The 56,512-nt window shown below is 44.8% G+C and carries 63 protein-coding genes and 1 pseudogene (1 of these 64 only partly in view); 15 read left to right on the forward strand and 49 right to left on the reverse strand.

Going from position 1 to position 56,512, the window contains the following annotated elements; genetic code table 11:
- Positions 1-40: 40 nt before the first annotated feature.
- Positions 41-265 (forward strand): annotated as a pseudogene (locus HMPREF9469_RS32955) (IS110 family RNA-guided transposase); the annotation flags it as partial.
- A gap of 156 nt (positions 266-421) precedes the next feature.
- Here the strand turns inward: HMPREF9469_RS32955 and HMPREF9469_RS13130 are convergent.
- Entirely contained in the window at positions 422-1,087 is a 666-nt protein-coding gene (locus HMPREF9469_RS13130; RefSeq protein WP_007862648.1) for a hypothetical protein, read from the reverse strand.
- Between the two features lie 307 nt (positions 1,088-1,394).
- Here HMPREF9469_RS13130 and HMPREF9469_RS13135 point away from each other — a divergent pair, with 307 nt between their 5' ends.
- Together HMPREF9469_RS13135 and ilvD are read left to right on the forward strand one after the other, a co-directional pair.
- The gene (locus HMPREF9469_RS13135) at positions 1,395-2,261 is read left to right on the forward strand and encodes an AraC family transcriptional regulator (protein ID WP_007862650.1); all 867 of its coding nucleotides are present in this window, start codon (positions 1,395-1,397) and stop codon (positions 2,259-2,261) included.
- 1 nt (position 2,262) lies between these two features.
- Entirely contained in the window at positions 2,263-3,933 is a 1,671-nt protein-coding gene (ilvD, locus tag HMPREF9469_RS13140) for a dihydroxy-acid dehydratase (RefSeq protein WP_007862652.1), read from the forward strand.
- Between the two features lie 268 nt (positions 3,934-4,201).
- Here the strand turns inward: ilvD and HMPREF9469_RS13145 are convergent, their stop codons facing one another.
- The 3 genes from HMPREF9469_RS13145 to HMPREF9469_RS13155 all read right to left on the reverse strand — a co-directional run bounded on the left by HMPREF9469_RS13145 (position 4,202) and on the right by HMPREF9469_RS13155 (position 7,407).
- Positions 4,202-5,029, reverse strand: coding sequence for an HAD family hydrolase (locus HMPREF9469_RS13145; protein ID WP_007862654.1), 828 nt, complete (start codon positions 5,027-5,029; stop codon positions 4,202-4,204).
- Between the two features lie 10 nt (positions 5,030-5,039).
- Complete coding sequence (locus HMPREF9469_RS13150) at positions 5,040-5,645, reverse strand: sugar O-acetyltransferase (protein ID WP_007862655.1); 606 nt, start codon at positions 5,643-5,645, stop codon at positions 5,040-5,042.
- 295 nt (positions 5,646-5,940) lie between these two features.
- Positions 5,941-7,407: a Na+/H+ antiporter NhaC family protein gene (locus tag HMPREF9469_RS13155; protein ID WP_007862658.1), complete on the reverse strand. Its 1,467-nt coding sequence runs from the start codon at positions 7,405-7,407 to the stop codon at positions 5,941-5,943.
- A 397-nt stretch (positions 7,408-7,804) separates the two neighbouring features.
- Between HMPREF9469_RS13155 and HMPREF9469_RS13160 the strand changes: the two genes are divergently transcribed.
- Positions 7,805-8,380 (forward strand): AraC family ligand binding domain-containing protein, encoded by a 576-nt coding sequence (locus HMPREF9469_RS13160; RefSeq protein WP_007862659.1) that lies wholly within the window; start codon positions 7,805-7,807, stop codon positions 8,378-8,380.
- Entirely contained in the window at positions 8,265-8,672 is a 408-nt protein-coding gene (locus HMPREF9469_RS34070; RefSeq protein WP_082197750.1) for a helix-turn-helix transcriptional regulator, read from the forward strand. Before HMPREF9469_RS13160 ends, HMPREF9469_RS34070 begins: the two co-directional genes overlap by 116 nt.
- A 108-nt stretch (positions 8,673-8,780) precedes the next feature.
- Here HMPREF9469_RS34070 and HMPREF9469_RS13170 read toward each other — a convergent pair whose 3' ends face one another.
- The gene (locus HMPREF9469_RS13170; protein ID WP_007862661.1) at positions 8,781-9,959 is read right to left on the reverse strand and encodes a mandelate racemase/muconate lactonizing enzyme family protein; all 1,179 of its coding nucleotides are present in this window, start codon (positions 9,957-9,959) and stop codon (positions 8,781-8,783) included.
- 11 nt (positions 9,960-9,970) lie between these two features.
- A complete protein-coding gene (locus tag HMPREF9469_RS13175; protein WP_007862663.1) occupies positions 9,971-11,209 on the reverse strand; it encodes an ABC transporter substrate-binding protein in 1,239 nt (412 codons plus the stop codon).
- 261 nt (positions 11,210-11,470) lie between these two features.
- Here HMPREF9469_RS13175 and HMPREF9469_RS13180 point away from each other — a divergent pair, with 261 nt between their 5' ends.
- A complete protein-coding gene (locus HMPREF9469_RS13180) occupies positions 11,471-12,391 on the forward strand; it encodes an AraC family transcriptional regulator (RefSeq protein ID WP_007862665.1) in 921 nt (306 codons plus the stop codon).
- Between the two features lie 24 nt (positions 12,392-12,415).
- Here HMPREF9469_RS13180 and HMPREF9469_RS13185 read toward each other — a convergent pair whose 3' ends face one another.
- The 9 genes from HMPREF9469_RS13185 to HMPREF9469_RS13230 all read right to left on the reverse strand — a co-directional run bounded on the left by HMPREF9469_RS13185 (position 12,416) and on the right by HMPREF9469_RS13230 (position 20,712).
- On the reverse strand, positions 12,416-12,649 hold the full coding sequence (locus HMPREF9469_RS13185) for a hypothetical protein (RefSeq protein WP_007862667.1): 234 nt from the start codon (positions 12,647-12,649) through the stop codon (positions 12,416-12,418).
- Between the two features lie 40 nt (positions 12,650-12,689).
- Positions 12,690-13,397 carry an ABC transporter ATP-binding protein gene (locus tag HMPREF9469_RS13190; RefSeq protein WP_007862668.1) on the reverse strand — a complete coding sequence of 236 codons (708 nt, stop codon included), beginning with the start codon at positions 13,395-13,397 and terminating at the stop codon, positions 12,690-12,692.
- 3 nt (positions 13,398-13,400) lie between these two features.
- Positions 13,401-14,171, reverse strand: coding sequence for an ABC transporter ATP-binding protein (locus HMPREF9469_RS13195; protein ID WP_007862669.1), 771 nt, complete (start codon positions 14,169-14,171; stop codon positions 13,401-13,403).
- A complete protein-coding gene (locus HMPREF9469_RS13200) occupies positions 14,168-15,148 on the reverse strand; it encodes a branched-chain amino acid ABC transporter permease (RefSeq protein WP_007862670.1) in 981 nt (326 codons plus the stop codon). The genes HMPREF9469_RS13195 and HMPREF9469_RS13200 overlap by 4 nt, the downstream gene beginning before the upstream one ends.
- A gap of 12 nt (positions 15,149-15,160) precedes the next feature.
- Positions 15,161-16,036, reverse strand: coding sequence for a branched-chain amino acid ABC transporter permease (locus HMPREF9469_RS13205; protein ID WP_007862673.1), 876 nt, complete (start codon positions 16,034-16,036; stop codon positions 15,161-15,163).
- Between the two features lie 471 nt (positions 16,037-16,507).
- Positions 16,508-17,221: a CAP domain-containing protein gene (locus HMPREF9469_RS13210; protein ID WP_007862677.1), complete on the reverse strand. Its 714-nt coding sequence runs from the start codon at positions 17,219-17,221 to the stop codon at positions 16,508-16,510.
- A 166-nt stretch (positions 17,222-17,387) separates the two neighbouring features.
- On the reverse strand, positions 17,388-18,881 hold the full coding sequence (locus HMPREF9469_RS13215; protein ID WP_007862678.1) for a Na+/H+ antiporter NhaC family protein: 1,494 nt from the start codon (positions 18,879-18,881) through the stop codon (positions 17,388-17,390).
- Between the two features lie 429 nt (positions 18,882-19,310).
- Positions 19,311-19,673, reverse strand: coding sequence for a TfoX/Sxy family protein (locus HMPREF9469_RS13225; protein ID WP_007862681.1), 363 nt, complete (start codon positions 19,671-19,673; stop codon positions 19,311-19,313).
- A gap of 127 nt (positions 19,674-19,800) precedes the next feature.
- Positions 19,801-20,712 carry a helix-turn-helix transcriptional regulator gene (locus HMPREF9469_RS13230; protein WP_007862687.1) on the reverse strand — a complete coding sequence of 304 codons (912 nt, stop codon included), beginning with the start codon at positions 20,710-20,712 and terminating at the stop codon, positions 19,801-19,803.
- A 208-nt stretch (positions 20,713-20,920) separates the two neighbouring features.
- On the opposite strand from HMPREF9469_RS13230, the gene HMPREF9469_RS13235 reads away from it, so the two are divergent.
- On the forward strand, positions 20,921-21,835 hold the full coding sequence (locus tag HMPREF9469_RS13235) for a LysR family transcriptional regulator (protein WP_007862689.1): 915 nt from the start codon (positions 20,921-20,923) through the stop codon (positions 21,833-21,835).
- On the opposite strand, the gene HMPREF9469_RS13240 is transcribed toward HMPREF9469_RS13235, so the two are convergent.
- The 10 genes from HMPREF9469_RS13240 to HMPREF9469_RS13280 all read right to left on the reverse strand — a co-directional run bounded on the left by HMPREF9469_RS13240 (position 21,832) and on the right by HMPREF9469_RS13280 (position 30,002).
- The gene (locus tag HMPREF9469_RS13240) at positions 21,832-23,001 is read right to left on the reverse strand and encodes a mandelate racemase/muconate lactonizing enzyme family protein (protein ID WP_007862690.1); all 1,170 of its coding nucleotides are present in this window, start codon (positions 22,999-23,001) and stop codon (positions 21,832-21,834) included. The genes HMPREF9469_RS13235 and HMPREF9469_RS13240 overlap by 4 nt on opposite strands.
- Positions 22,998-23,141, reverse strand: coding sequence for a fumarylacetoacetate hydrolase family protein (locus HMPREF9469_RS34075; RefSeq protein WP_207636596.1), 144 nt, complete (start codon positions 23,139-23,141; stop codon positions 22,998-23,000). The genes HMPREF9469_RS13240 and HMPREF9469_RS34075 overlap by 4 nt, the downstream gene beginning before the upstream one ends.
- Positions 23,080-23,772 carry a fumarylacetoacetate hydrolase family protein gene (locus HMPREF9469_RS13245; RefSeq protein WP_007862692.1) on the reverse strand — a complete coding sequence of 231 codons (693 nt, stop codon included), beginning with the start codon at positions 23,770-23,772 and terminating at the stop codon, positions 23,080-23,082. Before HMPREF9469_RS13245 ends, HMPREF9469_RS34075 begins: the two co-directional genes overlap by 62 nt.
- A gap of 22 nt (positions 23,773-23,794) precedes the next feature.
- Entirely contained in the window at positions 23,795-25,084 is a 1,290-nt protein-coding gene (locus HMPREF9469_RS13250; protein ID WP_007862693.1) for a TRAP transporter large permease, read from the reverse strand.
- Between the two features lie 15 nt (positions 25,085-25,099).
- On the reverse strand, positions 25,100-25,612 hold the full coding sequence (locus HMPREF9469_RS30670) for a TRAP transporter small permease (RefSeq protein ID WP_007862694.1): 513 nt from the start codon (positions 25,610-25,612) through the stop codon (positions 25,100-25,102).
- A gap of 91 nt (positions 25,613-25,703) precedes the next feature.
- Positions 25,704-26,807 (reverse strand): TRAP transporter substrate-binding protein, encoded by a 1,104-nt coding sequence (locus HMPREF9469_RS13260; protein WP_007862696.1) that lies wholly within the window; start codon positions 26,805-26,807, stop codon positions 25,704-25,706.
- Between the two features lie 27 nt (positions 26,808-26,834).
- Positions 26,835-27,785, reverse strand: a complete 951-nt coding sequence (locus HMPREF9469_RS13265) for a hydroxyacid dehydrogenase (RefSeq protein WP_007862698.1) — start codon at positions 27,783-27,785, stop codon at positions 26,835-26,837.
- Positions 27,778-28,800, reverse strand: coding sequence for a PIG-L deacetylase family protein (locus HMPREF9469_RS13270; RefSeq protein WP_007862699.1), 1,023 nt, complete (start codon positions 28,798-28,800; stop codon positions 27,778-27,780). The genes HMPREF9469_RS13265 and HMPREF9469_RS13270 overlap by 8 nt, the downstream gene beginning before the upstream one ends.
- 206 nt (positions 28,801-29,006) lie before the next feature.
- Positions 29,007-29,423, reverse strand: coding sequence for a YjdF family protein (locus tag HMPREF9469_RS13275; protein ID WP_007862701.1), 417 nt, complete (start codon positions 29,421-29,423; stop codon positions 29,007-29,009).
- A gap of 219 nt (positions 29,424-29,642) precedes the next feature.
- On the reverse strand, positions 29,643-30,002 hold the full coding sequence (locus tag HMPREF9469_RS13280; protein WP_007862703.1) for a nucleotide pyrophosphohydrolase: 360 nt from the start codon (positions 30,000-30,002) through the stop codon (positions 29,643-29,645).
- 237 nt (positions 30,003-30,239) lie between these two features.
- Between HMPREF9469_RS13280 and HMPREF9469_RS32960 the strand changes: the two genes are divergently transcribed.
- From HMPREF9469_RS32960 to HMPREF9469_RS13290, 3 genes are all read left to right on the forward strand, one after another.
- Entirely contained in the window at positions 30,240-30,377 is a 138-nt protein-coding gene (locus HMPREF9469_RS32960; protein ID WP_007862704.1) for a hypothetical protein, read from the forward strand.
- A gap of 20 nt (positions 30,378-30,397) precedes the next feature.
- Positions 30,398-31,033, forward strand: coding sequence for a DUF305 domain-containing protein (locus HMPREF9469_RS13285; RefSeq protein ID WP_242827919.1), 636 nt, complete (start codon positions 30,398-30,400; stop codon positions 31,031-31,033).
- Between the two features lie 181 nt (positions 31,034-31,214).
- Positions 31,215-31,412, forward strand: a complete 198-nt coding sequence (locus HMPREF9469_RS13290; protein ID WP_007862706.1) for a hypothetical protein — start codon at positions 31,215-31,217, stop codon at positions 31,410-31,412.
- Positions 31,413-31,582: 170 nt separating this feature from the next.
- On the opposite strand, the gene HMPREF9469_RS13295 is transcribed toward HMPREF9469_RS13290, so the two are convergent.
- The 8 genes from HMPREF9469_RS13295 to hdhA all read right to left on the reverse strand — a co-directional run bounded on the left by HMPREF9469_RS13295 (position 31,583) and on the right by hdhA (position 39,411).
- Positions 31,583-32,602 (reverse strand): zinc-binding alcohol dehydrogenase family protein, encoded by a 1,020-nt coding sequence (locus HMPREF9469_RS13295; RefSeq protein ID WP_007862707.1) that lies wholly within the window; start codon positions 32,600-32,602, stop codon positions 31,583-31,585.
- Between the two features lie 40 nt (positions 32,603-32,642).
- Entirely contained in the window at positions 32,643-33,656 is a 1,014-nt protein-coding gene (locus tag HMPREF9469_RS13300) for a tripartite tricarboxylate transporter substrate binding protein (RefSeq protein ID WP_007862710.1), read from the reverse strand.
- A gap of 76 nt (positions 33,657-33,732) precedes the next feature.
- Positions 33,733-35,250, reverse strand: a complete 1,518-nt coding sequence (locus HMPREF9469_RS13305; RefSeq protein WP_007862712.1) for a tripartite tricarboxylate transporter permease — start codon at positions 35,248-35,250, stop codon at positions 33,733-33,735.
- An 11-nt stretch (positions 35,251-35,261) separates the two neighbouring features.
- A complete protein-coding gene (locus HMPREF9469_RS30675; RefSeq protein WP_007862713.1) occupies positions 35,262-35,714 on the reverse strand; it encodes a tripartite tricarboxylate transporter TctB family protein in 453 nt (150 codons plus the stop codon).
- 51 nt (positions 35,715-35,765) lie between these two features.
- Positions 35,766-36,443 carry a 4-carboxy-4-hydroxy-2-oxoadipate aldolase/oxaloacetate decarboxylase gene (locus HMPREF9469_RS13315; RefSeq protein WP_007862714.1) on the reverse strand — a complete coding sequence of 226 codons (678 nt, stop codon included), beginning with the start codon at positions 36,441-36,443 and terminating at the stop codon, positions 35,766-35,768.
- Positions 36,444-36,550: 107 nt separating this feature from the next.
- Positions 36,551-37,444 carry a MurR/RpiR family transcriptional regulator gene (locus HMPREF9469_RS13320; RefSeq protein WP_007862722.1) on the reverse strand — a complete coding sequence of 298 codons (894 nt, stop codon included), beginning with the start codon at positions 37,442-37,444 and terminating at the stop codon, positions 36,551-36,553.
- Between the two features lie 288 nt (positions 37,445-37,732).
- Positions 37,733-38,554: a GNAT family N-acetyltransferase gene (locus tag HMPREF9469_RS13325; protein WP_007862724.1), complete on the reverse strand. Its 822-nt coding sequence runs from the start codon at positions 38,552-38,554 to the stop codon at positions 37,733-37,735.
- 68 nt (positions 38,555-38,622) lie between these two features.
- Positions 38,623-39,411: a 7alpha-hydroxysteroid dehydrogenase gene (gene hdhA, locus HMPREF9469_RS13330; RefSeq protein WP_007862726.1), complete on the reverse strand. Its 789-nt coding sequence runs from the start codon at positions 39,409-39,411 to the stop codon at positions 38,623-38,625.
- A 207-nt stretch (positions 39,412-39,618) separates the two neighbouring features.
- Between hdhA and HMPREF9469_RS13335 the strand changes: the two genes are divergently transcribed.
- On the forward strand, positions 39,619-40,887 hold the full coding sequence (locus HMPREF9469_RS13335; RefSeq protein WP_007862733.1) for an MFS transporter: 1,269 nt from the start codon (positions 39,619-39,621) through the stop codon (positions 40,885-40,887).
- A 193-nt stretch (positions 40,888-41,080) separates the two neighbouring features.
- On the opposite strand, the gene HMPREF9469_RS13340 is transcribed toward HMPREF9469_RS13335, so the two are convergent.
- Together HMPREF9469_RS13340 and HMPREF9469_RS13345 are read right to left on the reverse strand one after the other, a co-directional pair.
- Entirely contained in the window at positions 41,081-41,338 is a 258-nt protein-coding gene (locus HMPREF9469_RS13340) for a DUF3795 domain-containing protein (protein ID WP_007862736.1), read from the reverse strand.
- 111 nt (positions 41,339-41,449) lie between these two features.
- A complete protein-coding gene (locus HMPREF9469_RS13345) occupies positions 41,450-42,247 on the reverse strand; it encodes an RNA polymerase sigma factor (RefSeq protein ID WP_007862738.1) in 798 nt (265 codons plus the stop codon).
- A gap of 195 nt (positions 42,248-42,442) precedes the next feature.
- On the opposite strand from HMPREF9469_RS13345, the gene HMPREF9469_RS13350 reads away from it, so the two are divergent.
- Positions 42,443-42,742, forward strand: a complete 300-nt coding sequence (locus tag HMPREF9469_RS13350) for a GNAT family N-acetyltransferase (RefSeq protein ID WP_227161161.1) — start codon at positions 42,443-42,445, stop codon at positions 42,740-42,742.
- Between the two features lie 311 nt (positions 42,743-43,053).
- On the opposite strand, the gene HMPREF9469_RS31305 is transcribed toward HMPREF9469_RS13350, so the two are convergent.
- The 5 genes from HMPREF9469_RS31305 to HMPREF9469_RS13365 all read right to left on the reverse strand — a co-directional run bounded on the left by HMPREF9469_RS31305 (position 43,054) and on the right by HMPREF9469_RS13365 (position 47,618).
- Positions 43,054-43,209 (reverse strand): DUF4357 domain-containing protein, encoded by a 156-nt coding sequence (locus tag HMPREF9469_RS31305; protein WP_082197753.1) that lies wholly within the window; start codon positions 43,207-43,209, stop codon positions 43,054-43,056.
- A gap of 28 nt (positions 43,210-43,237) precedes the next feature.
- Complete coding sequence (locus HMPREF9469_RS32035) at positions 43,238-43,393, reverse strand: hypothetical protein (RefSeq protein WP_007862740.1); 156 nt, start codon at positions 43,391-43,393, stop codon at positions 43,238-43,240.
- Positions 43,393-44,859, reverse strand: a complete 1,467-nt coding sequence (locus HMPREF9469_RS13355) for a restriction endonuclease subunit S (RefSeq protein ID WP_007862742.1) — start codon at positions 44,857-44,859, stop codon at positions 43,393-43,395. The genes HMPREF9469_RS32035 and HMPREF9469_RS13355 overlap by 1 nt, the downstream gene beginning before the upstream one ends.
- Before the next feature lie 13 nt (positions 44,860-44,872).
- Positions 44,873-47,260, reverse strand: coding sequence for a restriction endonuclease subunit M (locus HMPREF9469_RS13360; protein ID WP_007862748.1), 2,388 nt, complete (start codon positions 47,258-47,260; stop codon positions 44,873-44,875).
- 145 nt (positions 47,261-47,405) lie between these two features.
- Positions 47,406-47,618 (reverse strand): helix-turn-helix transcriptional regulator, encoded by a 213-nt coding sequence (locus tag HMPREF9469_RS13365; protein WP_007862750.1) that lies wholly within the window; start codon positions 47,616-47,618, stop codon positions 47,406-47,408.
- Positions 47,619-47,797: 179 nt separating this feature from the next.
- Between HMPREF9469_RS13365 and HMPREF9469_RS13370 the strand changes: the two genes are divergently transcribed.
- On the forward strand, positions 47,798-48,367 hold the full coding sequence (locus tag HMPREF9469_RS13370) for a SymE family type I addiction module toxin (protein WP_007862759.1): 570 nt from the start codon (positions 47,798-47,800) through the stop codon (positions 48,365-48,367).
- 76 nt (positions 48,368-48,443) lie between these two features.
- On the opposite strand, the gene HMPREF9469_RS13375 is transcribed toward HMPREF9469_RS13370, so the two are convergent.
- From HMPREF9469_RS13375 to HMPREF9469_RS13410, 8 genes are all read right to left on the reverse strand, one after another.
- Complete coding sequence (locus tag HMPREF9469_RS13375; RefSeq protein WP_007862760.1) at positions 48,444-48,782, reverse strand: DUF6061 family protein; 339 nt, start codon at positions 48,780-48,782, stop codon at positions 48,444-48,446.
- Positions 48,772-50,190, reverse strand: a complete 1,419-nt coding sequence (locus tag HMPREF9469_RS13380) for a MobA/MobL family protein (RefSeq protein WP_007862761.1) — start codon at positions 50,188-50,190, stop codon at positions 48,772-48,774. Before HMPREF9469_RS13380 ends, HMPREF9469_RS13375 begins: the two co-directional genes overlap by 11 nt.
- 220 nt (positions 50,191-50,410) lie before the next feature.
- Positions 50,411-50,590 carry a DNA ligase gene (locus HMPREF9469_RS13385; protein WP_207636595.1) on the reverse strand — a complete coding sequence of 60 codons (180 nt, stop codon included), beginning with the start codon at positions 50,588-50,590 and terminating at the stop codon, positions 50,411-50,413.
- A gap of 161 nt (positions 50,591-50,751) precedes the next feature.
- Positions 50,752-50,985 (reverse strand): hypothetical protein, encoded by a 234-nt coding sequence (locus tag HMPREF9469_RS13390; protein WP_040416321.1) that lies wholly within the window; start codon positions 50,983-50,985, stop codon positions 50,752-50,754.
- A gap of 95 nt (positions 50,986-51,080) precedes the next feature.
- On the reverse strand, positions 51,081-52,226 hold the full coding sequence (locus tag HMPREF9469_RS13395; RefSeq protein WP_007862762.1) for an AAA family ATPase: 1,146 nt from the start codon (positions 52,224-52,226) through the stop codon (positions 51,081-51,083).
- Complete coding sequence (locus HMPREF9469_RS13400) at positions 52,226-52,546, reverse strand: plasmid mobilization protein (RefSeq protein WP_007862763.1); 321 nt, start codon at positions 52,544-52,546, stop codon at positions 52,226-52,228. The genes HMPREF9469_RS13395 and HMPREF9469_RS13400 overlap by 1 nt, the downstream gene beginning before the upstream one ends.
- Entirely contained in the window at positions 52,539-53,633 is a 1,095-nt protein-coding gene (locus HMPREF9469_RS13405) for a site-specific integrase (RefSeq protein ID WP_007862764.1), read from the reverse strand. Before HMPREF9469_RS13405 ends, HMPREF9469_RS13400 begins: the two co-directional genes overlap by 8 nt.
- 24 nt (positions 53,634-53,657) lie before the next feature.
- Positions 53,658-53,846, reverse strand: a complete 189-nt coding sequence (locus HMPREF9469_RS13410) for an HTH domain-containing protein (RefSeq protein WP_007862765.1) — start codon at positions 53,844-53,846, stop codon at positions 53,658-53,660.
- Positions 53,847-54,053: 207 nt separating this feature from the next.
- On the opposite strand from HMPREF9469_RS13410, the gene HMPREF9469_RS13415 reads away from it, so the two are divergent.
- A complete protein-coding gene (locus HMPREF9469_RS13415) occupies positions 54,054-55,154 on the forward strand; it encodes a PDDEXK nuclease domain-containing protein (protein WP_007862766.1) in 1,101 nt (366 codons plus the stop codon).
- 16 nt (positions 55,155-55,170) lie between these two features.
- Positions 55,171-55,692 (forward strand): helix-turn-helix domain-containing protein, encoded by a 522-nt coding sequence (locus tag HMPREF9469_RS13420; protein ID WP_007862768.1) that lies wholly within the window; start codon positions 55,171-55,173, stop codon positions 55,690-55,692.
- A gap of 252 nt (positions 55,693-55,944) precedes the next feature.
- Here HMPREF9469_RS13420 and guaA read toward each other — a convergent pair whose 3' ends face one another.
- On the reverse strand, positions 55,945-56,512 hold the end of the coding sequence (gene guaA, locus HMPREF9469_RS13425) for a glutamine-hydrolyzing GMP synthase (protein ID WP_007862771.1). It continues 974 nt past the right edge of the window; only the last 568 of its 1,542 coding nucleotides appear in the window; the start codon falls outside the window, past its right edge; it ends in the stop codon at positions 55,945-55,947.

Raw genomic sequence — 56,512 nt, forward strand, 5'->3', positions numbered from 1 at the left:
GGTGTGAACGATTCCGGGGGATTATTCTCAGAAGAGTGTGCATGTTTCCAAGCATGGCTCACCCGCTTTACGCAAAACACTGTACCAGGTCATGGATGTTCTAATTAAAACCAAACCGGATGATCCCGTTTATCTATTCATGGACAAGAAGCGCGCACAAGGTAAACCTTACTATGTTTACATGACCGCAGGTGCCAATAAATTTTTACGTATTTACTATGGGCGAGTGAAAGAATATCTTGCTTCTCTTCCGGCATCGGAATAACCAACACGTAAAACCTGTTTTTAGACCGGCATATCCTGGCGGTCTTATTTTGATACCCACTTTTCAACCTGTATAAATTTTTCAATGTTCTTTAAAATTTAGCTTGACTTTTTATTTGCAGGCTTATTTTTTATGTTTTGTTTCATAGGTTCCTACTCATTTCAACAGGCCCAGGACATATTCCAGATTCTGGCGGAAATTGCCGTCCCCAACAAATTTCTTGGCAAACAGAGCGCTTCCCATTGTGAACGTCCATGGGTTCATTTTCAGAACCTCTGCAACCCTCTCATCGCTTCCAATGCTGCCTGCCAGGATAACGGGCTTCTTTGCCTTTGCTATGTATTCTGCCGACAGGGCAGCCGGATCGCCGTCCACATACCTGTAACCCAGCAGATCAGTTCCCATGCAGCCTTTTTCAGCAAACATTGCTTCCTGGTCCAGCATCTCCTGTACAGTTCCCTGCAGAATGCTTGGGTTCTGTGTTACTGTACCTGCAAATGGGCAATACTTTAAATCTGTTGTCTTAATATACTCAAACACGCTGTCATAAAAGATGGTTCCTACCAGATAATCAAATCCGCACTCCACTGCCAGCTTGGCGCCGCGCATACACTCGGCCTCGGTGTAGCTTACCACTTCCAGGAATGTGGTCTTTCCGTTGTCCTTCATGCACTGTGTCAGTTCCTTCATCTTATCCGGTTCCATGCCGTGATCCTTAAATCCCCAATACTTAACCGGAAGGTCCTTGCACGCCAGGAATGTTTCCATTGCATCCGGCACCGTTACATCATTGTGTGTTAACATAACTATTAATTCTGACATCTTCATCTTCTCCTTTTCGCTTTTCTGTTTGTTGTAGTTATCTTGTTGCAATTATTGCTTTTGCTTAGCACGCACTAATCATAATCCAACCTTTCATTATTTGTCGATTAAGTATATTGCCGCTGGTATTACATTTTTTGCCTTCCTGGTATTTGCTGATTTATCAAGGCTCCTCCACATATACTTCCTTGCTTTTTACATTACATATCTTGCTTTTTACATATATATCAATTGAGTGGGGATTTTTTTTGTGATATGATTCTATATAACAATTATTGCTTTTACCAAAAGAAGGGGGCATGAATCAATGGAGGCTGTTTTTCTATCCAAAACAGATGTTTATAATGGGAACTATTCCATCACCAAACGTGACGCTACCCATGAATTTTCAAAAGAAATGCATTACCACGACTTTTACGAGATGCAGTTTTACCTCTGCGAGTCCGAGGACGGAAAGATAGGGGAAATTACCATGAACGGCAAAACCAGGGAGCTGACTCAGGGATGTATGGTCCTGATCAATATGTTTGATGTGCATCAGATCAACATTACCTGCAAGGTTCCATATACACGCTACTGTATTTCCTTTGATTCCAGTCTGCTGCTTTTTGCATGTTCCAATGCATCCAATCTGTTCAACATCTTTTCACACTGCGCTGACGTAAAATACTCCCAGCCTCTGACCCCGGCACAGATTGCTACCTTTGTGAGCATTTACAATAAGCACGAACATTTAACCGTCAGACACGGGCGGGATATCATGGAGAAATCCCTGATCCTGGAAATTTTTGCCCATATCTACGACATTTTCTATGACGGGCAGGAAATCAGTGCCACGGACTCCAGAAGCCTTGCCGTCATCACGGAGCTGATCAATTACATAGACGCCAACATTGCCGGGGACCTTTCCCTGGAACGGCTTGCAGAGCATGTGAATTTCAGCGCCTTTCACCTGAGCCGTATGTTCAAACGGTATACAGGCACCACCCTGAACAAGTACATCATTACCAAACGGATCGACAAAGCCAAGCTGTCACTGAAAAGCCAGGTTCCCATCACTACGGTCAGTAAGGAAGTTGGCTTTAACAACTACAATCATTTTTACAGGACCTTTAAAAATGTAACAGGCATCAATCCTGCCAAATACAAGGAGATCATGGAAAAGGAGAAATAATATGAAAGACTTTAACCAGAAATACTTTACAGGCGACTCCGCTGCGCATTCCCGCTCAGTGTACAAGGGAAGCGGGTATGACCCCCAGGACCTGAACCGCCCCCACATCGGGATTGCCAACACCTTCAGCGAAAATTCCGCAGGCCACGCCCATCTGAGGGAGTTGGCTGCTGCTGTGAAAAGCGCTATATGGCAGGCAGGCGGCGTTCCCTTTGAGTTCGGACTCCCCTCCACCTGCGCCGAGGTTGCCATTGGCACGGATACCATGTGTATGGACCTGGCCATGCGTGACATTGTGGCATCCGGCATTGAGATTGTGAGCAGTGTCCAGCATTTTGACGGACTGGTTCTTTTATCCGGCTGTGATAACATTGTCCCCGGCACCCTTCTGGCAGCTGCCAGACTGGACATCCCGGCCATCTGCTGTACCGGCGGACCCATGCTCTCCGGCCGTCTGGACGGCAAACAGTTCCTGCAGTGCGATGTCACCGAGTTCTCATATGGACAGATCTCAAAAGGAACCGCAAGCAGGGAAGCCATCCTAAAAGCGGAGTGCAGTGCCTGCCCGTCCATGGGTGCCTGTTCCTCCATGGGAACAGCCAACACCATGCAGATCCTGGCCGAGGCCCTGGGAATGACCCTTCCCGGTGCATCCACCATCCCTGCCGTATTCACAGACAAGATCATCAGCTGTAAGCAGATCGGACGCAGGATCGTGGATATGGTCCACGAGAATCTGGTCCCCTCCCGGATCATCACCAGGGAAGCCATTGAAAATGCAATCTACATGGATCTGGCCATCGGCGGTTCCACCAACGCGGTCCTCCACCTTCTGGCCCTGGCCAATGAGCTGAATATTGAATTGTCCTTACAGGATTTTGAGAGACTGAGCCGCACCACGCCATGTATTGCAAATGTGCGCCCCAGCGGAGTCTACGCAGTGGACGACCTGTTCTATTCCGGCGGTGTGCCTGCCATCTTTAAGCAGCTGGAATCCATTGTCCACAAGGAATGCCTGAATGTCAGCGGCCAGACCCTGGGCGAGATCCTGAGTACTGTCCCATCCGAACCTGATGACGTGATCCGCTCCCTGGACAATCCGATCGTAAAGGACGGCGGGCTTGCGATCCTGTCAGGAAACCTGGCCCTCAACGGCTGTGTTGTGCGCTCCTCCACAGTCAAGGAGAGCATGCATCATTTCCGTGGTACGGCCAAGGTATTTTCCAGCGACAGCGAGGCACATGACGCCATTATCCAGGAAAAGGTACGGCCCGGTGATATTATCGTGGTCCGATACTGCGGCCCCGTGGGCGCGCCCGGAATGGTGGAGATCATGGAAGCCACCGAGGCCATCATCAACCTTGGCCTGGACGAAAGCGTTGCGCTGATCACAGACGGAAGGTTCTCCGGCTTCTGCCACGGTCCCATCATCGGACATGTATCGCCTGAGGCGGCCATTGGCGGAACCATCGCCCTGGTAGAGGATGGGGATCTGATCGATATTGATATCCCGGGGCGCTCCCTGACCCTGCTGGTGTCTGATGAGGAGCTGGAAAAGAGACAAAAAGATCTGGTCTTTCCGGAACCGAACATTAAAAAAGGATTTATGCGCACCTATGCCAAGAACTGTCTGCCTCCGGAAAAGGGAGCAGCCATGCAGATGTGGGATTAAATAAGGGATTGGCAAAAACAGCCCAGGCAATATTCCTAAATGGAATCATTGCCTGGGCTGTTTTTGATACTTCTTATATGGATACCCTCATCGGACAAGGGTATAAATACTAAAAGTCAGGTGCCGGCTCAGATGGCGGCACAGGCAGGGTTGAGCAAGGGCTGATAAGACCCTGGGGTAGCTCGGGCATAGGAATGGATTGAGTGGACCATTCTTTGATGGAGGGTTCCCTGCCTGTGCCGTCCATCTGAACCAGCACCTTTTTATTTTATATTCCCAGTTCTCTTCTGAGGAACTTTGCAACGCCGTCATGGTCGCAGTCTTCCAGTACATCCGTCACTGCCTGCTTCACCACCTCCAGCGCATTGGCCGGCGCATAGCTTCTGTCAGCGATCTCGATCATTGGCATGTCGTTATGGTTATCCCCAAACACCACCAGCTGGCCGCATCCCAGCATGTCCTTCAGTCTTAAAAGGGCATGGCGCTTGCTGGCCTTGTGGCTGAACACCTCAAGACAGTAAAGTCCATTATAGATATTCAGGTAACAGGTATAGTGGATTCCCCGGACCTGGTCAAGGCTTTTGCAGATGGGTTCTAATTCCTGCTCCGTGCCTGTGAGGGCAAAGTAGACCACATCCCCCTGTTCCATCTCTTTTCTGAAATCATCGGTCCGGTACACACGCTCACAGCTCTCCAAGGCCCTTTTGCTGTAATACTGCTCCTGGGCTTTTAAGGAATCATCACCGTAGCAGATGCTGATCTGTTCATCATGGAACAGATACATGAAACAGGATTTTTTATTTTCCTCAAATGCTCCTATTACTTCCCGTGCCGCATCCCTTTCTATCTTCTCTGCGTGAAGGTATTTCTTTGTGTTAAAGTCATAGATAAACACGCCGTTTGTCAGGATAGCCGGGGTCTGAAGGTTCAATTGTTTCAGTCTGTAATCACAACCATAAGGCATTCTTGCGGTGGCAACAGAGAACAGCATTCCGGCCTCAATACACCGGTTGATGATCCCGGCCGTGTAATCCGTCACTTCCTTTTTGCTGTTCAGCAGAGTTCCGTCCAGATCTGATATATATAATGTCTTCATGACCATCCTCCTAATACTTCTTTAATATGTCAAAATAGTCTGTTTTCTCATCTTCCGTAATAGGGCGTATCACCTTACAGGGTACGCCTGCCGCAACCACATTGGCCGGAATGTCCCTGGTTATAACACTGCCGGCGCCTATAATGGTGTTATCGCCTATGGTAATCCCATGATCCATGTGCACGCCGCCTCCCACCCATACATGATTGCCTATTTTTACTGGTTTTGCAAAGCAGGCTCCTGCTGCCCTCTCAGCAGCGTTGTAAGCATGTCTGGCCGTATAGATGGATACACGGGGTCCAAACAGCACATGATCCCCTATTTCAATGGGACCCGGGTCCAACAGAATGCAGTCAAAGTTGGCATAGAAATTCTTTCCCACCGATATATTAAATCCAAATTCACAGCGGAAGCCAGGCTCAAAAAAAGCATGCTCTCCCACGTTCTTTAACAGTTTTTTTAGTATAGGTTCCCGGATTTCCGGCGCCTGCCCATAGCTGGCATTGTATTCATTGGTCAGCTCGACCGCAGTTCTCCTTGCTTCCACCAGTTCCGGGGTTAAGTCATTATACATCTTTCCCTGTAAGATCCGCTGCTTCTGCTCCTCAAACGTCATCTTCCTACTCCTCCTCATGTCAAGTTACCCTCAGTAGACAAGGGAACACACGGTTTTGTACCACAGATTTGCGATTCTGCGGCTTTACTGTCGCTGGGCGTACGCCGACTGATGTTAACGCAGCCAGCCGCCAAAAGACGGCAGTTGGGGCGTGTGTGCCCTTATCCACTGAGGGTATGTTATCTAAAGTATAAATTGGTTCTGTTATTTTTCCTATTACATTTCTTGCTCGAATGATGACATTTACAATAACCTGCCTTTTCTCTTAGGATCGACAACTTTAAGGACGCATTGGCTATTCCTGAGTCATAAAATACTCTTCCGTATATCCAAGACGTTGAATTTCCATCTTCTGGTCATATTTTCTGCCAATACCGGTGATGGCGCAGATCAGGTATACAAGGCCGATTATAATTCCGTAAACCCCTCCCAAAGCCAGGGATGCCGGTGATGTGACAACAGGGCACCACCCATATACAGAGTTGGCAATGATGGAGGTGGCACAGAATGTAAGGGCCGGGCCGCCCCAGGGCATGGTGTAGCTGAATGCTGCCTGGACCGCGTCTGAGAAATTGGCGATCCTGTAGTGGGAAAGGTGGTACTTGTTTGCAATCTTCAGCATAATAGGTCCGGCAACGATCTGCGATGTAATATTATTACATAATCCAAGTGCCGAAACCGCAATACAGCACCAGCAGACAATCTCTGCCCCAACCTTTGTTTTGACAAACCTTCTCTCTATCTTTTCCAGCAAGGCTGCCAGAGCACCGGACACCTGCATGATGTGAGCCAGGGCAAACACCAGGAAAATGAGAACGATCATGCCGTACCAGCCTGAAATGGCATCAGTAATGGCCCCTCCCACGGTTCCGTTCACTGTATCAACGGCAACCAGTAAATTCCAGTCAAACAATCCGGTGGCAAGACCAAGAATGATCGCTACAATCCCGCCATAGGTCAGGGCCTCGATCAGCGTCTTACCCTTCATGGCCAAAAATACAATCAATGCTGCCGGAATCAGCATGATCAGACCTTCCGGGGAAGCCTGTGCTACGATTCCCTGATATGCCTCTTCCGAGATCTCAACAGCTCCGGAGGACAAAAGCCCTCCTCCTGTTACAATAGCCAGAGTGATCAAACCTGCTACAATGGTATAAGGCATACGGTTTTTAACCAGTCCGGGAACATCCACTCCCATGGTTGTAGCCGCAGTAATGGTGGTATCTGAAATAGGCGCCAGGTTATCCCCGAAACCGCCGCCGCTGATAATGGCAGCCGCCATCCAAAACGGGCTTGCCCCCAGGGCAACTCCGGCCGGATAAAGGAGTACGGTCATTGCCGCCACGGTTCCGCTGCCAGTGCCTGTTGCGGTCGAATACATGCTGGCGAGGATAAAGGTAAATCCCACAAAAAGCCCGCCTGTCAAATGGACATTTAATCCCAGCCAGATCAATCCGTCAACCAGCCCGGATGCCTTGAGAATACCTGCGACAGCAGCAGACCACAGCCAGCAGAAAATGGCTGTTGTCAGCAGGTTTGACGCTGTTCCGCGACAGATCTCATCAAAATATGCCACCGGATCTTTACAAAGCCACATGCCGATGATAATACCCACAATTGCCACGATCCAAAATCCCTCAACGGTTGCAATATTAAAAATCGCCAGGCCAAAGGATCCTAAAATAAATAACAGGAACGGTATTAAACTCATATAAATACCGCCATAAAATGTAAGCTTTTTAGCTTTTAAATCATTGCTCATATTTTTCCTCCATTTTAAATAAAATGATAAGACATTTTTTTGAACATCGGCCGTATGTTCCTTTGCAGAAGTCATCACCTGATTCCAATTAACATCTTGCTTGGTTATGTCTTCAACGTGCTCTTATACTATCACAGGAAAAATGCAATAACAATAGTTAGGGATTCCGACCGCAAAATAAGTAATCAACTAGGCAATATTGGTCAACTATTACTATTTTTTTCTAATTTACGGTAATAAATGTAGCATATTGCCCAATATTCTGCATTCTACTTCTTTTTTCAAATTTATGTTTTCATATATTGCCCTCTTTTTGCTTCAGCCTTTACACAGGTCCGCCGCAAGGCTATAATAATTAGAAGCTAAAAATTGCGCCTGTACAAAAGGAGGAGTGAAAATGGTGGATGTATATCTAAAGAGCGCAAATATCTACCGCGGTGATTACAGCTGTATCTTGTATAGCCGAGATTATGAGTTTACTCCCGGGGGGCATTATCACGATTTTTATGAAGTACAATTTTATCTTCAGGATGCCGGCTCCATTCTGATCGGGGACCAGGAATACCCCCTAAGGGGGGGAGATATTGTGTTTCTCAACATCTTCCAGCCACACTATGTTAAACTTAGGAATGACGGGACCTATTATAAAAGATTCTGTATATCCCTGGACAGTAATTTCCTGTTGCAGGCCTGCACTGAGGAGACAAACCTACTGCAGTTATTCCATTCTGAAAACAACAGATATCCTATTTTAGCTGTGGGAACCGTCCGCTTTAATGAGTACGTATCCCTGCTACTGAAATACGAACAGCTCCCACAGTATTCCGGAAGCGACATTATGCTGCGCTCCATTATCTATGAGATTTTGTCTGACCTGTACCGCGATTTCAATACCCCCCCCCCCATCAATTTTGGACACAACGGACACCCAGACCGCTGCCGTCATCGCAAAATTGATTACTTATATCAGTGAACATATCAATGAGGATTTAAGCCTTGATTTTCTGTCCGAACATTTTTTTTACAGCAAATATCATCTTTGCCGTGTATTCAGAAAATACACCGGTAAAACACTGAATGTATATATCAATGAAAAACGGATCGATACAGCAAAGCAGTATCTGACAACCGACCTTTCAATAAGGGATGTCTGCCGCTGCTCCGGATACCATAACTACAGTTATTTTTATAAGACATTTTTAAAAATCGTTGGCATTGGTCCGTCCGAATACAGACAGGCCTCGCTGGAAGGGCAAAAAAAATAAAAACAGTAAAAGGCGTTTAAATCCCATTTCTGGTTTTTAACGCCTTTTAAATACCTTCTCCCGGTATAAAGTTCTCAAACGGCTGCCGCCATATTACGTCTATATCCGTCAATCCACGGAAAACCGCTTCAGAACTTCCTCATTCACCTCAACTCCAATACCCGGTCCATCCGGAACCTTTACCATTCCGTTTTCCATTCTGACCCTTCCATATACAAGATCGTTTCGGAAAGGATGCTCTGATTTATCAAATTCGATCATCGGCTCCATGGGATTCAGACAAAGAGGGGTTGGCGGAAGGGACGCAATGTACTGCAGGGAAGCTGCCTGACCGATCCCCGACCCCCACACATGGGGGATCACCATGGTATTATATGCCTGAGCCATGGCTGCCACCTTTTTCATCTCGGTGATGCCGCCGCAGGAACACAGTTCCGGCTGCAGGATATCCAGGACATGGCCTGATATCCAGTGTCTGAATCCAATCTTTCCAAAGACATTCTCACCAGCTGCAATATAGGTGGACGTCAAGGTCTTTAACTCCTTGTATCCTTCCAAATCTTCAGGTGGAAGCGGCTCCTCAAAGAAATTCAGCTTTGCGTCCTCAGTCTCCAGGAGAACCCGCCTTGCAGTTCCTGCATTATATGCGCAGTTGGCATCCACCATCATAAGGACATCATCACCCACAGCCTCCCTAACCGTATGGACAAACTTGATATCATCCTTCACATCAAACCCAATGACCAGTTTAAATGCCTTAAACCCGTCTTCCAAATACATCTTCGCCTCATCAATGGAATCCTGATAGGTAAAATTTTCCTTTCTGTAAAATCCGGTGGCATAAGGCTGGATCTCTGTTCTAAAGGCGCCGCCAATAAGCTTATGCACTGGTTTTTGTACTGCTTTTCCAATAATATCCCACAGTGCAATGTCCACTCCGCTCATTGCATTCACGGCAATGCCTCCCTGGCCCACCTGACGGGTCAGATTATACATTTCCTCCCATAAAACTTCCACATCAAAGGGGTCTCTCCCAATTAACAACGGCTTTAACCAGCTGTCGATCGTGATCCTGGCGGGTTCCGGGGGCTGTGTGCCATGGCACATGGATTCTCCCCAGCCCACAATTCCCTCATCTGTCTCAATTTTCACAATCACAGAGCAGCGCTCCTTGATAATCCCATTTCCATATGCGGTGGGATCTGCCAGTGTTTCACGAAGTGCATATGTAATTACATCCCTTATTTTCATTTCTGTTTTAATGCCTCCAACTCTTAATTTTGTCATTTGACCATTTCCTATGGCTCAAAATGCTGGAATGCCCCGTCTTTTACCTGGATAAAATGTGCTTTGCACTTTACATTATCTCCATTTCCGTCAAAAGCAACCTCACCTGTCACGCCGCTGTAATCCGTATTCGCCCGGAGCCACTCCACCAGATCCCGCCCTGTCAGGTCTTTTGCTTCCTTTGACTTTAAGGCTTCCGCCACCACATAGATGGAGTCATAGCATCCTGCCCCCCACTCACCGGGAGCAAAGCCTGACAATTCCTTGTATGCCTCCACAAACCTCTGGACCTGTTCATTCTCCACCGTGGGGTCAAATCCACATACGGAAACAAATCCTTCTGCTGCCTCACCTGCGATTTCAATAAACTGAGGGTTGGACGCCCCTCCCAATGAGAAGATCTGGCCATCATATCCAAGAGAGCGGGCCTGCTTGGTAAAAAGTGCTGCCGGGGAATATTCCGACATAATGATAACACAGTCCGCTCCCTGATTCTTAAAGTTAGTTACATGGGCCGTGTAATCCTTCTCCGTGGTAGGGTTCACACAGGCTGTGGAAATAAACTCCATCCCATATGTATCTTCCAGATAACCTGTACAGTACTCATAAGAAGATACATCCGTGTCGCTAACCGTATAGATGATGGCCGGTTTCTGGAACTTCATTTCATTTACGATCAGGTCACACAGCTGCGCCACATTTGCATTATCCCTGTAACTGACTCGCAGCAAATTCTCAAACCCGTGCTGTGTCAGATGATCCGCTGTATTGATACCTGCGATAACAGGCAAATCCACTGTTTTATATACAGGGTAAGATGCCTGAGTCCCTCCGGAAGACACCGTGGTCATAACAAAACGGTAACCGGGATCTGCAACAATCTTCTCTGCGCAGATGATCGTCTGATTGGGATTCAGCTGGTCATCATACACATCAAACTCCAGATTTTTCCCAAGGATTCCACCGGCTTCATTGATTTCATTTACAGCCAGCTGGATTCCATTCAGCTGCTGCGCTCCCTGGGAAGCCGCATCTCCTGTCATGGGCCCTACCACAGCAAACCGAATGGTCCCTGCTTCCGTTTCCTGTGAAGCGGCTTCCTGCGAGGCTGATCCCTGTACGGCTGATTCTGCTTTTTTTGTAGTTTCTGACTTTTTATCAGACTGCACTGAAGCAGCCTTCTGACATCCTGTGCTGAGTACCATGGCCATAATGAGACATACCGAAACGCTAACAATCGCTTTTTTCATGATTACCTCCCCTTATTTTGTATCATAATTTTGCATCATAAGATTATTGTATTATTACAGCATAACAACAGCGTTAAACCATACGGCTATTCATTGATCCCATACAGGGCACATGCCGGCTTATCCCTGTAATTATTCTGGATTATTTGTTGAATATTACCGTTTCGTCTGATACAATCATTATATCACGAGAAAGGAGAGGCATCACTCGGTGATATCCGCAATTAATTGTACTATATCAGCGAAACATGCCAGTCACTTATGGACTATTATGATACCATCACCCGTGCCCCGCAGATAGGGGTAAACGAACAGCTGGAGGAGATCAGCCTTTCCAGTTCCGACCTCTCTCCTTACAGCATCTTCCTGGATGAATTTAAACAGCATTCACTAACTACCTTTCAAAACCATTGGCACCGCTCACTGCAATTCAGTCTTGTGATTCTGGGGCAGGTCAAATATTCCATGGGCTGCGATGAGTATATACTGAATCCCGGAGAGGGGATCTTTATCAACTCCAATGCACTCCACTGTGTCAACTCACTGGCCAAAGAAGACAGCTGCGCCATCACCCTGCATATGGACCCGTCTCTGATCAGCAGCCAGAGCGATATCCTTCTCTACACCAAATATGTTGCCCCGATCATCAATAATACCCTTTTTAAATGCATCGTGTTGCAGGAGGACTTTGCGTGGAAGTCCCAGGTTCTGGAGTCCCTGCGCCGTATTTTTGATGCGGAAATGCATCGGTGCACAGGGTATGAACTGTTTATCAAATCCCAGTCCTGCTCCATATGGCATCAGATCGTTGCCAATTCTCCCTCTATTCTGGATCAGGTTCAGACAGAAGACTCAATTGACAGCCAGAGAATACGGCTCATGTTGGATTTTATCCATCATTCATACCAACAGAAGATAACCCTGTCTCAACTGTCCCATGTATGCAATATAAGCAAAAGCGAATGCGGGCGGTGTTTTCAGCGCATGCTTAACATACCTCCCTTTGATTATATACTCCACTACCGCATAGAGGTTGCCGCCAGGCTGCTCAGAGATTCACAGACCACCATTTCCGAGATTTCTTATGGGGTGGGGTTCTCTGAGATCAGCTATTTTTATAAGCAGTTCAAACGCATAACCGGCTATACGCCAAAAGAATACCGACTGTTATGCCGGACATAACCAAAACTCAATTCAGCTTTTCATCTAACGGTAAATACAAAATCTCACCAGCTGGTCCATATCCCCGGGATCCGAGGTCAGGATTTCCATCTCCTTAATCTCCCCTCCTGAGAAAAATGTGGCCAGAGACACACATTTGGTCAGCTGTGACTTCAGATTCAGCCTGTCCCCCTCCTCGGTGAGCAGTTCAACCCTGCCCTTACACTTGTCAACCGTCCTAAAAAATCCTTCAATGTCGTCAATCTTATAGAATTTCATGTTTCCCTTCCTCCTCAGACAAAATCTGTTTTTCGTACGCTTAAGCTCCGCCCAGATATGCTTCCTGGATGGCCTTGCTTGCCAGAAGGTTCTCCGCCGTATCGGAAGCAACCACATTACCGATCTCCAGCACATAACCGTAATCCGCAATTCTCAATGCCTGTTTTGCATTCTGCTCAACCAGCAATATGGATGTGCCCTGGGCATTTACACCTTTAATGATATTAAACACTTCCTGGACAACGATCGGCGCTAATCCCATGGACGGCTCATCCAGCAAAAGCAGCTTGGGCCTTGCCATCAGTGCCCGGCAGATAACAAGCATCTGCTGTTCTCCGCCGGAAAGGGAACCGGCCGGCTGGTTGCGTCTCTCCCTCAGCCTGGGGAAGGTGTTAAAATGATTTTCAATATCAGCCTCCACCCCGTTGTCCTTTCTTGTAAATGCTCCCATTTTCAAATTTTCATAAACCGTTTGATTCTGGAATACTTTTCTTCCCTCCGGGCACTGGGAGATACCCAGGGTCACGATCTTGTCAGCTTCCATTCCTCCAATCTCCCTGCCGTCCAGCGTAATACTTCCTGCCGCAGGTTTTAGGAGTCCTGAAATTGTCTTTAGCAGAGTACTTTTTCCCGCTCCGTTTGAACCGATCAGGGTTGTCAGCTTTCCGTCTTCCGCTGTAAAGGATATTCCTCTCAGCGCTGAAATCTCACCGTATTTTACAACTAAATCTTTTACCTCCAGAGCCATATGCTATTCCTCCTCACTATTTCCCAGATAGGCTTCGATTACCTGAGGATCATTCTGCACGGCCACAGGCTCGCCCAATGTCAGCAGCTGGCCAAAATTCAGGACGGCAATCCTGTGACAGAGACTCATCATGAATTTCATATTATGTTCAATTACCAGCACGGCCGGACCCTGTTTTCGTATCTCCTGGATCAGCATCATCAGTTCCATGGTTTCCTGCTGGTTCATACCTGCTGTAGGCTCATCCAGCAAAAGGAGTTTAGGTTCACTGGCCAGCGCCCTTGCGATCTCTACAAGACGCTGTGTACCGTATGGAAGGTTTCCGGCTGTCTCATCTGCGAATCTTTCAATCTTTAAAAACCGCAGTATTTCCATGGCCTTTTCAGACGCCTGTTTTTCAGCCTCTTTCTGTTTTTTGTTGTTCATGCAAATGGAAAAGAGATCTGTATGGACGTTTTTGTGCATCCCCACGGCTACATTTTCAAGGACCGTCATTTTTGAAAATACCCGGATATTCTGAAATGTCCTTGCAAGTCCCTCCAAAGCATAGTCGGTTGTCTTTTTTCCGGTCATGTCTTTTCCGTTAAAATACACCTTGCCTGAACTTGGCATGGAAAAGCCTGAAACCGCATTAAAAAGTGTTGTTTTTCCAGCGCCATTAGGCCCGATCAATCCAAAGATCTCATCCTCATAGATTTCCAGGGAAACATCGGAAAGCGCTTTTAGTCCGGAGAAATTTTTGGAAACATTTTCAATCTTTAATATTTCTTTCATTCTTTCTTTTCCCCTTTCCTGAGTTTTACATATGCCATGATCTGATCCCTGATTCCGTTCACACCAAACAATCCATTGGGTGCAAACAGCATGAGGATAACCATCAAAGCGCCCATGAACAGGAGACGGAAATTGTAGAAGGATCTGGAGATTTCGGGCAGTACAGTGAGGATCACGGTTCCCACAATGGATCCGGGAAGGCTGCCCAGGCCGCCTAAGATGGGCATCTGGAGCATGATCAGGGACTCATCTATGGTATAATTGGTGGGCGATGCAAACATTGTATAATGGACAAGTGCGGCGCCTGCGATCCCTGTAAAAAAGGATGCCACTGCAAAGTTGATCATTTTATATTTCGCAACGTCAATCCCTGCATAAGCGGCAGCAATGGGGTCATCCCGCAATGCCATAAACGCTCTTCCCATTTTGGACCGCGTGATCCTGCGGATCACAATGTAACAAAGAATCAGCAGAACAAAATTAAAATAAAACATGGACTGATGGGTTGCAAATGTATATCCAAATAATTTAGGCCGTTCCGCCACAAAACCAAAGGCTCCGCCTGTCACCTTGATCCAGTTTTGAAGAATCAGCCGAACGATCTCACTGAATCCAATGGTGATTAATGTCAGATAGTCAAAGGAGGAGTACCTGCACAACATTCCCAACAGCAGCCCTAATAAACAGGCAAACAGTCCGCCGCCAATAAAGCTGATAATAAAGGGAACTCCCAGCCTGCTCATCATAATAGCTGAAAAATATCCGCCGATCCCGGCAAACGCCGATCTTCCAAAATCCAGCTGCCCTGAAAAGCCAACGATCAGGTTGATGGAAAGGGCAATGATGGAATAGATCATAACATTGTTGATCACTTTTAACGCATATGTATTTTTAACAAATAACGGGATTGTACAAACTACAATCAGGAATACCAATAAAACAGAATTTTTCCGTTTCAGTATGCTGTCCATTTTCATATCTTCTCCTCCTTATATTTTTTCTGCAATCTGTGCAGGGAACATACCCTGTGGACGGATTAAGATAAAAATGATAAATATCAGCCATACAAAGGCATCCTTGTACGCAGATGACACGTAGGCTCCGATAAAGGTTTCCGCCAGCCCCAGCGCAAACGCTCCAACGATCGCACCCTTCAGGCTTCCGATACCGCCCCAGATGCTTGCCATCCAGGCCTTCATGGTACCATAGGCAAAACCAATCCCCATATAGATCATCTGGTAGTAGGAACAGAACAGAAGTCCTCCGATCACACCAAGGACCGCACCCAGGCCGTATACGATGGAAATCACCCGGTTGGCCGGTATTCCCATCAGTGAAGCTGCCGGAATACTCTGTGAAATACCGATGATCGCCTGACCCCATTTGGTCTTTTTTAGCAAAAGTGAAATAACCATCATCAATACCAGGGAGATCATCAAAATATAGATCTGCAGTTTTCCTATGACGATTCCGCCAATACTGATACTGGACATATCAAAGATCCCCAGATTAAAATTGTAAGTCTCAGTCCCCCAGATCAGCTGTATCAGATTCCTCATGATATAGGCAATACCAACAGCGGAAATGGTGGGCGCCACACGCCCGGAATCCCGCAGCGGCCTGTATGCAAACCGCTCCACAATAACATTTAGGATAAACCCTGCTAAACATCCCAGTAAAATTGCCAGAATTGGATTACACCCCGTTCCAATCATGGAAAATACCACAAAGCATCCAACTGCATACACATCTCCATGGGCAAAATTCAGTTTTTCCAAAATACCGTAAACCATATTGTAACCAATGGAAAGCAGCGCATAGACGCTTCCAATACTCAATGCATTAACTAAATGCTGTAGAAACATGATTACCTTTCTCCTTTCAAGATATATTAAATTTTAGTAACTGTTCAGGACATACGATGTGAAAATGGATGCAAAAACGGACTTATGAGCAAGCTTAACGCCCGCTTTTGCACCCATTTACCCGCCGTCCTGAACTGTTTCGTGTTTTATATGGTCTAAAATGCCGAACCCTTCTGATCTCCCCTTTCCGGCAACCATTCTCATGATCAGATTCATCTGATTTCCCAATGGATTGCTGCATTTTAGCCAAATTGCTTTCTGATCTTTCATTATCACGCATTATTTTATCAGATAATTATATCAAAGTACATTACATTAACTGACTATTTTGTTGCAATACTTGCTATTTATCCGATTATTTCATCTGATAAATGTTATATACGTGCAGAAAGCGCCGATCCCGAATCCGGAATTGACGCTTTCTGTATTGATATCCCTATCCTAACTTCACCCTTTTTAATAAAATTATCTTTACTGGATAAACAGCTGTGTCCAATAATCTACCCCTGCCCCATTCTTATAATGCCCCACTCCAATGGAGGTATAATTTGCATTCAGGATATTGGCCCTGTGGCCGGAACTGTTCATCCATCCTTCCATTACCTGCTGAGGTGTGGTCTGACCATAGGCAATGTTCTCCCCTGCTCCCCTGAAGCTCACCCCTGCTTCGGTCAGCGCCGTGTTAAAACTGCTTCCGTCAGGCCTGGTGTGGGAAAAGGATTTTTCGATCTCCCTGGCCCTGGTCTGGGCAGCGTTTGCAGCTTTACTGTTCACGGTCAGCGGTGACAGGCCGGCTTTGGCTCTTTCCTCATTCACCAGCTTTACCACCTGGTTTGCAAATGCATCCTGGCTTCCATCAGTCTCCGGCTGATCCGGTGTGGTGTCACCCGGCTGGTCCGGCAGCATATTTCCCGGCTGGTCCGGAATTGGGAACTCGGGAAGGGGAAGGCTGTTATCCGGTACATTGGATCCCGGTATATTCACTCCAGGAAACTGGATTCCCGGAAGATTGATGCCTGGCAGGATCTGGTCGCAGTTAGCTCCGTTCATAGTACCGCCGATCACAACCACCTTTCCTCCTGGAATGTTGTATGTACCGGTTGCAGCATACGCGGTTGCAGGGATCGCTCCCGCTGCTGCCAAGGTAGTTGCTGCTGTCAGTAGGCAAATTGATAATTTTTTCATGGTATGTTCCTCCTATTGTTACATAAATATTACATTTTTGTTACAAAAGGATAATACCACATAATTAATGGAAATACGTTAGGAGATAGATGGTAATTCTGGAAACCATTACTCTATCTGATCCATTTTTAAGGTGTAAGGAATATCAATCAAAAAGCGATATCTATCATGCAATCGTTTCAATGATGGTTTCTGCCGTGGTTTCCGCTAAGGTCTCTTCCACATTTTCTTCCATATTCTTTTTCACATATCCAACAGCATCTTCCGCCTTTTCATCCAATTTCCTGCCAACTCCGGTAACAGCTGAAAAAAGGAAGACCAGGGCAATTACAAACGCATGGACCGTAAAGGGAATCATAGCCAGCGGATTGGTAATGGACGGGCACCAGGAATAGGTGGCCGCTGCCGCTGCTGCGGTTGCACACATCAGGATGCTCTGTCCGCCCCATGGCATGGTATACCCAAACATGGCCTGCACTGAGTCTGAGAAATTTGCCGCCCGGTACAAAGAGATGTGGTACTCTTCAGCAATCCCTTTCATAATAGGACCGGCTACGATCTGGGATGTCACATTGTTGCAAAGGCCGAATGCGGACAGCGCGATCACAAACCAGTTTGTGACCTCAGCCTGTCTGGGCGTCTTGATGAATCTCTTGATCTTGCCCAGAAGGGATCCTACTGCACCGCTGGATATCATGGGCTGAATAACTGCCGCACTTAAGATGATAAATACGATCAGGCCAATAAAGCCTGAAATACCTTCTATCAATGCTCCGCCGATCCCGGAATCCGTTACATGTATGATAGCGCTCCATGTCAGAAGTCCGGAGGGAATCCCCATTATAACGGCAAGCACGCCCCCCATTGACATACACAGGATCAGGTTGATACCCCGGAATGCCAGGACGATCACCAGGATCGCGGGGACGAGCATGATCAGCCCTTTAGGGTCCGCCTGGCCGGTGATAAGGGCATACTGTTCTGCGGATATGGAAACACCGCTGTCCAGGATAAAACCAAGAGCCGTAATCAGGCAAAAGGATATCCCCCCTGCCACCAAAGTATATGGCAGACGTGTTTTTACAACTCCGGGAATATCCACTCCCATAGTGGCAGCAGCCACAATGGTGGAGTCGGATACCGGGGCAAGATTGTCCCCAAAGGCACCTCCGCTGACAATGGCTCCGGCCATCACAAGGGGATTGACCCCCAGTGCCACACCTGCCGGATATAAAAGCGCACCAATTGTCACAATAGCTGAACTGCCGGAACCATTGGATGTGGAATAAATCGCTGCCACAAGAAAGGTAATACCCGCAAAAAATCCTTTGCCTATGTTAAAGGTCAGCCCCATCCAGACCAGACCGTTTCCCAACCCGGAAGCTTTCAGGATACTTGCAAACATACCGGCAAAGATCCAGCAGAAAATAGGTGTGATATACAGCGGAGATGCTGCACCGTGGATGATGGCGTCAAAATACTTTGCCGAGTCAGATGCCAGCACCATCCCCAGCATAATGCATACACAGGCTACCACCCAGAATGCTTCCATAGCAGCCAGCCCCATTGCGGAACATCCCAGCAGTCCCGCAACCATGAGCAGAAACGGGATAAGACTTGTGTACTTCCCACCTCTAAAAGAAAGAACTTCGTTATTCATTTTTTTCCTCCTCAATACTTAGTGTACTCTCGGGATCCACTGGTACTCAGATCTGCGAGATGATTTTTTGTCAGTTGTACGCAACCGGCGGAAAATCAGCCGCAAAGATGGGGCCGGGGAGATTCCTAAAATGTACCTTACATTTTTTGGTAATCTCAATCCTTTTATCATATGGCCATTAGACGCCCTATGCATAACAGCCATCTTTAGGACTATTATAAAAGGATTAATTGGGAAAATCTTGGTTTATCTTCCCGGATTACTGTACTATTTCGTCAGTATTGCATTAAATATTGATTATTTCATCGGGTTATTGTACTATTTTGTCATCCTAACAGGAAGGTGGGGGCATTGAGAAATACACCATGGAAGTATTCAGATGAAAAAAAATAGATCTGCCAAAATGGCAGACCCAAAGTACAGACAGGTTTAAGTTTTATTTTTGGAAACCTGAGAGGTAAGCGCCTTCTTCCCCTCTCTTTTCCCAGTCTTCGGCTCGGGCAGCGCTTCGCACGTCACTATCACAAGTTCTGTGAGAAACCCGGCGTCATCCAGGTCCTCCACCAGGTACATTCCCGGCCGGCCTCCATGGGGAGCCGTTGGTTTTGCATCCGGCAGCATCCTGTGTCCCGCCTCCGTTATCTTAACGTAGAACTGGTTTTCTTCCACTGTGCCGAAGAATTTACCTCCGCACCACAGCCCGTACTCGCCGAATAATTTCTTATATGTGATCACGCCGGCACCGGCCAGCTGTGATGCAACATACTGGACATAGTCCAAACTTGAAGCCATCCGTCTTACCTCCTCTCAATCCAGTGCCCCATTCATCACAGATACAGCCGCAGCAGGTAACGGTCTTCTCCATACAGCACCCCGTTTCTTTTTTTCATTGTACCATTGCAAACAGGACAACTGTATGTCATGTTTGCTCATACTGCTTACAAAGTACATTTGCAATCTGTAACAAGTCCTCCCTGAATTCTGCCGGTTCCAAAAGCTCGATCTGGCTTCCCAGGCTGAGTATCCATGACAGCAGATTCTCCTTGTCCGAATATCCGGCCTGAAAAAGCAGCCTGCCGTCCTCCATCTCTGTCAGACTCTCTACTCCAAATTCCTCCACCACCCGCCACTTGATCTGGGGCTGGCAGATGGCTTTTACCCGGAACCGGATGGGGAAGGGACCATTGGGTTCATTTTCATATGCAGGCATATCACGCTTTTTAAAATGCTCCCCTTTCAGTTCCAGATCCACCATCCGGTTCAGCTTAAACATTCTGTAATCCTGTCTGAGACAGCAATATCCCCACACATACCAGGACGCCCACTGGAATACCAGGGTGTAGGGTTCAATGGTCCGTCCTGTTTCCCCGGACGGAGAATAGTATGAAAAATGGATCAGGCAGCTGTCCTCAATGGCATCCTGGATCAGCTTGATCTTTGGGGTCAGGGATTCCTTGTACCAGGAGGACAGGTTGATCACAATATGGCTGTCCACATTGATCAGGTCCTGGTTTCCAACCGCCAGCTTGTCCATAAGCTGCTTGTACCGGCTTGTACCGGACACGCTGTCCAGGCTGCGAAGCCCGGCCAGGATAGACTGCATTTCCCGTGAAGTGAGAAGTGTCTTATCCATGCGGAAGCCTTCCATAATGGAAATGCCTCCTCCTGCTCCTCTTGCCGTGACAATAGGGATACCGGCCATACAGATATCCTCAATGTCGCGGCTGATGGTCCGCCGTGAAACCTCAAACTTGTCCGCAAGGTAGGGCGCAGTGACTTTTTCTCTTTGGAGAAGAATGGAAAGTATGCCAATAAGGCGGTCTATTTTCATGTGTGTTAACCTCGTCTGCAAATGGAATATCATCTATCATATACCATAACACACAATGGCCTGTTTGAGAATTGCTTTCTAATGGAAGAAATATCCCCCCTTGCTTGCAGTTGCCGCTGTTTTATTGTATAAATAAGCTAACCGGACAGACCAGCATTACTGCCATGCCGGGGCATATCATGCAATCAATCGCAAAGGAGATACAGCATTGGATTTCCGATTATTAGAATATATCGTTAAGATAGCAGAAGAAAATAATATAACCAAAGCATCTGAAAAACTCTTCATTTCCCAGTCAGCCCTTAACCAGCAGCTCCTGAAACTGGAGCAGGAGCTGGGAACCAGGCTGTTTCACCGTTCCAGGACAAACTGGCACCTTACGGAAGCAGGAAAGATTTATGTGGAAGGTGCCAGGGATGCGTTAAAGATCAAGCACGACACCTATACGCGGATCCAGGATATCTGCGATTCCAAAACAGGCACGCTTACCATCGGACTGACCCATGGCAGAGGGATCTATATGTTTGCTTCCCTCTACCCGGAACTTCATTCACGCTATCCCGGCCTGGACCTCAGACCGGTTGAAATGAATGTGTACAAGCAGCAGGAAGCCATTGTCCAGGGCTCCATTGACATGGGCTTCCTCGCCCTTTCCAGGGAGCAGCGGACCAGTGATTGCTATGAAAACCTGATTTCCGAGGAAATGGTGCTGGCCCTTCCTGCATCCCATCCAGCCGCCGGATCTGCCAATCCTCCCGGCCGGCCTCTGGCAGTGATCAACCTGGACCTGCTAAAGGACACTCCTTTTGTACTTTTATTTAAGGAATCCTCCCTGCATGAAATTGTGGATAACGCATTTAAGGAGGCGGGCTTTGAGCCCAGCCTCCTATTTGAGACATCCAACACGGTCAGTATCTTAATGATGGTCCAGTCCACCTATTGCTGCGGTGTAGTGCCCTATTTTTATTCCCGGAAATATCCGGAAGGCGTGGTATATTTTGCCCTTCCCGGTCACCCCTGCTGGGACCTGGCCATCTCCTACCGCAAAGACATATACCTGAGCAGCGCTGCCCGGGACTTTATTGAACTTGCCAAGGAATATTGGGAAAACCAAAAGGGCTAGATCCTGTATTTCTCTATGATCTCTTCCCTCAGTTCGATGCCCAGACCCGGAGCATCACTTAAAGTGATCACTCCGCTGCTGTCGGGACGCAGGGGTTCCTTTAAAAGCCCATCCCTGAATATATTATCACTCAGGTCATATTCCATGGTTGCCCCATTGGGAATCGCGCAAGTGAAATGCACGCTGGCGGCCAAGAGGATACCGGAAGACCAGACATGGGTTGTGCATTCCATGAAATTGGCCTCTGCAATGGCTGCAATTTTTCTGGCTTGTGTGATGCCGCCGCACCAGCTCAAGTCAGGCTGTACCATATCCATTGCCCCCATCCGTATCATCCTCATATAATTAGTGGCCAGGCATTCTGTCTCATAGCCGGTTATCCTGGTCACCAGGTCAGCAGCCAGCCGGGCGCTTCCCTCATAATCATCCGTGCGGACGGGTTCTTCCAGAAAATGGATGCCCAGCTTATCGTATTCCTTTCCCGCAGCCAGCGCATCCGGGTAACTCCAGGCCGCATTGGCATCCAGCATAAGCTGGCAGTCATTTCCCAGGGCCTTTTTCACAGCAGCCACCCGCTCAATGTCCTCCTCCATGGTCACCATTCTGCACTTGTCCGGCCGGTTAAATACTCCCAGGGAAAACGGGGTATCTGTGCGGGCAACCTTGATCTTAACGCCCCTCATCCCCATGTCAGCGTAATGCTCCGCTTCCTGCACCAGCTCCCTGATCCCCTTGTTCTCCATATAAAAACCGCCGCTGCCATACACGGGAGCAGATCTCTTAAATCCTCCCAGCAGCCGGTAGAGAGGGGTTAATGCAGATTTTCCAAGCAGGTCCCACAGTGCAATATCCACTCCTGACAGGGCGGAGATCAGGATTCCTGACCTTCCGTGCTGAAAATGCGCAAAGAAACACTTGTGCCAGATACGCTCCACATCCCTTGGGTCTTCCCCTATGAGCATGGGGGCGATCTCCTGTTCCAGCACTGTCAATGTGGACTGCACCGGCCCTCCGTAGGCAGCCGCCTCCCCCAGCCCTACCAGGCCATTGTCCGTATAGATCCGAACCAGAAGCAGCTGCCTCTGGCTGCATTTTCCCACACCGCTGTAGATTGGTTCCTCCAAGGGATATACCATGGGAATGCATTCCACTTTCTCTATCTTCATGGTTTTACCTCTTTTACTGTCATTTTATTTTTTAAGATGCCAATTCCCTGTATTTCCACTTCAACCGTCTCCCCCACTTTAAGTGGGCCCATTCCCACCGGTGAACCGGTAGCAATCATATCGCCCGGATACAGTGTCATATACGTTGAGATAAAGGAAATGAGATATGGGATGGGAAAAATACAGGTCTGACGTGCTCATATGCTGCCTCACCTGCCCCTGGACCCGTGTCTCAAGGATCAAATCGCCTCCATCGATCCCGTCCGCGATGACAGGACCCAGAGGGGCAAATGTATCCGCCCCCTTTCCCCTGGTCCACTGCCCGTCCTCTTCCAGCATGGTCCTGTCTGTCACATCATTGATGCAGGTGTATCCAAACACATGGTCCAATGCTTTTTCCTCCGGAACTTTGCTGCACCGTTTCCCCATCACCACTGCCAGTTCCCCTTCAAAGTGGATCGTATGGGCAGGATCCGGACAGATGATCCTATCATCCGGCCCAATGACCGAGGAACCAGGCTTTATAAAAAGTCTGGGGCAGGAGGGCGGATCCATATGTTTGCTGCTCAGGTGGGATTTGTAATTTGCGCCCACCCCCACGATCTTCCCCGGCTCACAGGGCGGCAGCAGTTTTGCCTCCCGCAATCCGTACTTTCTTCCAATCAGCCGGTACTGTGAAAAGATATCCCCCTCCAGTTCTTCTATCTCCTGTCCGGATAAAATACCCCTTCCAACATGTCCGTCCGGACTGCAAAATCTTACATACTTCATATTTCCCTCCCCTTAAGACCGCCTACTGGGTCATAACGCCTGGAAGCAATGTGGAAATGCCCGGGAATATCATACACAGCAGGATCACAAGCACCAAAGCGCTGCAGAATACAAGGGAGTGCTTCCCTATGGACATCACTGACCTTCCGCTGTAACCGCAGGCCACAAACAGGTTCGTCCCAAAGGGTGGTGTGGCCTGGCCAATCGCCATGGTGAACACAAAGATCAGGCCGAACTGGATGGGATCAATGCCAAAGGCCACTGCCACCGGCGCCAGCATGGGGGCCAGGATCAGGATAGAAGCCGCCACATCCATAAACATCCCCAGGAACAGGAGCAGGATGATCACTCCGATCATAAACATGTAGCGGTTGCTCACATTGGCAATCAGAAACCGGCTCAGTGTCGCGGGTATCTGGTAAATGGTGAGCAGGTAGCTGAAGGAGGTGGCCGCCATGCACAGAATCATCACATTGGCTGTTGTCCGGCAGCTTTCTTTGATCACGCGCCTGAATAAAGCAAGATCCATATCCCGGTAGATCACAGTGGCACAGATGAGCCCATAGGCTGCCGCCGCCACACCTGATTCCGTGGGGGTGAAGATCCCCGTGTAGATTCCTCCCAGAATAATAATGGGCATCAGCAGGGCCCAGATGGAATCCTTCAGGGTCTTAATCACCACTTTTGCCTCAAATCCCTCATTTCTTGGATAGGATTTCCTTTTTGCGAACACGTAGCACATGATGCAGATGAAAAACGCCCCCATCAGACCCGGGATCACGCCTGCCATGAGCAGCTTACCCGGCGAGACGCTGGCCACGTTCCCGTACAGGATGAACAGCACACTGGGCGGTATGATGACTCCCAGAACTCCTGCCGCTGCCGGGAGGGCTGCTGCATAATCCTCCGGGTATCCCAGGCGCTTCAGTTCCGGATACATGATCCCTCCTATGGCTGCCGTGGTGGCCACCGCCGACCCGGATATGGCTGCAAAAAATGTACACGCGATCACACATACCAGGGAAGCTCCTCCGCTGATGTGCCCCACCAGACTGTTGGCAAAATCCACCAGGCGCTTGGACAGCCCTCCATACTGCATGATGGCACCTGCCAGCACAAAGAAAAAGATTGCCAGCAGGGAGTACTGCAGCCCCCCTGCAAACATCCTCTGCACCAGGATGGGCAGGGCATCCAAAGTTCCTCCCGCCGCCACGGAGCAGACACAGGCCAAAACCAGCGACCACACCAGGGGCACTCCCAATACCGCGAAGACGATCACGGATACGATAAGAACAATTGCTGCTGTAGACATTTCCCTTCCTCCCCTCTATTTTCCTGTGCCCGCTTCGTCCGTCTCCCTGCCTGACAAAAACCGGATATCATGGATGATATGCACTGCCTTCATCCAGACCAGGAGCGTGAAGCTCAGCGGCATACAGAAATACAGGTATGCCGTGATGATCTTTAAGGACGCGGTCTTTTGCGGGAATGCCAGGGAGTTTCTGATCATCAGGACACTTCCGTACAGGAAGGCCGCACAGGCGGCCAGGCCCAGCAGTTCACGGACCATCAGGACCGTCCTTCTCCCTTTCGGATCTTTTAACCGCAGGACCTCGATCCCCAGTTCATTCCTCTCCCTACAGGCTGCATACAGCGCCAGGAAGATGATCCACACATACATATAGGTGCTCAGTTCCTCCGACCAGGTGATACTGGAATGGAACACATACCGCCCCAGCACCTGGGCCAGGTTCACTGCCAGCATGACCACGCTGGCAGCTCCCAGGAACACATCCAGTACCCTCTGGATTTGTAAATTGATCTTGTCTATGGTTTTCACCGATCCACAGCTCCTTCCGTTACATCCTTACACATTCGCCCATGTCCCCTCTATCATACATATTACATATATCATACATGTTACACCTGTCCTATTTGATCTTATCCAGCCATACGGAAAACTGGGGATACTGTTCGTACACCACCTCCATCTTGTCCGCAAACGGCTGTAGCTGCGGATAGGTCACCTCACATCCCTTTTCCTCCAGCTCCTTGGCCGCCTTCTCATTCTGCTCACGCACCAGCTTTTTCTGGTTCGCTGTGGCTTCCTTCATGCATTCCATAAAGAGTTCCTGGTCCTCAGGGGACATGGATGCCCAGGCCTTGGGGGACACGATCACCCCCAGAGGGCTGTACACATGGTTGGTCACTGCAATATAATGGCATACCTCAAAGGTGGAATTGGCGATCAGGGAGTGAAGGGGATTGTCCTGGCCGTCAATGGTACCGTTCTGGTTGGCCACATAGGCATCGGACAGGGACATGGGCACCGGGTCCGCCCCAAGTGCGGTCCAGAGAGCCTGGTGCACCTCATTGCTCATAACCCTCAGCCTGAGCCCTTTTACATCCTCCACTGAGTTGATAGGCCGGGCATTGTTGGCAAGACATCTGAAGCCGATCTCCCACCATGCCACCAGCTTCATGTTGGCATGGTCGGCCAGGGCCGCCAGTTCTGCACCAACCTCACCGTCCAGGACAGCATCCACCTCTTCAGCCGTGGTGAACAGATAGGGCATGTCGAACACACCGTAATCCGGCACGTAGTTTGCAACAATGGAGCTGGCAGGACAGGCCATCTCCAGAGTACCCATCTGGACGGATTCACACAACTGGGACGCATCCCCCAGCTGGGAGTCCGGATAGATCTGGATGGACCATTTCCCAGGCGCTTTCTCGTCCAGCAAGGTGCAGAAATACTCCATGGCCTCATAATTGGGGTTGGATGTGGAATCCACTGTTCCCCATTTCCAGTTATATGTAGTTTCCGATGCCGCAGGAGCCGCCTCCTTTCCGGCTGGTGCGCTGTCTTTGGACTTGTCCTCCTGGCTGTCCTTTGCCTGGCTGTCCTTTTCCTGGCTGTCCTGGGCCGCTGCCGCTGTTGTCCGGGGCGCTGCCTCCTTGGAACCGCAGGCAGTCATTCCCACCGCCAGTATCATCCCCATTGCAAGTGCTAATAAACGTTTGCTTTTTCTCATAGTCTTAACCCTCCTGGTTTTTATTTTTTACTTTTGTGGTTTATTGACCGGCCATGCAGGTGTCCTGCCTGTCAGTACCTCATCTACTCCCATGGCTGCATACAGTGACATTCTGTCCTTGCTCTCCTCGGAAAGCCCTGAGTTATGCTGAGACAGTATTACCTGTTCCATGGACAGCAGAGGACTGTCCTTCAGCGGCTCCTGGCTGTAAACATCCAGCGCCGCTCCACTTAGATGTCCTTCTTTTAATATACGCACCAGATCCTCCTCCACATAGACATCGCCTCTGGCACAATTAATAAAATAAGCTCCCTTTTTCATCATAGAGAACAACTGGTAATCAAACATTCCCCTTGTCTCAGGTGTGGATGGGATATGAAGGGACACAAAATCCGCTTCATACAAAATCTCATCCAAACAGCCGGTAAAACGGATTCCTGATAAGGGCTGGGCATTTGAATGGATATCATATGCAATAACGTCCATGCCCAGGGCACTTATAACCTTATCCGCCACCAGCTGGCCAATACGTCCAAATCCCACAAGACCAAGGGTCTTACCCTTAATCTCATATCGCTCCATGGATAAACGGTATGTCCAGTCCTTGGCCCGGGTTTTCCGGTCCGCCTGCACCAGGCCGCAGCTCAGCGCCAGTATCAGCCCCACCGTATACTCCGCCACAGCATTGATATTGGCAGTGGGGCCGTTAACCACCTGGATTCCCAGCAATTCAGCTTCCTTCACTGCAATATTGTCCACCCCTGTTCCGTGGCGTCCAATGACCTTCAGCCTTTTTCCGGCTTCCAGCACCTCTTTTGGGTATCTGGCATTCCTCACGATCAGCCCATCCGCATCCTCGATCTCGCGCTTTAAGCTTTCCACATCCGTGGGGACCCCTACCCTGAGTTCATACCCCCGGTCGGTAAGATATTGTTTTCCTGATTGGGCAATATCCTCCGGTATCAGTATTTTATACATATCCGTCCTCCTTGATAAAACGCTCCTCCAATGATGATACAGGCAGACAGTCCCCCAGATAAGGCACATACCGCTTAAACCCCTCTGCATACTGGATACTGCGCCTGCCCCTTGACCAGTCATTTGCCTGTACCCCCCGGTTCTTTGCACACCGGGTGTAGTATTCCACCAGCTGGGGCTGGGCTGCAAACAGCTTGACCGCCTGTATCTTTTTCTCAAAGACATCTCCAATGTCCAGGTATGTGTCTATCTCAAAATGATTAAATTCCGAATGGGGCATGGTGGTCTCAAAGAAAAAGATATCCGGAATAAAGTGGGGATCCGTATCCGGTATAGCTCCTCTCATCCCGCATGCACTGACAGCCCTGACAACCGCCTTGCCTGTGATTTCATGGTCCATGTTAAAGGGATCGTCAATCCAGTGGGTCAATATCACATCCGGGCGCAGATCCATGATTCGGCAGATTAGATCCTGTACTCTGGAAGTTCCCATATCAAGAGGATAATCCCCATAGTCAAAAAACTCGATCCTTTTTACTCCCATGAACGCTGCCGCTGCCTGGGCTTCCGTCTTGCGGCAATGCTTCACCTCCTCCACATTGGTCCCCCAATGATCCTTCCAGTAAGCCCCTGATTCACCGTGTTCACCAAAGGTCAGGGCATATACCGTTACCTCCCAGCCGGCGTTTACATATTTTAAGATAGTCCCTCCGGCCCTTGTACACCAGTCAGCGCCATGTGCGCTGACCACCAGCATTTTTTTGCTCATATCCGGTTCCTTTCCAAAACATATTACAGACTCCGGCCGGCTCCACGGCTGCCATAATGGATTTTTGGTTTTTTCCATAATGCCCTCAGGTCTTATATCCTCCGGCTGAGGGCCAACCAGTCCTGTGCTGGAAGCATTTAACATTACTTTTACTGTAACACAGGACCGTTGTATCTCTTGCTGGTAAAAACTGGTATAGCTTTCCGCAGCCTGCACCGCTTCCGTACACACAGGTGATAACTCCATTTAGCAGACATCCAATGGTTCAGATCGTCCAATGACCGTCACAATGTATAATATGTTGATGTTTTTTATGTCTTTATTATAATTAATATACAAATACAAGTAAAACGCATAATCGCAATAGCTCTCTAAGTAAATCTTAGAGATTGGCGATGCGCGGAAAAAACAGAATCAGCCTGATTTTATGGCAAAAAAACACAGAGGCAGTATTACCTGCCCCTGTGCTTTTCCTTCTTTTTTTGCTGTTTCAGTTCAAACTGGCGTCTGGCCTCCGTTTCCTTTTTCTCTCTGCTCACGGCCCTTCTGTCAGTCTTCATCTGCTCCTGCTGCAGTTTCAGGGCCTGTTGGGATTTGGTTCCCATGCCCGTATCCTGAAGTTCCCTTCTCACCTGACGCTGGATGCGCTTTGGATTTACATGGTTCTCCTTTACAGCAGCTGCCACAGCCGGACTGAACCGCAGACTGTAGTAATTTTTCATAAGGAATTCCTGTACCTCATAATCCCTTGGCTCCGGGCCAAAGGTTATTTTGCTCACAGTCATCCTGCCCTCCGACACCCGTTCCAGGATGCCGATCCAGAAAGGATCCTCAAAAAATACTCTCAGCGCTACCGATACTTTGTCCATGACAATTCCTCCTTTAAGATGTTATGAACAAAGAATGGACGACCAAGGAGGAGGGCTACTTAGAAGAACTGCCTGTCAATACCGGTTCCGGCAAAGGAACAGGGGTCTTCCGTCCGGACTACCAACCGGATCTGCATGTGATACATGCGCTGTGTTTTTATCTTTGTAATCACTATTATATTATAAGAAGGGGGAATGCGCCAGCGTATCTCTTAATCTCTATCCATGTATTTTTATGTTTTTTCCTTTAGAATTCTCAATGGTATACCGCTGACCGTTTTTGTTCACTTTATCAGTCAGCGCATCATAAAGATCAATATCATTCATCTGGGCAAACCTTAAAAGAAAGAAAAGTGTATCCGCCAGTTCCTCCTGAATGTGGCTGCGTACTGTTTGGTCTGACATCAGTTCCCTCATCTGCTCCTCTGACTGGAATCTGAATATATCCAGTAACTCATTGGCCTCTGTGGATATCCCGATTGCCAGATCCTTGGGATTATGGAATTGGTCCCAGTCTCGGGCCTCGCAGAATTCTTTTACAATCTTCTTCATACTCCCTATTGTTATTGTTTCATCCATAGCTTCTCTCCCACATTTCATTAAATAACTTCATAAAAATCACTTTGATGCATGATACTAGTCTATCACAAAGCAAAGCCCGGATAAATATTTTTTTAATGTTTCCTCCCGGATTCCTTTGTGTACTCTCCAAGTCTCCTCCATTTTCCCCTGCTGGTATATTTTCCAGAAAACAACAAATAATAAGACCATTCTATTATAAAACCACCCATTAAACATTTACAGGAGACTTAAATTATGAACAACAAGAATATGCGTTTATGGATTATCGGAATCTGTGTTGCACTGATCATCATCATTGTAGCTGCTGCAGCTGCCATGACAAAAAAAGCGACAGCGGTCAGGAGACCGGCACTACCTCTGAAAGCGGCGTGACCGCGGACAGCAATGCTTCCATGGGTTCAGGTGATCAGGCAGCCCAGGGCAGTTCCATGTCCGACAGCCACATGGACCACTCTTCCCATGGCGGCCAGGCAGCCGGTACAGATGATCTGAGCCGGTATCTCACGGAACAGGATTCCATCATGATGAACATGATGGAGGACATGATGATCCGTGAAAAATCCGGAAGTGCTTCCATTGACTTTCTCAAAGGCATGATCCCCCACCATGAGGCGGCCATTAAAATGTCGGAGAGCTACCTGAATTACGGCGGAGAGGTATCTGATCTGCAGACCCTGGCACAGGACATCATTACGGCTCAGAAAAAAGAACTGGTGCAGATGAATGACCTGATCAAAAAATATGAGGAAGAAGGTAAGAAAAACCAGGATAAGGAAGATGCCTACCTGGCAAAATACAGCGAAATGTTTTCTGATGATTCCATGTCACACCACATTAATCCTTCCGGCGTTGACAACATTGACCAGGCTTTTGCCGAGGGCATGATCATGCATCACCAGATGGCCGTGGACATGGCCAAGGACATCCTGGACTATACGGATGAGGAAGAGGTAAAACAGCTGGCACAGGAAATCATCGATGTTCAGGAAAAAGAAATAGAACAAATGCAGAAGCTGATTCAGAAATAATCAGCAAACCCAAATATATCTCCGGAAATAGGCATTCACACAGCCCTCTCCGGAGATATTTTTATACTAACACCAAATCATTTTTTTACGATATCTTAATTTACTTTCCCCCCACCCTTGTGCTATTCTGATTTTACTTAACAAAAACCGACCCATAAGACCAACTTGAAAGGAGCCTTCTATGGATGAAGAAATGGTAATCGGACAATGGCTTTTCAGAATTACCCAGGAATGTATCCAAAACTACGGCGCTGACTTTGAATATCTGATCATGGCCAACTTTTTCCCGGGACAGCTATGCCGGGTGAAGATCCTGGCAGATCAGATCATCATCACTCCGGAAACACCGTCCATGTCTCCGGAACACATGTGTCACTGAATACATCTGTCACTGAATACATCTGTCACCGAATACATCTGTCACTGAATACATCTGTTACTAAATGTAGGGCGTCTGCTGTTTTCTGCATTTTAGTACTGCCGCGGATGAGAGAACGTAACCGCTCTTTCATCCGGCCGCCCCACAGGCGGGGGAATTTGAAGATCGAGCTATATCATCACATTTACCTTCATATAATTTCCGGGATTTTTTTCAATATCCCTTATGGTATCTGCAGCCTCATCCAGGCTTACGGTTTTAGTCAGGATCTGTCTTGCGTCCACCTGCCCGGAATGGATCAGCCGGATCGCTTCCTCAAATTCATTTGCACTGGTCCTGGCCCCGCGAATGTCCACTTCCTTTTTGGTAATCACATCAGTAGGGAGAGGGGTTTCATTTTTCGGCCATCCTGTCAGGGTTATCCTGCCCGCATTGCACACCAAGTCAAGAGTGGACCTGACGGCTGCATTTGCGCCGGAGCATTCCATTACCAGATGGGCCATGTTCCCGCCTGTGTACTCTCTGACCTTTTCTTCTGCATTTTCTTTTCTTAAATCAATGGTGTACCTGACTCCCAGCTGCTTTGCCTGCAAAAGCCGTTCTTCCACCAAATCAATCATAATCGGCTCTGCGCCGTAAGCAAGGGCTGTCATGGCAGCCAGCATTCCGATGGGGCCGGCTCCGATGATCGCAGCATATTCTCCTGCTTTTAATCCTCCTCTGTGGATACCGTGAAGGGCTATGGTAAGAGGTTCCGCTATGGGAGCTAAATCCCATGGCATATCGTCCGGAAGTCTGACCAGCATGCTCTCAGGATGGACAAAATATTCCGCCATACCTCCCTCAGCATGAACTCCCAGAACCTTTAGATCCGTACAGCAGTTGGTCCTTCCAATGGAACATGGATAGCAGTGGCCGCAGTATAAATAGGGATCCACGATCACATGGTCACCCGGCTTCAGCTGTCCCCGGTTATCCTCTGATATGGAAATGATCTCACCTGCAATCTCATGTCCGATGACCCGGGGATAGGATACCAGGGGATTGGTCCCCCTGTATGCTCCAATATCAGAACCACATATCCCCGCTGATCTTACCCGTATAAGGGCTTCCCCCTTTTTCGGCACCGGCATTTCCTTTTCCACACAGGCCACATCCCATGGTTTTTCAAATTTAATCGCTTTTATCATCATAGCCTCCAAAGAATTTCATTTTATGCAGTCTTTTTTATTATTCGTCCAACAGATCAAAGATTCCCTTGATCGACTCCTCCTGCTGCTCCATCCACTGTTCAAAGTCATCACCGTAGATAGGTGTTACAGCAATTCCCTGCTTTTTTGCTTCTGCCAGCTGATCCGGATCTTCCATGGTTGCTTTCAGCGCTTTCAGAAGTGCCTCTTTGGCAGCGGGATCCAGCCCCTTTGCTGCGATCACGCCACGGCTGGAGGATGCAGCTACCTTGATATCATTTTCATAGGTGCACTGGACATCAGGCAAATATTCGCTCCGCTCCTGGGACAATACCACAACCGGCATAATCTCTTCACCCTTGTTAACAGCCTCACTCACATTACCCATGAGAACATCGATATGTCCGCCCATGACTGCTGCAAATCCTTCTGCGGAATTCTGATAATGCACATGCTGGAATTCAAACCCAAGTTCCTTTTCCAGCATGGCAACCGCCACCGCATCATCCGTCCTGGCCCCCGCAGTACCAATGGTCACAATATTATTTTTAGCATATTCAAAAAATTCCTTGGCATCTTTAAACCTTGTCTCATCCTTTTTAGCCATGATGATATTGTCATCTGACGTGTACAGGGCCAGGAACTCGAAGTTGGTCCTGTCCATCCCAATGGATGCCGCCGGGTCCAGGTATCCTGTCAGCATATTGGGGAAGTTTGCATAGGAGATCATGGAGCCGTCAGTAGGAGATTCTGTCAAATGTTTCCAGCCTACCCAACACGCGCTTCCCCCCATATTAATCACGTCCACAGATGCCCCCAGATGCTTTTCCAGGTAGGGCGCCAGGAAACGGGTATTGTTGTCCATTGCCCCGCCCGCATCACTCGGGCATAAAAATGTGAGTTTAGGAACAGGATAACTCCCCTTTTCCTCTCCGGCTGCTGATGAAACAGCTGCTGCCGTAGTATCCGTCTCCTGTTTCTTATCCTGGGAACACCCTGCGGTCAATGCCACAGCCAGACATAATGCTGCTGCTAATAATCTGTTTTTCTTCATAACCATTCTCCTTTATTCCGCATGACCATGAGTTTACATAACTCATAAAGTCACATAATCTGCAAGTTCACATATTCTATGAGTCTACGTTTCTTTTCTTCATTCTGGACGAAATAATCGGCGATACCAATGAGCCGATGATCAAAAGTCCGAACAGCCAGCACAGGGGCCTGGAACCATAATAAGTAAATACATTCCCCTTTACCATCTGAAGGGAATTGATCAGGTTACGCTCCGCCATAGGACCTAATATTAATGCCAGGACCACGGGGGCTGCAGGCATATTGATCTTCCTCATCAGATAACCCACCACTCCAAAAAACAACATTACAAAAATATCAAATACATTGTTTCTGATTGCAAATGAACCAATGACTGACAGCAGCATAATAACGGGAAGAAGGATCCCCAGAGGCATGGCTGCCAGCTTTACCGCCCTTTTTGCAATGAGAAACCCAAAAATTCCCATGAGGATATTTGCCAGCAGAAAACCGATCAAAATCGCATATGTTATAGAACCGTATTTATTAAACAGGTCATGGCCCGGGGCAAATCCCTGAACGGTCAGGGCTCCCAGAAGCACTGCTGCGGCTCCGCTTCCAGGTATGCCAAGGGTCAATGCGGGAATCAATGCGCCTCCGCATACCGCGTTATTACCCGCCTCAGATCCTGCGATTCCTTCCAAGCTCCCTTTTCCAAACATTTCCTTGTGTTTGCTCTGGGCTTTTGCATCGTTATAGCCAACCCAGGATCCGATATCGCCGCCGGCCCCCGGCAGGATGCCTACAAATATTCCCAGAACAGATGCTCTCAACATAACGGGAAGCAGGGTGCGCATTTCTTCTCTGGTCGGGAAAAAGCTTCCCTTCATATTTTTTGCATTTTCAATCTGCTGATTGAGTTCATCATCTGCTTTTCCCTTTTTCCTGATAGCGTCATTCAGTTTTTCTGACTGGATCAGGACCTGGGAAATGGAAAACAATCCAATCATAGCCGGCACCAGCTGTATTCCGCTGGCCAAGTTCAGGTTTCCGAACGAATACCTTGCATACGGGAAAATATTCATGCCTACCATTCCCAGCAGCAGTCCGAATACCGCTGCCACAAGTCCCTTGAGCATGTTGCCTCCGGAAAGGCTTCCCACAATGGTCAAACCAAAGATTGCGATCAGGAAATACTCCGGTGAACTGAACATCAGCGATACCTTTACAAGCTGCGGCGCCAGAAAAAGCAGGGCCACTGCGCTGATCACACCGCCTGTGACGGAACTGATACTGGATACTCCCACGGCCTTCAGGCCCTTTCCCTGCTTAGTCAGTTCATATCCGTCAATGGCTGTCGCAGCGGAAGCAGGAGTTCCCGGCGTATGGATCAGGATTGCGGAAAAACTTCCTCCATACACAGCCGAAACATAAACAGCCGCTATCATAATCATGGCCGGAGCAGTTTCCATTCCATATGTAATAGGTATCAGAAGGGACATTCCCATGGTTGCGCTGAGTCCGGGCAGCGCTCCGATGAGAAGTCCGCCTGCGGTGCCTGCAACTAAAGCGATCAGACACTGTACTGTAAATAGTTCTTGTATAATCCCCATCATATTCCCTCCTAACCCAGGATCCCTGCCGGAAGAGGCACACCCAGCTGCAGTGTAAACAGGCAGTATACAAAGGCCATGACCACTGCTGTTGTAATTAAAATTGTTTTAATATTCCTGATGCCCATAAAATACATGTAAATGACCAGCATAGCAGGCGTGGAAATGTAGAATCCGATATAGATCACCGCCAGTACATAGAGGATCAGCAGGGCCAGCACAATGACCGGACTCTGAAATTCACCCAGCCTGGCCGGCTCCTCATCGGTAGGCACATCCTTTCTGATCTTCCTTATACTGTCAAATATCAGCAGAACACCCAATACCATTAGGCCGGAAGAAACAATTTTGGGAAACATGGACGCCTTACCCGGCATAACCAGTGACAATACAAACGCTGCAACACCAACCATTATGATAACTACGGCAGCAATCATATCCTGCCTGTATACTTGCTTATTCATATTCCATTCCTTTCCGGGTAAGTATCCATACCCCTAATCCATGAGGCAGTATCAGCACTCTTCGCTCAGATTAAGCGCCCGGAATTCCTTCTCAAAGGTCTGGAAGGTTACGGTGCCGTCCAGCTTTGCCTTTACCAGTGTATTATCCTCATGCTGTTCCCTGGCAACCGCAAGCTCGTAGATCTCCTCCGCCTGCTCCCTTGGAACCACAACCACGGAATCATTATCCGCAAAAACCAGATCCCCGGGATGAACCAGAACACCACCCACAACAATGGGATGGTTGATGGTGCCGCCCAATGCCTTGGTGCTCCGCTTTACACCAATGCCTCTTGAAAATACCGGAAAATTGATCTCTTTCATCATCATGGTATCCCGGACACTTCCATCCGTCACCATTCCTGCCGCTCCCATGGTCTGGGCAGCATTGCTCATGATCCCGCCCCACATACCGCCGGATTCCTGGAAACCGTCACAGGTGATAACGATCACATCTCCTGGTTTAGCCATGGAAATGGCCTTGTGAAGCATCAGGTTATCACCCGCTCTGGCACAAACAGTCAATGCGGTTCCGCACATTCTGGAACCTGGCCATACCGGACGTATATCGTGGTTCATTGCCCCGTTGACCTGCATACACTCATTAATGGATGCACTCTCTTCTAATTTAGAGAACTTTTCTACAAGTTCCTGGCTTACCTTTTCGTAGTTTTTAATGATATCAAACATATGATTGCTGCTCCTCTCTTATGGTCAGGCGTGTCTGGAGTATGCTCCCGGAGCAGGATCATTCCTGTATGGAAATACCCCGGGGAAAATAAACTTCCGGACACGGCCTAGAATTTCACACGCTCCTTACTGATGGAACCAACTGCAAAATCATACCGTTTTAATTCAGATACCTGATGCATATTCTTTACATTTTCCTCTATATCTGCATTGTTCCTGACAATATAGCCAATCTGAAGTGTGTGCAGTGTGATCATCTGGCAGATGGTGGTGGTGGGAAGATCCAGGGGACTCTGGTTATCCCGGTGGGTGGTGCACAGGCATACATCGGAATACTTGGTTACAAGGGAATCATTAAGGCCTGTAATACAGATGGTGGTTGCTCCATTTTCCTTTGCCACCGCCAATGTATCCACCACATCCTTGATGTAACCGCAGTTTGTAATTCCAATCACCACGTCCTGTTCCCCTAAAAAGGAAGCGGTTCTGATCTGCGCCAGAGGGTCCTGGATGGTATAGCTGGGTATACCCAGATTCATGAATGTATTGACTGCAAGAAGTGCGATCCCGCTGGCGCTGCCTTCCCCGCATACCAGGATCTGTCTTGCCCTGGACAATGCATTGATGGCTCTTTCAATTTCCTGATTATCCGTGTATAAAATACTGTTATTAATGGCGTTCTTGGAAAATTCAGCCACCTTCTGCTTGATCGTCCCGGCACTGTCATGGTTACTGATCTCAATCTGTCCGCTCAGAGGAGACAGGATACCCTTCTGACAATAAAATTTAAACTCTGCATAACCCTTAAATCCTAGAGTTTTACAGAACCTAACCACGGTTGAAACACTGGTTCCTGTGGCTGCCGCCAAATTATTAATGCTGCTGTCCTCATTTACAAAATCATTGCTTAAAATATAATCTGCAATTTTCTTCTCTGACTCACTCATAACGCTGTACTTGCTTCTTATCCGTGATACGTATTCCTCAACATCCTTTACCATTTGATCCCCACCTTTCCTTTTTTTTCGTAATTCTGTTGATGAAAAATTTTTCATATTTTATTTAAGTTTCTGAAACTATTTTTATTATACCAAAATGTTCCTGCGGGTCAATAATAAAATCATACAATTTATTTAGACTTTATTATGCAACATGCATAACTTCACGGACCTTTTTATAAATACTGGGTGAAAATCTTTTCACGTACAACTTTTAAACATAAAAATCCCACCAAGCCCAATTTGCCGGCCGGCGGGATCTCTTAGATATCAGATAGTTATTTTCATATTTTATTTGTAACTGTTCAGGACATCCCATGCGAAAATGGGGGCACTCTCGTCTGTATATAGTTCAAATGCCGTATACTCATGGTCGTAATGATAACCAAGCTTTTCAGCCAGTGCAACCGACCACATGTTATGGGCGTCCCAGCTGGGATACAGATTCTGTTCCAGGCACTCCAGAATCAATTTTGCCCCGCATGCGTACGCCAGGCCCTTTCTCCGGTATTCTTCCTTGGTGTCGATCTCGATTTCAATGCCGCCTCTATAAGTCGCATAGGAGGATGCACCGGAAACCGGCTGCCCATTTTTTAGGGCAACCACTCCAATGCCAAGTTTCCGGTACATTTCATAATCTGCATATTGGGACACCAGGTCCCTGCTCCACTCCCTGGACCTGCACAGATGATAAAGCTCTTCATCCATCATTTTCAGGGAAAAGCCGGGCCGCAGGGAAGAGACTGCCCGGTGCAGCTTTTCTTTATCAAATACATCCAGTTCTTTTTTGATCGCATACCGGGTGATCCTCTTTGCATTGTCCCTGTGACAATCCCAGATCAGCTGTGCCCAGCCGTCATTTTGGGGAACCATTATGATATACGGTCCGCAGCCGTCCGGCCTGAACATCACCAGTTCCCTGGAGGGAACACCTGCAAGGAAACAAAAATCCCCAAGAAAAGCCATGGCTGATCCGGGAGTCTCCTGAGACTTCCCATTATACACAGCATATATGTCTCCCATTATATTCTGCAGGCAGGACCAGATGATGGTTTCATCCCAATGGGCAAAAATATCCCCGGCCTGCTCCGGATCGGTTAATTTTATGATCATAAAAACATCTCCCATTCTCTCATCTTTCTACAGATTATTGTAATGGAAGATATCTAAGAAAGATAGCACTATTTTCTCATCATATCCCCATACTGCGGGGTTCCGATCCCATATCCTCCCGCAACATCCAAAATATGTCCTGTTATATATGCGGAGTCATCACAAGAAAGGAAAAGGACCGCATTGGCAATATCCTCCGGAGTTCCCATCCGGTTTAAGGGGATGTGGGACAGAAAGGATTTCAGAAATTCTTCAGGCATGTTTTCCAAAGCCGCATCCGTGGCAGTAAGGCCCGGCAGAACTGCATTGCAGCGGATGTTCCGGCGGGCGAACTGCACGGCGATCTGCTGGGTTATGTTGTTGATCGCTGATTTTGAAACACCGTAGCCGATCCTGGTGATATCCGGGATCATTCCCCCGATGGAGGAAATATTCACAATGGAACCGCCGCCCGCCCTAAGCATGTGCGGGACCACAAGCTTGGATATGCGGTAAACGCTTCCCAGGTTCAGGTCCAGTATATCAAAAAAAGCCGACTCGCTGCCGCTGACCAGATCCAGGTCCTCTGCCGGTCTTCCAATGCCAAAATTATTTACAAGAATATTAATTTGACCGGCTTCCTGGACGGTCTCCTCCACCATGGATTGATAGCTTGATCTGTCCGTGGCATCAAAATAAACCGGAACCATTTTATATCCCTTTTCACGGTATTCATCACATATTTCCTGGGTTGCCTGAAGCCTGCGCACTCCCATGTAGACGCTGGCACCGGCTTCAGCCAGTTTCAGAGCGCACGCAAGTCCGATTCCCTTTGTGGCAGAGGTGACCAATGCCACCCTATTTTCCAGTTTTTTCATAAATTCACCATCCTTATCTATTCATCGCGAATAGTATTTGGATAAAGTCTTAATTTATTCCCTTTGTCTTCATAGCAGGAATAAAAATGAAACAGAAGAGGAAAATAATCCTGAGATCCTATACCGGGATGTGTCAGAAGACAAGGCGGGCAGACAGCAGAAGCCAAAATTTCAGGCACTCTCCGATGGTAAGAGAGGCGGGAATCTATGAAAAAAAAGAACATACATTATGCATGGTTCATATTATTGGGCGTTATCTTAATCCGTGGTTTTGCGGGAGGCGGACTGAACACCACCTCCGGCCTATTCCTGCCTCCTGTTTCACAGGAACTGGATGTGGGAATCGGTACACTGTCTATCTACTTCAGCATCACCTCCATTGTCATGGTCTTTTGGCTGCCCTTTGCCGGAACGCTGATCAACCGGTATGATATCCGGGTGATGGCTGTGGCAGGCGCTGTGCTTCAGACCCTTTCCTTTATGGCGTTCGGTTTATTAAACCAGGTGTATGGCTGGTATATCCTGTCCATTCCTTACGCTATGGGCGCAACCATCTTAGTCAGCCTGCTGGGCCCCATCCTGATCAACCGGTGGTTTACAAAAAATGCGGGATTGATGATGGGGATCCAAATGGCCTTTGTGGGATTATTCGGAGCAGTACTGCAGCCTGCCGCATCCAATATCATTTTCCGCCAGGGGTGGAGGACCGCATATTTTCTCATGGGCGGAGCGGCTTTTCTTGTTGTAATCCTCACATCACTGATCCTTCTCCGCAACAAACCGGAGGATAAACATCTCTCCCCCCTGGGCGCCGATATCCGGCCTTCCAAACAGGGCAAAGCAGGATCCGGAGAAACCACTGAAACGGTTGAGATCCCGGAAAAAACAGCCATTTACTCCATCTCCTTTGCCCTCTTGCTGTTGTTTATGATCTCCATAACCGGCATCGGCGTCTTTTCCCAGCATATTCCAAACTATGGCTCCCTGTTGGGCTACACCCCAAGCCAGACAGGAAAAGCACTTGCATTGGCTTCCGTGGGCAGCGCCATCGGCTCCATTGCCATCGGTATCATCAGTGACCGGATCGGCAGCCTGAAAACATGTTATGGAATGATCGGAATCGGCTTTTTATCCATTTTCGGATTCCTGTTCAGCGGAAATGGGTTTGGCATATTTGGCCTGTCAGCCTTCTTACACGGGCTGGTAAGCTCAAGCATCATGGTCCTGGCTCCTATCCTGACACTGAAATTTTACGGGCGCACTGACTATGAGAAAATCTTTGCCAAGCTGTCCATGGGAGCTCCCATATCCTCTATTGTCCTGATACCTGCGTATGGATTTATCTTTGACCTGACAGAGAGTTATCAAACCGTGCTTGCCGCAATGCTCTGCCTGTTGGTGATTGCATTGTTAAGCATTACCTTGGGATGGAAAAACAGGTGCACCCAGGCGGGATGTGCATTGTGGAAGAAATGAGAAATGTTGGTTTGCGGCTTCGATGCCATGGCAATGGATGAGGATCCTATGTGCATAAATCCAGCCCGGGAGGCCAGCCCCCGGGCTTTTTACATGAAACGTTCCGTGTCATATGTTAGCTTTGGATCTAAAGTTTGGCTGTGACCGGCAATACATGGCAGTATCAGCCGATTCCGTGAAACTGGCAATATACTCACTCAATTGCCCATTGCCTGCATTGCTCTATCTTCACAGCAGGGTCATATCCTTCCTCCACCCCCATATTGGACAATACGTTACAGGGAAAGTCTCCGCATTCGCCGCAGTGGTTCAGTCCTTTGGATTCACAACAGGATTTCACCTCACAGACCCCTCCCCAAAAAGGCCCATCCATATTGATACACCCTTTACAGCTGACCGCATCCTTTCTCTCACATAAATCACAGCATACACCACATCTTGATTGAAACATATTCCATTCCTCTTTTCTTCTGGTATTTTCCTTTACATAATAGAAGATGAAGTTTCCTGGCAGAAGTCCCGGGTAATGCAAACTTTTTAATTGGAATTTTTATTGCATATTTCATTTATAACCTTTATAGCAATCTTCCATCAAAGTGATCAGCCCTTCAAACCATTCCTGAGGCGGCCTTTGTTCCGGCATGTTGCGGTAATAATACAATATCTTTTGGCTCGTATCAGGATCGTGGACATATCCTTTTTCCTTATAATCCAGATATTCCTTTTTCTGCCTTAATTTTTCCTGAAATGTATTTCTGTCCTTCATAAATTCCATCCACGCAGTACATTTACAGGGGTTGCTGATATCCACAAAACTGCAATGTCCCTGAAAAAATGATTCCAGGTTCATCCTGGCACGGTAGAGCAGGCCCTTGACTGCTTTGGGCGTCAGATCCAGAAGTTGTGACACTTCCCCTATCGGCAGGCCAAACATATCAATTAGTGAAAATACCGTTCTCTGGTTCAATGTGAGTTTCCTTGTCATGGCCAGGAAGCAGCCATTGCGCAGATTAGCCACCTCCTCCGAAGCCCGGACCTCATCCATGATCAAAGGGGGATAATCCGCCAATAGCGTTCCGTCCCTCTCCAGTTCTTCCACACTCTCTATGTAGGTTGTGGCTTCACGCTTTTCTTTCCTTATCATCATGCGGAACTCATTGATGCAGATGGTACGAAGCCAACTTTTAATGGCAGCCTCATTCTTTAAATCAGCTATATGAATCCATGCTTTGATAAAGGTGTCCTGGGCCAGATCCTCTGCTTTGTCCGGGTCAGCTGTCAGCTTCAGGGAGAGGTTGAAGATGTAGGGGGCGTAGTTGTTTATGATGGTTTCAATTAGGGGGGAGTTGTGGTTTTCCATGGGTGGGTTCCTTTTAATGATTTATTGTAATGATCCATTTTAGATGCTTATTTGTTGAATTTGATAAATATAGTATAGTCCTTGTATTTTAATCTGTAAAGCTTAGGGCATCTATATTTAGTATCATCGCGGTTTTTAATACTATAAAATATAAATTCTTCATGAGTTTCCACCAAGTAAACTTATTCTATTATTGTGAAGAACAAACTGGAAACAATCGCTATGGGCAGACTAATAGGAGACGGACTTTATTACACTATTGTAGATATAATTGTATATCCTGCCTTTCAAAGACAAGGAGTTGGTACTGCTATCATTCATAATTTATTAGATTATGTGGAAAAGAATACGCCGCCCGGCGGGCGTTCCAGTGTCTCTCTAATTGCTGAAAAGGGGAAAGAAGCCTTCTATGATACTTTAGGATTTAAAAAGATACCCCATGAATTTTGCGGTAGCGGTATGAGAAAGATTATTCATAAAAAAGAAATTAACTAAAACATTAGAGGCAGGTATCATGATACCCGCCCCAAATTCAGTATTCATCAAATAAATAGAGCCAAACGGCATAAAACAACCCCGGAAATGCCCATTCTATCAGCATTCCCGGGGTTCTGTCCGTTATTCAAACTCGGCAAGTTCATAGGTGTTTCTAAACATTTTTGTTAAGTTTTTGCGCCTTTTATGCCTACTTTTTACTTCATTTACACATATTATTTTGACTTGCTGATTTTTTGTTGCCAATATGTTGCCACAAATTTCTTCATTCATCTATGCATCAAACTACTGAAATCCATTCAGTATCAATATCACTTTGTATGGATTATATCATTTCTAAAATTTTCTTCTCTTAATTTTCGTAAGATTTTTCCTTCTTCCGTTTTCCATGTTGAAAACCCATCAGAGCTACGACCTGTTATAAAGTTTGCTGCTGTTGATGAACTTTTAAAAGAAATATCTTCCATTACGACTTCTTTTTTACAACATTTTCTCTCATCTTTTTACAAACTTTGAACCTCTGAATGTTTTAGCATGAGATACATCAGCAGATACACGTGACCCCTTAAACACTACAAATTCTTTTGTTTCTGGATTATACTCACCAATAGCGTCATAACTTGAATTTTTGTTCTTTAGATATACTTTCATTACTCTCCTTTTTCATTTCTACTTTGATATTTTTTGATTGCTTCTTCAACAAAATTTTCTATATCTAATTTTTTTTGTGCTATTTCTTTTTTAATTATATTCTGTTCATTCATTTTGCTTTTGATTGCTTCAACTATTTCTTTTTGCTCTATCAATGATATATCAGGGAATGGGAATTCTTGTATATTATTAGGAAAAATATTCGTATTGTTACCCAATCCTTTTTTATTGATTTCAACTAGATATTGAAAATAATCAGTCCTAAAATAATAATATGCAAACATGGGATTTACTAATGACTCTCTAAATCTTATCCTAATCAAGAAATCACAAAATATTGCATCTATATCATCCTTTATAATAGCAACTTTTCCTATACCACCCTCACCAGACCTCATCATTACAATATCATTTACTTGTAATTTTGTGCATTGTGGTTTTGAAGCTCCTTTTATCTTCTTATAACTTTTTGTTTTTACATACTCATCAGATACTGTCTTTAAATCCCCTATATTTAATTCCCATGTACTAATATCACCCATTGAGACATAAAGGCAACTTCCGTCTTCATCATATTCATTAGAAATTCCTTGTCCTGTTATCATTGGTATTGCAACCAAATCTTTTAGCTTTTTGTATGAATTTTTTTTTAATTCAGTATAAACAAATTCTCCAGCTGGTCGGTGGAATTTAACACTAAATCTGGAATCAATATTATTTCCAAACATTTTAAATGATGTTGTATATATCCTTTCTAGTTTCTTCATTTCAAAAACATCATAGTTATATTCAAAATATATTTTGAATACCTCATTAATTATTTTATGAATTGGCACTATCTTAGCTCTTAAATCTTTTATCTCATTTTGTATTGGTTCAACTTTTTTAATTAAAGCTTTTTGTTCTGATAAAGACGGTATAACCACTGGCATTTCTTTCACATAGTATTGAGCTAAATTTTTGATTGTTTTTCCAGTTTCAACACTACGATAATAATCTCTCACCATCTTAGATTTCATGAATAAAATAAGATATCTTTCATCTAATAATAATTTTTTCACTCTTACTCTACATAAATAATGAGACAAAGTAAGATTGTAGTTCTGTTCTCCATTATACACAAATGCTTGACCACAATTAGAGGAAATAGCAATAATAACATCATCTTTTTCTAATCTATACTCAGCCAACTTATCTGCTTTTTCATCCGTAATAAAAATTGCATTTTCAATATTTAATTCACCCTCAACAATATTTCTTACCGTAACATGAATATTTTCTGTATCATTTTCATAATCAGATGATTTAATTGATTTTCCGCTTTCTAGAAAAGTTATGTAATTACGGAGTTTATCCATAGTTTTAATTCTGTATTTTTTGCGTATAATAAAGTAATCACAATCCATTCTATTATAAGCATCTTCTGAAAGTTGGGAGAATGTTATATTATTTATTTTAAATGTCATAAAATCCTCCATTCTACCATTCAATCTCTCTTATATAATCAAGGACTGTTTGTTTCACTCCATCATCCACTAGAATAACACCATCTTTATCTTCACGATATAAATCGTTCGGTTGTGGTTTTTCTCCACGTTTAGAACGTTTATAACCGATATTTTCAACTTCTGCCATAAAAATAGGATATTCCATACTCTTTGCAACTTCATCGAAAACCCACCATGTATTTACAAATCCAAACTCTTTTTCTAAATCTTTATCATGTTTACATAACAAATCAATTTCATCTCTATATTTTTCAATTAGTTCAGTATTAGATAATTCGATATCTTCTGCTTGTAAATAAACTTTTAAAAATCTATCTAAAAGCTCTCTTTCTTGGCTGATTTCTAAGCCCTTTATCGATGGAAGACTATTCTTATTTTTCTTTCCCTCCCATACAGCAACAAGATTTTCTACCCTAGTTTTAATCTGAGAATATTCTTTTGCATATTTATTCCAAGTCTTTTCCCATTCTCCCACTTCTGCTTCTGACTTCTTTTTTGCAAATAAAATACTTGTTTTTGTATTAGTAAACGGTGCAAATGTTTTTTGTGGCAATGAAACAATTGCTTTAACGATGAAATACTTATACAAAAATAAGCGTATATATTTATTCTCAGTTGTATCAAATACACTCTCTGGCAAAACCGCTGCTAATCTTCCCCCTTCTCGTAGTAACTGATAATATCGTTCTATAAAAAGATTTTCAGAATTCTTCTTATCTCCAAATAAAAATGATTTTCCAACCTTTTTCTTTGTGTCATTATCCAAGCTTACAGAAAATGGAGGATTTGTAAGAATTATATCAAACTGCCCATTAACTTTTTGAGTATAATGAATATCTTCAAACTCCTTATTCAATGCATTTGGTGCGGAAGATTTAATATATTCATTAAACGGTAACAGGCCATCACCTTTTTGAGCACCTACAAATATATTTGTAGAACCATCTCCATGCAGTATCATATTAACCTTAGTTGCCGTTCCTAAATTAAAATTCAGTTCAGAACCATAAATATATTCTCTGGCCCATTTATTCTCTTTATTATCTGGATAAAACCAATCTGATTCTACTTTATCTTTAACAGCTCTATTTGTATCAAGTTTACTCCTAAAACGATATTTAATATTCTGTGTAATAAATTTCATGTACTCGATTAAAAACGTACCAGAACCTGCACTTGGATCAATCATATATGGAATCTCTTTATCATTATTAATCCTCTTTATTGCTAATTTATCAGTTTGAATAGCCCACAGCATAAACTTAACAATATTTACATGTGTAAAAAACTGACCTTTACTCTGTTTAAATCCTGTCCTTATAATTCCCTCGAAAAAATCGCCCAAAATATCCTTACCTGAAACACTGTTTTTACCATCTACAAAAGAATATTTTTCAAGCGTTTGCACTGTATACTTCAATTTTGATAGTGAAAACTTATTTGTATCAACTACCTGAGATTTTTCAATCTGGTCATTACTAGTCATATTTAATTTTTCTTTTAATGCTTTTCTATATAATTCATTAATTCTGCTATACAAAGTTTCTTGTGTTTCAAACGATAATGTCTGGAAATCATAAGTTTCCCCATTACGCTTTTCATCCTCATCTTGAATCTTTGCTAATATTAAATTTGTAAGTGATGAAAATACATCATTGTCATCAGTTCCACCACCACCCCAAAGGACATTGTGCAAATCAATTTGGATATGTTCTAATAGTATATGAGAAAAATTAGTTACAAGATCTTTACTACTTCCTTTTACATAAGGTATTTTTCTAGCTTCCCCATACCCCTCTGGAATTTCAGTCAAGTAATCTCTATTTGTTTTCCAATTATTAAATATCGGAAAATCATTAGAATCAATAATCATACAATCATCTGTAATCACATTATTGTTAATATCTAGGGTATAAAGAACAAGATATCTTACTTTATGGCCTTCTGTACGTTCCATTCCAGCCACTTTAAATAATTGTTCTTCAATAGTTAAGTCTTTATCCATAGTTGCATATTCTTCTGGACTTTTAGTTTCAATAAAAAGAAAGGCATCATTATTTTTATCCCTTACTATAATATCAATAATACTTGTATTTGTATGTGGCCTTCCTGCTGTATACTCATGTTCAATTTCAATTTTATCAATTGAATAACCTAGTTCATTTACTAATCTTGTTAAAATAAATGCTCTTGTTATTTCTTCGTCACCTGGCAATATGGATATCGTCTTTCCTTTTAAATCTTTACTGTAAGTAATTGTTTTTTTATCAGTATTAATTGCCTCAACTACTTTTATTGGCTGTATTTTAATATAATCCTCTATTAACCTTTTCTCTTCCTTTGTGAATGCATTAATCATTATGCCTTCTCTCCTTTTAGTTATATATCTCTAATTACTGGTATTTATTTAGCGATGTTTTAATTTTCATAAAAATATTTCTGTATAGTTTTGTTTATATATCTTACTTTTGTATAATTTAACCAAAACCAGTAAACCATGTGATCTATATTTCCTTCCCACTATCCCTCAAGGTAAATATCCCATCATAATCACAATCCAACGCCTCCGCAATATCTCTCAATTCTTTCTCCGAAAAATTATCACGTGACAGCTTGTTACTTAAATTATTTCCATTCGTTCCAATCTTCTCTGCCAATTCCTTTATTGTCATATCTCTTTCCAAGAGTATTGTTCTAATTTTTTTAGCCATTCCCATTGTGTAATCCTCCGTTTATATACCTCAAATTATACACTGAAACATATGAATTTACAATGAAAAATGATGTTTCCTACATTATAGTGACAAATCCTATTGACATTATCTATTTAAAGATGTACTATCATACTCATAAGTGTTATACGGTACATTTAAGTGATTTTATAGGAGGCCACAATATGGAGCAAGATTTAAACAAGTACATAGTCAAGGAGTTCTGCAAGCTGCAAACCGATACAGAGCAAAGAAGTTTCATTGAGAACTTTCGTTTTCTTATGATGTCAAATGACTTTGATTTTGAGAATTACTATTCAAACAAGGCACTTAGGAGAACTGATTTTTATTCTATTGCAGATATGTTATATCAACTCAACAATTTTTGGATGCTATCCACCTTCATTCATCAAAACAGACACTTTCTTTTTAACGAGGTCAAAGACATTACAAGCGGAAGCGGATTACCGGATTTTTCTGTTCCTTGTAAGCTCGGACAGGAAACTATGCTTTCAAGAGTATTCAAAGTAATGAATAACCATTCTCTAAATGAGAATATCCTTTCTGAAAATTCTTCTGATTACCAAATCAACACCCATAAATTAATAATCTATTCCACTACCCTCCGAAGCAATCAGCCTGTACCACAAATAATTATACAAGGTAAATGGGTAGAGAAGTGGGGCTTCTCCATTGGCTGTAGTGTCCGTATTGAATGCTATCAAAACAAACTTGTAATCCTGTTAGACGAATGATACTAACGAATCCATTAATCTCTGGAAAACAAAAATCTGGAAGCAGCTTTACGCTCTCCCAGATTTTTTTCTCTATTTAACTGTCATATCTGTTAAATTCTCTAATTAACGCTTCTGCCGTTGCCTGATTGTATCCTAAGTCCAGATACTGTTGTAATAACATATCGTGAGAACTTTTAACCATATCATCTTCTATATCGCAATACTTCTGCATTTCCCCTGACAAAGCCATAGAAACATATTCTATAGGATTTTCATCTAACAGCTTCCATATCTTACTTTGAGAATGTTGTGTCAGCCGGAGCCGGGATTCCACTTCCTCACATTTTAACCTTAGCATATTACCATCTTTATAATACACTTCCACATAACCGTTATCCATATTGTATTCACATTTTAAAATATTATCTTTCATTTCTGTACTTCTCCTTTTCCTGTCTTGGCAAATCTAAGAATGTCAAATTTTTCTCTTTTGCTTCCCGTTCATATCGCCTTATCTTATCTCTGATACTTTCTGGTTTTGGCTGCTTTAATCCGTTATTCTCTTTCCATTCCTCTAACTCTTTTTGATACTGCCGTACTGCCTTTTCACACTGTCCATACACCTTTATAAAGGACTGTATATTTTTATATCCATATCGGTTAACTGCCTTAGCCATATAAGATTTCAGATCGGACACTCTGTTTTGTGCTATTCCAATCTGCCTTTCCACTTCTTTTCGCTCCTTAGATTTGAATATTCCCTTTAGATCACCAGACTGCCGTAACAAATCCGGCAACTCCTTCTCTTCAATCTGCCTGATGATCCGCACCTGTTTATCCAAGTCTTGTTTAATCCCTTGCATTTTACGAAACTCTGTAATGTCAACAGTAATCTTTGGTTGAGGCGGCAGCTTTCGTTTACATAGCAGATTCATTAATATCACTCTGGCCCGCATAATAATCTGTAAAAACAATCTGGGATTTCTTCCATTCACAGCTATGGACTGCCCTACCTTTTTTGATATTTCTGCCTTCTTTATTTCTTTAATGTCTGCTTCCGGCACGCCCTCTACCAGAGCCACATCTACCGCTTGATTCCATTCTTTTCTGGCCTGATTATCCGCTATTATTTCTGCAGCTTTGGGATTGTTCTTTCCAATCTTTTTCATCGGAAGATAAACACCGGACTTATCAAAAACCTGTAACTGCTCTAATGGATTCTTTATGTAAAGGTTAATTAAATCTGTATACCTGTTCTTTTCATTTTCTAAAAATATATCACTTTTAAAATGAGATATTTTATTAGAAAACAATCTCCTTTCATAGACCTCCCCTTTGGCAGTTATAGTACAACCACTTCTCATATTCCCTTGCTCATCTAATAGCTCTTTCTTTGTCCTTACATGCTTACCATGTTCATCATAAAACATATTTCTGCTTGCAATTTTTATATCCGGTTCCTCCAGCATTGTCCGCTCACTGAAAATCAAATGAATATGATAATTTGTTTTCTTTTTATTATGATGGAGAGCCGCCACACACTCAACACCATGTGTTTCTTTGAAGCTGTCTGTAAAGGTTTTTAATACCCAATCCGGTTCAAAGTTTACATAGGATTCAGGAAGCGCAATAATTAATTCTCTAGCCTCTATGCACTTCCCTTCTGTACCGCTTTTTAGAAATTCTCGCTGATTTTCCTTTGCAAGCATATTCCAAAATTTCAGCGGAGCCGTATCATAAACTGCATACAAATTTTCCTGTCTGGCATGACTTGATATGTAGTCAATCCTACCTTTTACGTTCGTAATCTTTTGTATCTGCACAAAAGAATGTCTTGGCATATACCGCTTCCTTTCTTCTTGCAAATATGAATATACGATCTATGTTTTTTACTATGTCCGTTACCGGACTATATGGGCAGCTTTGCTGCCTGAAGCTCGATGCAATCGCGAAATTCCCGTTGCATAAACCATAGGTTTGTGCAATGGGTGTATTTCGCTCTGCGAGGCTTGCCCTCGCATAAATGCACGAGGGCTTAGGAGAGATACTTTGCCTTTGTCATTACTCTGCTTTTTCTTTTTCATTATGGGCGTATCCGCCCACTCCATACGCCCGTTTCCAGGCTGCCTTTTCGATTACAGAGAGAATATGGTCTACGGTGCTTTCTTCCCACCCGGCGAGCCATATAAAGGTCTGTTCCTCTCCTTTCGTCAGTTCAATATTTCCGATGACTTTATTCATTTTTGCAATTCACTTTCTTTCACTTTCGTAAAAATAATCATTCACATTCCGGCTTCCATATGCTGGCTGTTTTATCATTAACTTAGCCCTCCAATTCAGACTTTTCGTTGTCTGCTTATCACAGGAGCGTGCCACGCTCCTGTTAAATATTTAAAGAAAACTTACCATCGAAAGCTATCCGGCACACCTCGCTTATCCAGATATTCCTTTCTTGCCTTCTCTTTTTCTTCCTCCGTTGGTGCGGTCTTATATTGGGAATACAATAATCGCATGGATATGGAATCCAACTTATCCATTAATCCCTTTTTTATTTCTGGTCGCACTTCCTCTATTTCCAACAAATGATATTTCATCAGTGCAATAAATAATTCTTCTGGTATCTGTACATTCTTCAATTTATATTCCTTTCTGCGTGTCGGTGGTGTCGATAGTGACGATATTATCTATACCACTTCGGTATCTAAAATACCGTCACCATCGTCACATATCGTCACGACTTTGGTTGAATCAGTGATAACTTTATTTTTCTTCCGCTGTGTTCCCGAACACTTTCATACTTAATGTTGTAATCTATCAGTAGCCGTTCCAGACTGACATTCAACTTACGTGTGAAAACATTTGGCTGCATATCTATTTCCGGCAAAAGCTGTAATAATTCTGATGCGGAACCGCTCCACTCCGGCGCTTCATTTGTCACTACTGTAGCAAGTGATTCCAGCACAGAATCTACAGGCTCCTTCCATAGCTCTGTTTCTGATTTGGTAAGCTCCCATACGCATTGTTCCCGATTAAAATTAAGAAATAGTCTCTGATCTTGCTGATCGCGTCCGGCAACTTCCAATACCGCTTTATTCTCTGTCCGTTTTTCTTTCTGCATAATAAATGCACCATCAGCAGCGCCCAGCAAACCGTTGGTTCCTGAAATCATATCAAAGCTGTCGGAAGATTCCATTTTTCTTGTATGATGAACAACCAGCAGACAGATACCATACTGATCGCTAAACCTTTTCAGCTTGGTTACGATTTCATAATCATTTCCGTAGCTTAGTTTGTCACCACCAACTTCACGTACCTTTTGAAGCGTATCTATAATAATAAGTCTGGCATCCTCATGCTCTTTTACAAACTTATGTAACTGTTCCTCTAATCCCTGATTTAAAGCCTTAGATTGTGTTGCAAAGTGAAGATTGCTGCTCCCCTCCATGCCAAACATTTTAGATAACCGTCTTTGTAATCTGGCATAATCATCTTCCAACGCCAGATATAAAACAGTACCTTTTGTCACAGGAAATCCCCATAAAGGGATTCCCATACTGACATGATAACCAAGCTGCGCCATGAAGAACGATTTACCTACCTTCGGCGCTCCAACAAAGAGATATGTTCCGTTAAAAATCAATCCCTCTACAATCGGAACCCGTGGCGGATATGCTGTGTCGTACAATTCTTCCATGGAAATTGTTTTCAGATCACTTTCTCCGCCTGCTACTACATTCGCGGTCACGTTATTTGTGGCTTGTTGATTGATTTGCTTTTTTGATTCTGTTATAATTTCATTGTCTTTATTATGAAGTGGCTGTTCCACATCTACGCCAATAGATGAAGCTGGAATGGCTACTTTTTTAGTTGGTGTCATCACTGTTCCCCCTTTAATCCATTTAAAGTTTCTGCCACTACTTGTAGTGTATAAAGAAGTTCTTCGCTAATCTCTCCGCATTGTCCTAATTTCTGTAATTGCTCATATATTTCTGCCATCTGGTTTCTAAGAGCCTTATACACCCTCGGATTCCCCTGTACCACTACTTCCCGGTTCAGCAGCTTCCGTATGATGTAATCCTGTTTTGTAAGTCCTGAAAGCCTCACACAATTATCAAGCAGCTTCCCTTCTTCCTCCGATACTCGAAAGGCTACCGTCTTGCTTCTCCAACGCCCCTGATAATCTAAATTTTTATCCATTTTGTTTTTCTTCCTTTCCCTTTCTTTCTATATCCAATCTGTCTGCCATCTCCGTCTGCTTAGTTGGAAACAAGTGTGCATATCGGTAAGTAATATCTATACTTTCATGCCCTACTCTCTGTGCGATTGCAAGTGCCGAAAATCCCATTTCTATTAAAAGTGAGATATGCGAATGACGAAGATCATGCACCCTGATTCGTTTTACTCCGCTTTGTTTGGAACCTCTGTCCATCTCATGATGAAGATAAGATTTTGTTATCGGAAACAGCCTTTCGTTCTCTCCAATGCCATAAAGCATATGAATATATTCTTGTATCTCTTCACAAAGAAACTTTGACATTTTAATAGTACGGTTACTTTTTGGAGTTTTGGGAGAAGTAATGACATCTCTCCCTTTTAGCCGCTGATATGATTTGTTGATAGTTAAGGTACATTTTCCAAAATCAAAATCTTTGGGTGTCAATGCCAACAGCTCGCCCATACGGATACCACACCAATACAGTATTTCAAACGCATAATAAGATTGTGGTTTGTCCATCATGGCATCTGCAAATTTCAGATATTCTTCTTTTGTCCAGAACAACATTTCTTTATGTTCCTCTGAACCCATTGCTCCGGCTTTCTGCGCCGGATTCGAGGGTAAATGATAGAACCTTACTGCGTGATTAAAAATAGCACTTAATTGACTATGTATCGTTTTCAAATAAGTTGCGGAATATGGCTGGCCGGATTCATCTTTATAAGATAGCAGCTCATTCTGCCATGCAATAATATCCTTTGGCTCTATTTCTTCCATCTTACGTGATTCAAAATAAGGAAGTATCTTTGTGCGTATCACATGGCTTTTGGATTCCCATGTATTTTCCTTTACCCGTTTTCTTTTGTCCGTTTCATAGATTTCAAAAAAACTTCCAAAGGTCATATCAAGTTTTGCTTCCTGTCTCAGCATAGTTTCCCGCTCCCAATTCAAAGCTTCCTTTTTGGTCGCGAAACCTCTCTTTTGTGTCTGCTTCCGTTCTCCCTTCCAATCAGTAAAGCGAAATACGGCGCGCCATTTTCCTGTGTTACCATCTTTATAAACTGCCATCTTATGGCTCCTTTCTGCGGCACTTTAAACGTGCCGCTCGTTGTAACATATTTTTTTATGGAAATACTGGGCATTCACCCGGCCTGCTACTGTAAGATAACCCTGTTGCTTTAATTCTTCATTGAGCTGTTTAACAACTCTGTACGCATAGGATTTTGATACTCCTAATTCTTCTGCAACTTCCTGAACACTGATGAAAGTTTTACTTTGCAAGTTTTCTTCTCCTTTCCTAAACATATTTATTTAAGTTCTACAACAACATATTACTAAACATTTACCGTTAAGTCAAGTGGTTTGCAGAAAAATATTAACTTTTTTTGTTTAGTTTCTTATTGCTATTCATTTTCGCCTGTGGTATACTCTACTCAAACAAATTTGTTGAATTATTCGACAATCACAATATAAAAGGAATGAAATTAAATGGAAAATCAAAAAAATGCAGAGTTGATGAAAACAGAAACCAACATAGATAAGCTATATTTAAACACTGTGGACTTGATTCAGTATGCTCGTGGTCTAGCAGTAAAACAGGTGAATTTTATTCAATTAATGACCTATTATTCCATCGGAAGGTGGATTGTGGAAGAACAACAGGAGGGAAGCAGTAGAGCAAAATATGGACAACAGATTATCAATAATTTATCAGAAAAATTATTGACTGAATTTGGCCGAGGTTTTTCTGGCGATACACTTAAAAATGCCAGAAAATTTTATTTAACTTATAAAGAACGAATAAGTGAAACAGTGTTTAGCCTTTTTGCAATCGAAAAAAGCGAAACGGTGTTTAGCCTTTTAAATGAAACTGTGCCATTCCAATTATCTTGGTCGCATTATTTACAATTAATGCGAATCGAGAATGCCAACGAGCGCAATTTCTATGAAATCGAAGCATTGAAATCAAATTGGAGTGTTAGAACACTACAACGGCAATATAATTCAAGTTTGTATGAGCGATTGGCATTAAGTAAAGATAAATCAGATATTTTGCGTCTTTCAACAGAGGGAAATGTAATTGCAAAACCACAGGACATCATAAAGCAACCGACAGTTCTGGAATTTCTCGGCATAGAAGAGAAGGCAAAATATGTGGAATCTGACTTAGAATCGGCAATTATTGATAAATTACAAAAATTTCTTTTGGAGATGGGGAAAGGCTATCTGTTTGAAGCAAGACAGAAGCGATTCACATTTAATGAAGATAATTTTTACGTTGATCTTGTTACTTATAATCGTTTGCTACACTGTTATGTTTTGATTGATTTAAAAGTTGACAAATTAACTCACCAGGATATCGGACAGATGCAAATGTATGTAAATTATTATGACAGATATGAAAAGTTAGATACAGAAAATCCAACGATAGGTATTTTGTTATGCAAAGAGAAAAATGACGCATTGGTTGAAATTACTCTGCCCAAAGATGCTAATATCTATGCTTCTGAATATAAACTGTACTTGCCGGATAAAAAAGTATTACAGGATAAGTTGAAGCAATGGATTGACGAAGAATACGACAATTAACAAAGGAGACTATATTATGGCAATCGGACAACGTATTAAATTTTTCCGCAATAGAAAAGGAATGACACAAAAGCAGCTTGGGGAAATTCTCGGCTTTCTCGGCAAAACCTCTGATGTCCGTATGGCACAGTATGAGTCAGAAGCCAGAGTGCCTAAGATTGACCTTGTGAAAGAAATGGCTAGTATTTTTGATGTCAGCACTCATGCTCTCACTGTACCCAACATAGACACCTACATCGGTCTTATGCACACTCTCTTTACATTGGAAGATGTGTACGGACTTAAAATAAGTGAAATAGATGGGGAACTCTGTCTGCGTCTGGACAAGTCCAATCGTAACAACTATACTTCTCTGTTCAATATGTTTCAGGCTTGGCAGCAGATGTCTGCCAAATTGGAGCAAGGCGAGATCACCAAAGAGGAATACGACCAATGGCGCTACAAATATCCTGAACTCGACACCTCCCAACATTGGGCAAAAGTTCCCTCTAAGGCACTAAGCGATTTTCTTGTAAGTGAATTGAAAAAAGAAAAATAAGCACAAAAAAACCTTACCGACTTCTTATTCCATTTTTGGAAACTGAAAATCAGTAAGGTTTTTCTATGCCATTTTGAAGTAAAATAACTTTGTTGTCGCGGCATTCGCCTACTGAATATGCCTGCAAATTCGCTTGGCTCATTGCACGCGCACATTCTATCAGTAGGTATCAAATGTTGCCAAATCGTTGCCACTCACTAAACAAATTTGTTTGAATCCTGCATAAACACTAGGTATTTCCAATCCACAATCTCACTCAAACTCAATCGTAGCCGGCGGCTTCCCCGTACAATCATACATCACCCGGTTCACGCCCTTCACCTCATTCACGATCCTGCTGGTCACCTTTCCCAGCACCTCCCAGGGAATCTGCGCAGCCTCTGCAGTCATAAAATCAGAGGTCAGGACAGCCCGCAGCGCAACCGCATAGTCGTAGGTTCTCTCATCTCCCATGCATCCAACGGACCGCATGTTGGTAAGTGCCGCAAAATACTGGCCCAGATTCTTATCCACTCCGGCTTTTGCAATCTCCTCCCTGTATATAGCGTCCGCGTCCTGAACAATCTTTACCTTTTCAGCCGTTACTTCGCCAATGATCCTGACGCCAAGTCCGGGACCTGGAAACGGCTGCCTGAATACAAGATATTCCGGGATCCCCAGCTCAAGCCCGGCCTTTCGCACCTCATCCTTAAACAGCAGGCGCAGCGGCTCCACCAGTTCCTTAAAATCCACATGCTCGGGAAGACCGCCCACATTGTGGTGGGACTTGATCACAGCGGATTTGCCCAGCCCGGATTCGATCACATCCGGATAAATGGTG

The sequence above is a fragment of the [Clostridium] citroniae WAL-17108 genome (assembly GCF_000233455.1).
Classification (GTDB): domain Bacteria; phylum Bacillota; class Clostridia; order Lachnospirales; family Lachnospiraceae; genus Enterocloster; species Enterocloster citroniae.

Coding starts and splice junctions, on each gene's coding strand:
- HMPREF9469_RS13130 (WP_007862648.1), bottom strand. CDS start 1,087: ATGTCAGAATTAATAGTTATGTTAACACACAATGATGTAACGGTGCCG.
- HMPREF9469_RS13135 (WP_007862650.1), top strand. CDS start 1,395: ATGGAGGCTGTTTTTCTATCCAAAACAGATGTTTATAATGGGAACTAT.
- ilvD (WP_007862652.1), top strand. CDS start 2,263: ATGAAAGACTTTAACCAGAAATACTTTACAGGCGACTCCGCTGCGCAT.
- HMPREF9469_RS13145 (WP_007862654.1), bottom strand. CDS start 5,029: ATGAAGACATTATATATATCAGATCTGGACGGAACTCTGCTGAACAGC.
- HMPREF9469_RS13150 (WP_007862655.1), bottom strand. CDS start 5,645: ATGACGTTTGAGGAGCAGAAGCAGCGGATCTTACAGGGAAAGATGTAT.
- HMPREF9469_RS13155 (WP_007862658.1), bottom strand. CDS start 7,407: ATGAGCAATGATTTAAAAGCTAAAAAGCTTACATTTTATGGCGGTATT.
- HMPREF9469_RS13160 (WP_007862659.1), top strand. CDS start 7,805: ATGGTGGATGTATATCTAAAGAGCGCAAATATCTACCGCGGTGATTAC.
- HMPREF9469_RS34070 (WP_082197750.1), top strand. CDS start 8,265: ATGAGATTTTGTCTGACCTGTACCGCGATTTCAATACCCCCCCCCCCA.
- HMPREF9469_RS13170 (WP_007862661.1), bottom strand. CDS start 9,959: ATGACAAAATTAAGAGTTGGAGGCATTAAAACAGAAATGAAAATAAGG.
- HMPREF9469_RS13175 (WP_007862663.1), bottom strand. CDS start 11,209: ATGAAAAAAGCGATTGTTAGCGTTTCGGTATGTCTCATTATGGCCATG.
- HMPREF9469_RS13180 (WP_007862665.1), top strand. CDS start 11,471: ATGGACTATTATGATACCATCACCCGTGCCCCGCAGATAGGGGTAAAC.
- HMPREF9469_RS13185 (WP_007862667.1), bottom strand. CDS start 12,649: ATGAAATTCTATAAGATTGACGACATTGAAGGATTTTTTAGGACGGTT.
- HMPREF9469_RS13190 (WP_007862668.1), bottom strand. CDS start 13,397: ATGGCTCTGGAGGTAAAAGATTTAGTTGTAAAATACGGTGAGATTTCA.
- HMPREF9469_RS13195 (WP_007862669.1), bottom strand. CDS start 14,171: ATGAAAGAAATATTAAAGATTGAAAATGTTTCCAAAAATTTCTCCGGA.
- HMPREF9469_RS13200 (WP_007862670.1), bottom strand. CDS start 15,148: ATGAAAATGGACAGCATACTGAAACGGAAAAATTCTGTTTTATTGGTA.
- HMPREF9469_RS13205 (WP_007862673.1), bottom strand. CDS start 16,036: ATGTTTCTACAGCATTTAGTTAATGCATTGAGTATTGGAAGCGTCTAT.
- HMPREF9469_RS13210 (WP_007862677.1), bottom strand. CDS start 17,221: ATGAAAAAATTATCAATTTGCCTACTGACAGCAGCAACTACCTTGGCA.
- HMPREF9469_RS13215 (WP_007862678.1), bottom strand. CDS start 18,881: ATGAATAACGAAGTTCTTTCTTTTAGAGGTGGGAAGTACACAAGTCTT.
- HMPREF9469_RS13225 (WP_007862681.1), bottom strand. CDS start 19,673: ATGGCTTCAAGTTTGGACTATGTCCAGTATGTTGCATCACAGCTGGCC.
- HMPREF9469_RS13230 (WP_007862687.1), bottom strand. CDS start 20,712: ATGAAAATAGACCGCCTTATTGGCATACTTTCCATTCTTCTCCAAAGA.
- HMPREF9469_RS13240 (WP_007862690.1), bottom strand. CDS start 23,001: ATGAAGATAGAGAAAGTGGAATGCATTCCCATGGTATATCCCTTGGAG.
- HMPREF9469_RS34075 (WP_207636596.1), bottom strand. CDS start 23,141: ATGACACTGTATCCGGGCGATATGATTGCTACCGGTTCACCGGTGGGA.
- HMPREF9469_RS13245 (WP_007862692.1), bottom strand. CDS start 23,772: ATGAAGTATGTAAGATTTTGCAGTCCGGACGGACATGTTGGAAGGGGT.
- HMPREF9469_RS13250 (WP_007862693.1), bottom strand. CDS start 25,084: ATGTCTACAGCAGCAATTGTTCTTATCGTATCCGTGATCGTCTTCGCG.
- HMPREF9469_RS13260 (WP_007862696.1), bottom strand. CDS start 26,807: ATGAGAAAAAGCAAACGTTTATTAGCACTTGCAATGGGGATGATACTG.
- HMPREF9469_RS13265 (WP_007862698.1), bottom strand. CDS start 27,785: ATGTATAAAATACTGATACCGGAGGATATTGCCCAATCAGGAAAACAA.
- HMPREF9469_RS13270 (WP_007862699.1), bottom strand. CDS start 28,800: ATGGAGTTATCACCTGTGTGTACGGAAGCGGTGCAGGCTGCGGAAAGC.
- HMPREF9469_RS13275 (WP_007862701.1), bottom strand. CDS start 29,423: ATGGACAAAGTATCGGTAGCGCTGAGAGTATTTTTTGAGGATCCTTTC.
- HMPREF9469_RS13280 (WP_007862703.1), bottom strand. CDS start 30,002: ATGGATGAAACAATAACAATAGGGAGTATGAAGAAGATTGTAAAAGAA.
- HMPREF9469_RS32960 (WP_007862704.1), top strand. CDS start 30,240: ATGAACAACAAGAATATGCGTTTATGGATTATCGGAATCTGTGTTGCA.
- HMPREF9469_RS13285 (WP_242827919.1), top strand. CDS start 30,398: ATGGGTTCAGGTGATCAGGCAGCCCAGGGCAGTTCCATGTCCGACAGC.
- HMPREF9469_RS13290 (WP_007862706.1), top strand. CDS start 31,215: ATGGATGAAGAAATGGTAATCGGACAATGGCTTTTCAGAATTACCCAG.
- HMPREF9469_RS13295 (WP_007862707.1), bottom strand. CDS start 32,602: ATGATAAAAGCGATTAAATTTGAAAAACCATGGGATGTGGCCTGTGTG.
- HMPREF9469_RS13300 (WP_007862710.1), bottom strand. CDS start 33,656: ATGAAGAAAAACAGATTATTAGCAGCAGCATTATGTCTGGCTGTGGCA.
- HMPREF9469_RS13305 (WP_007862712.1), bottom strand. CDS start 35,250: ATGGGGATTATACAAGAACTATTTACAGTACAGTGTCTGATCGCTTTA.
- HMPREF9469_RS30675 (WP_007862713.1), bottom strand. CDS start 35,714: ATGAATAAGCAAGTATACAGGCAGGATATGATTGCTGCCGTAGTTATC.
- HMPREF9469_RS13315 (WP_007862714.1), bottom strand. CDS start 36,443: ATGTTTGATATCATTAAAAACTACGAAAAGGTAAGCCAGGAACTTGTA.
- HMPREF9469_RS13320 (WP_007862722.1), bottom strand. CDS start 37,444: ATGGTAAAGGATGTTGAGGAATACGTATCACGGATAAGAAGCAAGTAC.
- HMPREF9469_RS13325 (WP_007862724.1), bottom strand. CDS start 38,554: ATGATCATAAAATTAACCGATCCGGAGCAGGCCGGGGATATTTTTGCC.
- hdhA (WP_007862726.1), bottom strand. CDS start 39,411: ATGAAAAAACTGGAAAATAGGGTGGCATTGGTCACCTCTGCCACAAAG.
- HMPREF9469_RS13335 (WP_007862733.1), top strand. CDS start 39,619: ATGAAAAAAAAGAACATACATTATGCATGGTTCATATTATTGGGCGTT.
- HMPREF9469_RS13340 (WP_007862736.1), bottom strand. CDS start 41,338: ATGTTTCAATCAAGATGTGGTGTATGCTGTGATTTATGTGAGAGAAAG.
- HMPREF9469_RS13345 (WP_007862738.1), bottom strand. CDS start 42,247: ATGGAAAACCACAACTCCCCCCTAATTGAAACCATCATAAACAACTAC.
- HMPREF9469_RS31305 (WP_082197753.1), bottom strand. CDS start 43,209: ATGGAAGATATTTCTTTTAAAAGTTCATCAACAGCAGCAAACTTTATA.
- HMPREF9469_RS32035 (WP_007862740.1), bottom strand. CDS start 43,393: ATGAAAGTATATCTAAAGAACAAAAATTCAAGTTATGACGCTATTGGT.
- HMPREF9469_RS13355 (WP_007862742.1), bottom strand. CDS start 44,859: ATGACATTTAAAATAAATAATATAACATTCTCCCAACTTTCAGAAGAT.
- HMPREF9469_RS13360 (WP_007862748.1), bottom strand. CDS start 47,260: ATGATTAATGCATTCACAAAGGAAGAGAAAAGGTTAATAGAGGATTAT.
- HMPREF9469_RS13365 (WP_007862750.1), bottom strand. CDS start 47,618: ATGGGAATGGCTAAAAAAATTAGAACAATACTCTTGGAAAGAGATATG.
- HMPREF9469_RS13370 (WP_007862759.1), top strand. CDS start 47,798: ATGGAGCAAGATTTAAACAAGTACATAGTCAAGGAGTTCTGCAAGCTG.
- HMPREF9469_RS13375 (WP_007862760.1), bottom strand. CDS start 48,782: ATGAAAGATAATATTTTAAAATGTGAATACAATATGGATAACGGTTAT.
- HMPREF9469_RS13380 (WP_007862761.1), bottom strand. CDS start 50,190: ATGCCAAGACATTCTTTTGTGCAGATACAAAAGATTACGAACGTAAAA.
- HMPREF9469_RS13385 (WP_207636595.1), bottom strand. CDS start 50,590: ATGAATAAAGTCATCGGAAATATTGAACTGACGAAAGGAGAGGAACAG.
- HMPREF9469_RS13395 (WP_007862762.1), bottom strand. CDS start 52,226: ATGACACCAACTAAAAAAGTAGCCATTCCAGCTTCATCTATTGGCGTA.
- HMPREF9469_RS13400 (WP_007862763.1), bottom strand. CDS start 52,546: ATGGATAAAAATTTAGATTATCAGGGGCGTTGGAGAAGCAAGACGGTA.
- HMPREF9469_RS13405 (WP_007862764.1), bottom strand. CDS start 53,633: ATGGCAGTTTATAAAGATGGTAACACAGGAAAATGGCGCGCCGTATTT.
- HMPREF9469_RS13415 (WP_007862766.1), top strand. CDS start 54,054: ATGGAAAATCAAAAAAATGCAGAGTTGATGAAAACAGAAACCAACATA.
- HMPREF9469_RS13420 (WP_007862768.1), top strand. CDS start 55,171: ATGGCAATCGGACAACGTATTAAATTTTTCCGCAATAGAAAAGGAATG.